Below are 55,329 nucleotides of genomic sequence, written 5' to 3' on the forward strand. Positions count from 1 at the left end.
CTGCCACTTGCCCAGACTGGCGCGCAGAACCGCGCGTTCTTCTTCGGAATAAGAGCGGTACCGGCTGTCACCGAAGTCGAAGATCGACAGCCCGTCGGTCTCGACCATCGCGGCGTCGACCCCATCCAGAGACGTGCCCGACATCGCCCCCAGCGCCCGTACTGCCCCGGCCTTCGATATGGCCTTGTTCATGGCCTTGTCCTTCCGTTCCCTGCCGCCGCGTTCCACCGCGTATTTTTGCACCGATACCCGGTTTCCACTTTCCGGAATGCCCTTTATACCGTGCAACGCAATTCAGACCCGAGGCAAGACATGACCTACCATCCCAAATCGGATTTCATCGCAGTGATGATGGAGCGCGGCTTTCTCGCCGACTGCACCGATTACCAGGGCCTCGACGAGGCGCTGCTACAGGGATGCCAGCCCGCCTATATCGGGTTCGACGCGACCGCCGAGTCGCTGCATGTGGGCTCGCTCATCCAGATCATGATGCTGCGCTGGCTGCAGAAAACCGGCCACAAGCCGATCACGCTGATGGGCGGCGGCACCACCAAGGTGGGCGACCCGTCTTTCCGCGCCGACGAACGCCCGCTGCTGGGGCCCGAGCAGATCGACGCCAATATCGCCGGTATCCGCAAGGTGTTCGCGGCCTATATCGACTATGACAGCGACGCCGGGAACGCGGCGCGCATGCTGAACAATGCCGAGTGGCTGGACGATCTCAACTATCTCGATTTCCTGCGCGATATCGGGCGGCATTTCTCGGTCAACCGGATGCTCTCGTTCGAGTCGGTGAAATCGCGGCTGGATCGCGAACAATCGCTCAGCTTCCTCGAATTCAACTACATGATCCTGCAGGCCTATGACTTCCTCGAGCTGAACCGCCGCTATGGCTGCATCCTGCAGATGGGCGGCTCGGACCAGTGGGGCAACATCGTCAACGGCATCGACCTGACCCGCCGGGTGCTGGATCACGAGATCTACGGCCTGACCTCGCCGCTGCTGACCACCAGCGACGGCAAGAAGATGGGCAAATCGCAATCCGGTGCCGTCTGGCTGAACGGTGACATGCTTTCCCCGTATGAGTTCTGGCAGTTCTGGCGCAACACCACCGACGCGGATGTGGGCCGGTTCCTGAAGCTCTATACCGAGCTGCCGGTGGAGGAATGCAACCGTCTGGGCGCACTGGAAGGCTCCGAAGTCAACGCCGCCAAGGTGATCCTCGCCAACGAGGTCACCGCGCTGCTGCACGGGCGCGAGGCCGCTGCCGCCGCCGAGGCCACCGCCCGCGGTGTCTTTGTAGACGCGAAAACTGCACGTCTGAACATCAAAACGTACCCTGCCCAAGTATCGGCGCTGCCGACCCTCACATTAACTGAAGAAGAGGTTTCAGCCGGAATCTCGGTAGTTCAACTGTTCGTTCGCTCCGGCCTCGCCAAGTCGGGCAAAGAGGCCAAGCGCCTGATCGCCGAGAACGGTGCCCGCATGGACGACGCACCGCTGACCGATGCCGGGCTGATGATCGACGCCGGAGCCCTGACCTCCCCCATCAAGCTGAGCGCGGGCAAGAAACGCCACGCGCTGGTGCAGCTAGGCTAACCAAACAACAAGCCGATCAGGCTGAGCACCACAAACACCAGAACCGACAAGGCGGTCGCCAGCAACAGGGCGGCTGCCTTTGTCATGCGCGGGGTTGGTGCCGTCATACCGAACACTTTTGTCATGACCGGCATTAACCGCGATTTAGGTTTCTGTCCGGTTAATGGCGACCATGTTCGATGCCGCCAGCCCGCCCCTGCAACAAAGCCCCGAATTCGCCGCCGCTCTGCGCGCCATCGGGCGGCCTCCGCTGACCCTCCCCGATGGCACCCTTGCCCTGCGCAGCCGCATCTGCGGCCTGCCCGTCGCCTTGCTGGCGCGCAGCCGCCCCTGCCCCAACGCACTTCCCGACCTCCTCAAGGAAACGGGCCTGCGGAACACACTTCTTGTTCTCAGTCCCGACAACTCCACTCCCGATCTGGCCCGTCTCGGCGCGGTCCCGGTGATGAGCCCCGTCACACTCGCCGAACTGGACCTGACCGGCGACCTGCGCGCCAACCTGCGCGGCAAATGGCGCAACCGGCTGGTGCATGTGGAAAAGCAGGACCTGCGAGTCACCCGGCAAAACATGCCGCTCGACCCGGCCCACTGGCTCTTCAAGGAAGACACCGCTCAGCAGCGCCAGCGCGGTTACCGCAGTTGGCCCACCGACCTGACGCTGGCCTATGCGCGGGAAAACCCCCGCCAAGCCAAGCTCTTCACCGCACTCGCGGGCAAAACCCCGGTCGCGGCGATGCTGTTTCTCTGTCATGGCCGGGCCGCCACCTATCACATCGGCCACACCACCGCGCGCGGACGGCACCATTCGGCCCACACCCTGCTGATGTGGGAGGCGATGCGCTGGCTGGCGCGCAAGGGATATCACCGCCTCGATCTCGGCCTGATCTCGACCGAGGACGCACCCGGCCTCGCCCGGTTCAAACTGGGCACGGGCGCGCAGGCCCGCCCCCTTGGCGGCACCTGGCTCTGGTGGCCGCGCCTCGGCAAAACCTTGCGTCCGCTTGCCGCGCTCGATGCACGCCTGATGCAGAGCGGCTGGACAGACACCCCCTGCGTGGATTATTTGAACACACGTTCATATCGGGGGAAGAGGAAACCGCCATGCAGCTCAACACCACATCCGCAGTGATCACCGGCGGCGCCTCGGGGCTAGGAGAGGCCACCGCCCGCCATTTCGCCGAAAAAGGCGCGCAGGTCACCATCCTCGACCGCGACGCCGAGCGCGGCCAGCAGGTCGCCACCGAGATCGGCGGGCATTTTGCCCAGACCGATGTGACGGACGAGGCCTCGGTCGCCGCCGCCATTGCCCAAGCGACCGACAAGATGGGCAAGATCACCGCGTGCGTGAACTGCGCCGGGATCGCCTATGGCATCAAGACCGTGGGCAAGGACGGCCCGCACCCGCTGGACGCGTTTCAGCGCACCATCGACATCAATCTGGTCGGCACTTTCAACGTCTCGCGCCTCGCCGCCGCCGAGATGGCCAAAAACGAGCCCGAACCCGACGGCGCCCGCGGGGTGATCGTCAACACCGCCTCGATCGCCGCCTTCGACGGGCAAAAGGGTCAGGCGGCCTATGCGGCGTCCAAGGGCGGCGTCGTGGGCATGACCCTGCCGATGGCGCGCGATCTGGCCTCGACCGGCATCCGGGTGATGACCATCGCGCCGGGCATCTTCATGACCCCGATGCTGGCCGGCCTGCCCGAAGAGGTGCAGCAGCAGCTCGCCGCCGATGTGCCCAACCCCGCCCGCCTCGGTGACCCGCGCGAATACGGGCGTCTGGCCGGGTTCATCGTCGAGATGGGCTATCTGAACGGAGAGGTCATCCGCATCGACGGCGCACTCAGGATGCGGTAGACCGCACGCCATGAGCGAGCGGCAGAAAATGGAGGCAGGCGACTGGTATTGCTGCCTCGACCCCGAACTTGAGGCGCTGCGCCAGCGCGCCCGCCGCGCCGTTCACGCTCACAACACCTGCCCGCCCGACGATCGCGGCGCCATGGCGCCCGAGTTGGCTGCGCTTTTCGCAGCACTCGGGCAGGACTGCCTGATCGAGGCGCCGTTCCACTGCGCCTACGGGATCAACCTGTCGCTGGGGAATCGGGTCTATTTCAACGCGGGTTGCGTCGTGCTCGACACCGCCCCGGTGCGGATCGGCAACGACACCATGTTCGGCCCGGCGGTACAGATCTACTGTGCCCAACACGCCAAGGACCCGGCCGGGCGGGCGGAAGGGCTGGAAATTGCCCTGCCCGTCATCATCGGTGAAAACGTCTGGGTCGGCGGCGGCGCGATCATCATGCCCGGCGTCACCATCGGCGACCGGGCGATCGTCGGAGCGGGCAGCGTCGTGACCCGCGATGTGCCCGCCGACGCCACCGTTGTGGGCAGCCCGGCGCGAAACATAGGTTGATCGCCCGCCACTGCCCGGTTTGCGACAGCACGAAAAGCCCGGCCCGCGAATGGCATGGCCTGCATCACAACGCCTTGTTCTGCCCCCAGGTCGCCAGCGCTTCGATCACCGGACGCAGCGCCTGACCCTTTTCGGTCAGGCTGTATTCCACCCTTGGCGGCACCTCGGCATAGACCTTGCGCGACACGATCCCGTCCGCCTCCAACTCGCGCAGTTGCTTGGTCAGGCTGCGCTGGGTCACATTCCCCAAGGCGCGGGCCAGGGCGTTGAACCGCATCGTATCGGCCAGCAGGTGATAGATCACCAGCCCCTTCCATTTGCCTGAGATCTGTTCCAGTGCCGCCTCGACCGGACAGCCGCCGCTGCAATCATAGGTCTCGAAGCGATCCGAGCGTTCCGGCGGCGCTCCAACAGTATCCATTTTGTACCTACCCTCATGAATTGTGCGTACTTGCGGATCATACACCGGGTGCGCAAATCTGCGCCAGCACAACTGAACCGGAGAATTAATCATGCCGCTGACCATCCTCGCCCAGATCACTGCCCAACCCGGCAAGGAAGCACTGGTGCGCGCCGAACTGGAAAAGCTGATCCCGATCACCCGCGCCGAAGAGGGTTGCATCCAATACGATCTGCATGTGGACAACTCCAACCCCGGCTTTTTCGTGTTCTACGAAAACTGGCAGAACCGAGAGCTGTGGCAGACTCACATGAACGCCCCGCACCTGACCGCCTACATGGCGGCGACCGACGGAGCTGTGGCAGACTTCACCCTGAACGAAATGACCGGGATCGGCTGAGGGGCGGCACTCAATTCCGGGCCGTCCGGTCGGTCCTGAATTTGGTACAAAACGGAAGAACCCGGGTCGAATACCGGTACAAAGCAGACTATCCCGCCTCGGATTTCTCTTCCAGCACCAGCCACTCCTCCTCGGCGGCAGCGAGCTTGTCCTGCCGCTGAACCAGCGCCTCGGTCGCCTTCTGAAACTTGACCGGCTCGCGCATGTAGAGCTCAGGGTCGGCCATTAGCTCTTCCAGCTTGGCGATCTCGGCCTCCAACCGCTCGATCTCTGCAGGCAGTTCCTTCAACCGGTGCTTTTCCGAGAACGACAGGCCCGGTTTTGGCCGAGCTTCCTGTTTCACCTTCGGCTTGGACGCCTTTGTTTTCTCAACGAATTTCCCAGAAGCCTCCCCGCGCTGCGAGATATAATCGGTCCAGCCCCCAGCATAAACCGTGGCGCGCCCATTGCCCTCCATGGCCACGGTCGTCGTTGCGACGCGGTCCAGAAAATCCCGGTCGTGGCTGACCAGCAGCACGGTGCCGTCATAGTCGTCCAGCAACTCCTGCAGCAGGTCCAGCGTCTCCACATCCAGATCGTTTGTCGGCTCGTCCAGCACCAGCAGGTTCGAGCTACGCGCCATCAGCTTGGCCAGCAACAGCCGCGCTTTTTCCCCACCGGACAAGGACTTAACAGCCGCCCTTGCCTGCTGATCGTCGAACAGGAACTCCTTGAGATAGCCCACCACATGCTTCGGTTGGCCACGCACCATCACCTGATCCGCCTTGCCCGAGACCCGCATTTCGGGATCGCCGGTCAGGCTGTCCCAGAGGCTCATCTCGGGGTCGAGTTGCGCCCGCGCCTGATCGAACACCGCCACCTCGAGGTTGGTGCCCAGCCGGACCTCGCCCTCATCCGGCGCCACCTCGCCCAGCAGCATCTTCAGCAGTGTCGTCTTGCCCACCCCGTTCGGCCCCACAAAGGCCACACGGTCGCCGCGCTGCACCAGCAGATCGAAACTCCGCACGATCTGCCGACCGTCATAGCTCTTGGCCAGCCCCACCGCCTCGATCACCTTGCGGCCTGATTTCAGCCCTGCTTCCAAGGACATAGCCGCTGCACCCTGCCGCTTGATCTGGGCTGCCCGTTCCGCACGCAGCGCCTGCAACGCACGCACCCGGCCCTGGTTGCGCTTGCGGCGGGCGCTGATACCCTCGACCGCCCAACGCGCCTCGGATTTGATCAACCGGTTCAGCTTGTGCCGCGCGCTATCCTCTTCCTCCCAGACCTTGTCGCGCCAGGCCTCGAAATCTTCGAACCCCTTCTCCTGCCGCCGCACCATTCCCCTGTCAATCCAGAGGGTTGCCCGCGTCAACTCACGCAAGAACGCCCGGTCGTGAGAGATCAGAACAAATCCGGCGCGGGTGGCCTTGAGCTCCCGCTCCAGCCAGCCGATGGCTTCGATATCCAGATGGTTTGTCGGCTCGTCCAGCAACATCAGGTCAGGCGCCTCGGCCATCAACTTTGCCAGCGTCGCGCGCCGCCGTTCCCCGCCCGAGGCGGTCTCGACCGGGCGCGAGGGGTCGAATTTCAGCCCCTCACCGGCCCGCTCTACCTTGTACAACTCCCCCGGCTCCAACCCGCTCGCGGCATAATCGCCGAGCGTGGCAAACCCGGTCATGCCTGGATCCTGCTCCATGTAACCCGCGGATTTCCCAGGCGGTATTACGATGTCGCCCACATCCGGCTCGACCAGGCCGGCCATCACTTTCATGAGTGTCGACTTGCCGGACCCGTTGCGCCCCACCAGCGCCACACGGTCGCCCGGCTGCACCACCAGGTCCAACCCTGAAAACACCGGATCGCCCCCGAAGGTCAGCGAAATGCCGGACATCTGCAACAAAGGAATTCTCGCCATGCCCGCCAGCTAAACCGCTGGTCAGAATGCGTCAACGCCCCTGCTTCATCTTTTCAAAAATACTCAAATCACCCGGCCACCGTCCGCAGCAAACGTTTCCGCGCCGGGGGAATCGCGCCGATTTCCAGCCCGGTAAACACGTGCAGCGTGTTCATCTGCCGGTCCACCACCGCATGGTCGCTGACCCAGCCACCCATCATCAGATAGGTACGCAGCAAGGGCGGCATCCGCAGCATCGCCTGCTTCACATCGGGCGTGCGCCGCAACCGCGAAGCGAACCGGAACACGTCCGGCGCCTTGACCCGGGGCAGCCAGCGTTTCGGCGCCAGATGACGCTGTTTCAGCATGGCAAACGCGTCCAGATACTCGCCGGTTTCGGTTCCGGCAAATGACGAGCAGCCGAACAGCATCTCGACCCCGTTGCGGTCCACATAGGCCGTCATCGCCCCCCAGGCCACGCGCAGGATATCCGGGTCGGACCAGTCTGGATGCACGCAGAAACGGCCCATTTCCACCAGCTTGCCCTCAAAACGCTCCAGCGCGGAGAGGTCGTAGAACTGAGCCGAATAGCTGCGCCCGATCTCGGCACCGCCTGCCATTGTCAGCATTCGGAAACAGCAAACCAACTGCCCGCGTGCCCGCATGTCCTCTACCAGAACATGGGCGCATATCCCGTCAAAGCGATCGCTGTCGATCCGCTCAGTCCGAAACGCCATCGTGCGCAGCGCCTGCGCATCCGCAACGTCGCGGTCAGACTGCGCCAACCGGGCGCGATAACGGCCTTTGTTCAACAGAACCATGTCTGCCAAGGGCTGATCCTCCGCAGTCCAATATAGGAGTGATTTCAAAAAACGCCCATATCGCGAGATCCATGTCGGTCTCATGACAGGCAAGACACGCCTATTGTGGGCTGTTTCCGAATCCGGCCGGGTTGAAGTTCCCGATATTCCCGAGCAACTGACGCAGGAAGGTCTTGTCCTCGACGCTGGAACTGGTCACCCGCCGTTCAAGCGGAACGACGATGCCATCTTCCAGACCGAAACGCTCGATATTGCGGACGACACCGCGCTGGTCGAAACTGATCGCAACCAGTTCGCGCGACACCACCTGGGGCCTCTTCGGGCCATAATGGCGAATCCGCGAGGCAACATAATAATAACCGGATTCTTCGAGCACACCCGAGGAACTCGGCGCGCCAACCGCCTCGATCACGCTGTCTCGGGTGTCAACGCCAACCTTGACCTCGGCCAGCTCGGCCTCAGACGGCACGTAACCGTGGTTGCGGTAGATCGCAGTGCAGGCCGTCACCGCGCCAACTCCGACAGTAAAAACCGTGATCCGGACAACCGGTTTCAGCAACTCTATAAACTTGAACATCACTGCCCTCTTGCCTTGGCGCCATACGGCTTTTATCCGATTACCGAAACCGAAGCCATGGTTCAACACACGAAAGATGCCGGATGACTGACCGCACCGCCCTGAGGGTGGCCGACCTACCCCAGAATGCCCCGACCCCGTTCGATCTGCGCCCCGACGCCGGCGCGCTTGAGTATCTGCGTGAACAGTTGCATCTGGTGGGCTTACGTAAGGTCCGGTTTTTCGGGGATATTCGGGCGCGCGGAAAACGCGACTGGGTGCTCAGCGGACAGTTAGGTGCCACGGTCCTGCAACCTTGTGTGGTCACGCTCGATCCGGTCACGACACGGATCGACACGACCGTGCGCCGCGTCTACCTGGCCAACTGGCATGAGCCGGACGAGGCCGAGACTGAGATGCCCGAGGATGACGAGACCGAGGCCCTCGGGGCAGAAATCGATCCGTGGTCGGTGATGGAAGAGGCGCTGGCGCTGGCCCTGCCACTTTATCCCCGCAAAGAGGGTGCAGGTCTGGGTGATGCGGTCTTCACCGAACCGGGCAAACAGGCGATAACCGACGACGATGCCAAGCCCTTTGCCGGGCTTGCAGGACTGCGCGATGTGCTGAAAAAAGACGAGTGACAGAGAGCCCCGGACATGGCATAGCAGGCGGTCAGAAAAACCGCTTGAACATGGTGAGAATCGCAGTATTTTCGCGCGCTCATCGGATTTTGGGTTGGACATCGTAAGGGCCGTGCCCTAAACGCGCGTCACGCCACGAGAAAACGAAGAATGTAACCCGGCCCGGGCGGCATCATGTGCCGCAGGCCCCAGTCAGACAAAGGTTGAGACAATGGCTGTCCAACAGAACAAAGTTTCCAAGTCGCGCCGCAACAACCGCCGCGCGCACGACGCTCTGGTTGCTGCCAACCCGAACGAATGCCCGAACTGTGGCGAACTGAAGCGTCCGCATCACGTCTGCGCGTCCTGCGGCCATTACGACGATCGCGAAGTCGTCGCACAGGCCGATGAAATCGATCTGGACGAAGACGCGGCCTAAGCTTCGATCAATGCAGGCTACGGCATGACGGCTCAACCCGATCAGACCGGTACATCAGCCGGACGGATCATCATCTCGGTTGACGCCATGGGCGGGGACGCGGGTCCTTCGGTCGTTGTGGCAGGCATTTCAAAATCGGCCAAGAAGAACCCCGAGATCGGGTTCATCCTGCATGGCCGCGAAGATGTGCTTCGAAAATTGGTCGCAAGGCGGCGCGTTCTGGATGGGCGCGTCGCCTTTCGCGATTCGCCCGATGTGGTCACCATGGAGGACAAGCCCAGCCAGGTGGTCCGCAACGGCAAGCAGACCTCGATGTGGTCGGCGCTGGATTCGGTGCGCGAGGGCGAGGCGCATGGCGCGGTATCCTGCGGCAACACCGGCGCGCTGATGGCACTTTCGATGATGCGGCTGCGCAAGCTGCCCGGCGTCAACCGCCCGGCCATCGCCATCCTGTGGCCCTCGCGCAACCCGCAAGGCTTCAACATCATGCTGGACGTGGGCGCCGATGTGCGTGCCGACGCCAAGGACCTGCTGCAATTCGCGCTGATGGGCGCCTCATACGCCCGCAACGGGCTTGACCTTGCCCGCCCCCGCATCGGCCTGCTGAATGTCGGCACCGAAGAGCACAAAGGTCGCGCCGAGTTGAAAGAGGCTCATGGTCTGATCACCGAATTCGCTGAAAAGGCGAATTTCGAGTTTGTGGGTTTTGTCGAAGGCAGCGACATCCCGGGCAACAAGGCCGATGTGATCATCACCGATGGTTTCACCGGCAATGTGGCGATCAAGACCGGTGAAGGCACTGCCAGCCTGATTGGCGATCTGCTGCGTGCCGCGTTCAAGTATTCTCTGCTGTCGCGTATTGCATCGGTGCTGGCAATCACCTCGCTGCAACGCCTGCGCAAGCGCATCGACCCGCGTCAGGTCAATGGCGGGATATTTCTGGGCCTCAACGGCACCGTGGTCAAATCCCACGGCGGGGCGGACCCGACCGGCGTCTCGGCCGCGGTGAAACTGGCCTTTACGCTGGCCAAATCCGGTTTTGCCGAAAAACTGGCGGCGCGGGTTGCATCCACCGTCGAGCTTGCCCAAGATGACGGCCACGCCGCATCGCAGGCAGAACAATAACAAAAGGCAGTACCCAAATGGCAAGCCGCGCAGTTGTAACCGGTGTCGGACATTACCTGCCGGAGCGCATTGTCCCGAACGCGGAATTCGAGGCGACACTGGACACATCGGACGAGTGGATTCGCACCCGGTCCGGCATTGAGCGTCGCCATTTCGCCGCCAAGGATGAAACCACATCCGATCTGGCCACGCGCGCTGCCGAAGCCGCGTTGAAAGATGCCGGTCTGACCGGCGAGGACCTGGATGCCATCGTCCTTGCCACATCGACCGCCGATCTGACCTTTCCCTCCGCCGCCACGATGGTTCAGGCGCGGCTGGGCATGACCAAGGGGTTTGCCTTTGACGTGCAGGCAGTCTGTGCCGGGTTCGTCTATGCGCTGAGCAACGCCAATGCGCTGATCCTGTCAGGTCAGGCCAAACGCGTGCTGGTCATCGGAGCCGAAACCTTTTCACGAATCATGGACTGGACCGATCGCTCGACCTGCGTGCTGTTCGGCGACGGCGCCGGGGCGTTGGTTCTTGAGGCCCTGAACGGCAACGGAACCGCGGATGATCGTGGTATCCTCTCCACCGACCTGAACTCGGACGGGCGGTACAAGGATCTGCTCTATGTCGATGGCGGCGTCTCGACCCAAAGCACCGGCCATCTGCGCATGCAGGGCAACCAGGTGTTCCGCCATGCGGTCGACAAGCTGGCCAAAACCGCCGAAACCGCACTGGACAAGGCCGGGCTGAACAGCGGCGATGTCGATTGGATCGTGCCGCATCAGGCCAATATCCGCATCATTCAGGGCACCGCCAAGAAGATGGGCCTACCGATGGAGAACGTGGTGGTGACGGTTCAGGATCACGGCAACACCTCGGCCGCGTCGATTCCGTTGGCCCTTTCGGTCGGCAAGGAGCGGGGCCAGATCAAGCCGGGCGATCTGATCGTGACCGAAGCAATCGGCGGCGGCCTGGCCTGGGGCGCAGTGGTTCTGCGCTGGTAAGTGGCGCATTCGCGCTGACACGCCCGCTTGCAATTCATTGATATTGACAGTGAATTTCACCTCCCCCTATGCTTTGGCAATAACAAGGGGGAATGGCATGGGCGACAAAACACTGACACGCATGGACCTGAGCGAAGCCGTCTTTCGCGAAGTGGGTCTGTCCCGCAATGAAAGCGCGCAACTTGTCGAGAGCATGCTCAACCACATGTCGGACGCGCTGGTGCGGGGTGAGCAGGTGAAAATCTCGTCCTTCGGCACGTTCAGTGTGCGCGATAAATCCGCCCGGATCGGTCGCAATCCCAAAACCGGTGAAGAGGTTCCGATCCAGCCGCGCCGAGTGCTGACATTCCGCCCGTCGCATCTGATGAAGGATCGGGTCGCGGCAGGTAACCGCAAGTAATAAAAAATAAAATCAGGACTACGAGGACATGAGCAAATCACCCGAGGCCTTTCGCACGATCAGCGAAGTTGCGGAATGGCTGGGGGTTCAGGCTCATGTCTTGCGCTTTTGGGAAAGCCGGTTCTCGCAGGTCAAGCCAGTCAAACGCGCGGGTGGACGGCGTTATTACCGGCCCAGCGACATGCAACTGCTCGGCGGCATCAAGAAACTGCTGCACGATGACGGTATCACCATCAAGGGTGTGCAAAAGATGCTGCGCGAACAGGGCGTGGCAAATGTGGCCGCCCTGTCGCAAGGACTGAACGAGACGGCCACGCCCGATGCGGCCGAAAGTGGCACTGTGGTCAAGCTCACCGGCCAACGCCCGGCTGTCGACACGTCCACTCAGATCGACATGGATCTTGGCGAGCCTGCCGAGGACGTCAAAATGCCAACCGCATCGGAACCGCCGGAGTTTCTGGCCGAGCAGAACGCGGCGGATCATCCGGATGAGAGCGGGATGCCCGAGCCGGTGGCGGCCACCGAGGCAGTTTCCGATACTGAATCGCCCGGCCCGGAAGCCGCGCATATCGCGCCCGGCCCCCTCACCCATGTCTGGACCGCGGAACGGTTCGATCCGGCTCTGCTGCGGCAGATCGCACCAATTGCGCAGGACCTGCGAGCGTGGCTCGAGCGGGTCCAAACCCAGGCGGCGGGATAAGAAAAAGGGCAATGATTTCCTCTTGCCCCTGCCGGGAAAACCGTTATGAACAGCCCAACGTCGGGCTATGGCGCAGCCTGGTAGCGCGTCCGTCTGGGGGACGGAAGGTCGCAGGTTCGAGTCCTGCTAGCCCGACCAAATCACACCGACGTTCCAAAAACACAGGCCAGATCCTCTGGCACCAAGAGGGGTCGAGATGACCGGCGTGTGTCCCAATCAGCAAATCGAAGCGATGATCGAGCGCGGTGAGATTGCCGCCGAAGTTCCGGTATTGCCTGCACAGGTTCAACCCGCCAGCCTGGATTTACGTCTGGGAACAGTAGCTTACCGCGTGCGCGCCTCGTTCCTGGCTGGTGATGGCAACTCGGTTGCCGACCGGCTGGCCGAGTTTGAGATGCATAGCATCGACATCAGCCAGGGCGCGGTGCTGGAAAAAGGCTGTGTCTATCTGGTGCCGCTCATGGAATCGCTCGCCCTGCCCGACAACATGAACGCGGTGGCCAATGCCAAAAGCTCGACCGGACGGCTGGACCTGCTGACGCGCACCATCACCGATGGCGGGACCGAGTTCGACCGGGTGCCCTCGGGCTATTCCGGCCCACTTTACGCCGAGATCTGTCCGCGCTCGTTTTCGGTGCTTGTTCGGCCCGGAATGCGCCTGAACCAGATCCGGTTCCGGCAGGGTCAGGCGATCCTCTCGGATGCGGATCTGAACGCCATTCACGCCGTGACACCGCTTGTCGACGGTCCGGCAGTGATTCAGGACGGGCTGGGCTTCTCTGTCGATCTGCGCCTGCCCGAGACCGATCTGGTCGGCTATCGTGCCAAGCCGCATACCGGCGTGATCGACCTGGATCGAATCGGCTTTTACGACCCGGCAGAGTATTGGGAAGAGGTACGCACGACCGACGGGCGCATCATCCTTGACCCCGGCGCCTTTTACATTCTCGTCAGCCGCGAGGCCGTCCATATCCCGCCGCTATTCGCTGCCGAAATGGCGCCCTATCTGGCGATGGTCGGAGAGTTCCGGGTGCACTACGCTGGGTTTTTCGACCCGGGATTCGGCCACGCCGCGGCGGGCGGCGCCGGGTCACGCGGCGTGCTGGAGGTCCGTTGCCACGAGGCCCCGTTTGTCCTTGAGCATGGTCAGGTGGTCGGACGGCTTGTCTATGAGCGCATGGCCGAGATGCCCACACAACTCTATGGCGCAGGCATCGCCTCGAACTATCAGGGACAGGGGCTGAAGCTGTCGAAGCACTTCAAGTTCCCGGCGTAACGATCTGAAACGTCAGAATTTCGTGAGCCTGCGCGCCTGCCGCGTCAAACGTTGTGCCTGCCGCATGGTCTGCTTCTGACGCTGCGCCGTGGCATTATGATTGGCGCCGTTTTGCGGTGCGTTTCCGTCCGTCTCAGCACCCGGTTTGCGCCCGATACGGGACGCGGCGTCGAACCCCTTGTCCACGCCCCTGTTCACAAGCTGGCGGATCACTCTCCGCACGATCATGTCGATGATCCGGTTCGCGTTCATTTTGCTCTCCGTATTTGTCCCGGCTCATATGGCCGGAAAATGAGACGAGAGAAGGGCCGAATGATCACTCTTCCTCGAAGAGTTCCGTCTGATCATCGTCATCTTCATCCTCCTCGCGCCCTTCACCCAGCGGGATGGTGCCCGGTGGTGGGCGATTCTCCAGTAGGCCAGCCGCGCGCAGCTCCTTCAGCCCCGGCAGGTCTCGGGCATTTTCCAGACCGAAATGATCCAGAAATTGCGGGGTCACCACAAAGGTGACCGGACGGCCCGGCGTCATGCGGCGGCGGCCCAGCCGAATCCACTCCATCTCCAGCAGTTGGTCGATGGTGCCGCGCGAGACGGAAACCCCCCGGATTTCCTCGATCTCGGCGCGGGTGCAGGGCTGGTGATAAGCAACGATGGCCAGCGTTTCGATCGCGGCGCGGCTCAGCTTGCGGGTCTCGACCGTCTCTTTCTGCATCAGAAAGCCCAGATCGGGTGCGGTGCGGATGGCCCAGGCCTCGCCCACCTTGACCACCGCCACCCCACGCCCCTCGTAGCGCTTGCGCAGCAGATCCAGCGCTTGCGCGGCATTGGAACCGTGGGGCATCCGCGCCTCGAGATCGACAACCGTCACCGGCTCGGCGCTGGCGAACAGCACCGCCTCGACCATCCGCTCCTGCTCGGCCAGCGGTGGCGCGTCAAATAGGCTGTCGGTGGTTTGGTTTTCGTTCGGCTCAGTCACGTTTGTCTGTCCTCTTGCGCAGATGGATCGGAGCGAATGTGTCCAGCTGCTTGATCTCCATATGCCCCTCTTTCACCAGTTCCAGAGAGGCGGCAAAGGTCGACGCGGTGGCAGAACGCCGCCGCATTGGATCGGTCTCCCACCCCTCGGGCATGTAGCTCTCCATATCGGTCCAGCTCCCGGCAAAGCCGATCAGCGGGCGCATCCGGTCCAGCGCCTGTTCCATTGTAAAGATCGCGTCGCGGTCCATCACGAAAGGACGGAATTCATCCTTGGTGCGGATGCGCGCGTAGCCCTGCATCAGGTCCAGGAGCGTGGCGGAATAGGTGACTGTACGGATGCGGGTTACATCCTCGCCCTGCCCCCGCTTGAAGAAATCGCGCCCCAATTGATCCCGCGCCATCAGCCGCGCCGCAACATCGCGCATCGCCTGCAGGCGTTCGAGCTGGAACGCCAGATGCGCGGCCAGTTCCTCGCCTGTCGGCCCCTCCTCCTCGGGGTCCGGCGGCAGCAGCAGGCGCGATTTGAGAAAGGCCAGCCAGGCGGCCATCACCAGGTAGTCGGCGGCCAGCTCGATGCGCAGTGCGCGGGCCCGTTCGACAAAGGCCAGATATTGCTGTGCCAGCGCCAGCACCGAGATCTTGCGCAAATCGACCTTTTGCGTGCGCGACAGCGTCAGCAGCACGTCGAGCGGGCCTTCGAACCCGTCCACATCGACAATCAGCGCCTCCGCCGCAAGACGGTCGGCGACCGAGATGGGATCTTCGGTGAAAAGGTTATCCGTCATACACCCGTCCGCTCATGAGGCGGGATAGTTCCGCCTCGGCAGCGTCGATGTCAAGTTCCTGCGGGCTTTGCCGTTGCGCCAGCGCCCGCTCTGCGCGGTTCTGCGCTGCCTCGGTCATCTCTCCGGCGGCCTCGGCCACCTGGCTGCGTTCGGTGAGCGTGCCGTTGCAGTGCAGGACCACGTCGCAGCCTGCCGCGATGGCGCGGTGCGAGAGGTCGCTCAACGATCCGGACAGCGCCTTCATCGAGATATCGTCAGTCATGATCAGCCCGTCAAAGCCGATCCGCTCACGGATCAGCCGCATCATCGGGCCTGAGATCGTAGCCGGGTCTGTATCGACCTGCTCATAGACCAGATGTGCGGTCATGCCTAAGGGCAGGTCGTTCAGCGCCCGGAACGGCGCGAAATCGGTGCCGTCCAAAGCGTCGGTGTCCAGATCCACGTGCGGAAGGTCGAAATGGCTGTCCATGGTGGCGCGGCCGTGGCCGGGCATGTGTTTGACCACTGGCAGCACGCCGCCGTCCAGATGGCCTTGCGCCACCGCCCGGCCCAGACGGGCCACGGTTTCGGCGTCGCCTCCATAGCAGCGGTTGCGCAGGAAGGCATGGGTATCGGCGCGGGCAAGATCCACCATCGGCGCGCAATTGCTGTCAACCCCCAGTGCTTGCAGTTCATGCGCGATCAGGCGGTAGCGTAGATACATGGCGCGCTCGGCCCCTGCTCTGGCTTGTTCTACGTGATCGAGCGGCGGCAGCCATTCGCGGGCCAGCGGAGTACGCAGACGCTGCACGCGCCCACCCTCCTGATCGATGGTGACGGGGCAATCCCGCCCCACCGCCTCACGGAAATCGGCACAGAGTGCGCGGACCTGATCGGCGCTTTCGACATTGCGGGCAAAGAGGATGAAGCCGAACGGGTTCACATCCCGAAACAGCACCTTTTCCTCGGCATTCAGCCGCAGCCCTTCTGCGTCAAGGATTGTCGCTCCAAACCTCACCGCACCGTCACCGGGATGCAGTCGGCGCCTTCGGCCACAAGTGCCGCGCAGAAGCGGCGCGAATCGCTCAGATCATCGAAACCGAGCGCGCGTAGGCGGTAGAATGTTCGCCCGCCGCTGGCGGCCTTCTGGATCACCCGCTGCTTACCGTCCAGATAATCGCCGAAGCGGCCATAGAGACGGTCCCATTCGGCGCGCGCCACTTCCGGGCTTTCAAACGCGCCAAGCTGGGCCAAACGGGTGCCAACGGGCAGCGTGTCGGGTTCCACATCGAGGCCGACCGCCGCCTGCAGAGCCGCATCGACGGCGGCTTGCACATCGGCACTGCCTGCGGGCTTGGCTCCGCTGGGTGTGGCGCGGGCGGGGCGTGAGACCGGGCGGAGCGATTTGGTCACGCCCGGCGCATCAAGCAGCGCCACTTGCGGCTGTTCCGCGACCAGATCGGCGGGATCAATCGCGAGTTCCTCTTCGGGCTCAGCAAGGCTTGCCAGTTGTTCCTCCTGCGCGTCCGGCGACACTGTCTCCTCCGGCTCCGCAAGCTGGGCATCCGCAGTGCCAGCGTGCAGCGTTGCGTCCTGACCAGACGACTCTTCCTCAACTCTGAGCACCGCCTGTGTGGGCTGCAACTCACCCATCGGCGCGTCCTCGTCGGACAGCGACACCGGGCGCGGCGCCAGGATCAGGCGGTCGGGCGGCGGCGCGGCGGTGCCTTGCGCAGCCACCGCGTTGACGGCCAGCCCCTGGTGATCGGCAGGGGTCCCACCGGGATTCTCGGGCTGTATCCGCATCGGCCCTTCGACGGCGCGCACAACAGGCACACCGCTCACATCACGGATCACCAGCTTGTAACCCCAGACGCCGATCCCGACGACCAGCGCCAGCGAGCCGACGGCGCCCAGAAAGCTGACCGCGCGGGCAAACCCGCCCGCCCCCTCCGGCGCCGGATCGGGGTCGTAATGCAGGTCATCCCGCGGTTCATACACTCCGGGCTGGAGCATCTGATCGGTGTATTGAACGTGACCGGGGCCCGTTTGCCCCGAGTAATCGTAACTCGCCATTTCCGCCTCACTGCCCTGATGCACCGCCTCTAGCGGTGCCCGGGTTTTCTTGTCTCTGCCTCGGACCGGCGGTTCGGGCGGTATTGGCTACCGCATCTCCTGCGCCGGCGTGACCCCAAGAATACCCAAGCCCGCTGAAATCACAACAGAAACGGCACGTGCCAGCGCCATTTTCGATTGACTTGTGGCCGCATCGCCATCCTGCAGGAACCGCAGCGAGGTTACATCGTTGCCCTTGTTCCACAGCGCGTGGAAATCCCCTGCCAATTCATAGAGATAGAAGGCAACGCGGTGCGGTTCATGGGTGCGCGCGGCGATCTCGACCAAGCGTGGCCATTCGGCCAGTTTCTTGGCAACAACCAGCTCAGACTCGTGGTCGATCTTGCCCAGATCGGCGCCTTTGAGGGTCGCATTGTCTGCGGCAATCTCGGCCTCGGCGGCGCGGCGCAGCACGCTCATGACACGGGCATGGGCGTATTGTACATAGAACACCGGGTTCTCGCGGCTCTGCTCCAGAACCTTGTCGAAATCGAAATCCAAGGGCGCGTCGTTCTTGCGGGTCAGCATGACGAACCGGGTCACATCCGGGCCCACCTGATCCACCACATCGCGCAGGGTGACGAAGTTCCCTGCCCGCTTGGACATCTTGAACGGCTCGCCGTTCTTCCACAGCTTCACCAACTGGGTCAGCTTGATATCCAGCGGCACCTGGCCATCCGACAGCGCTGAAACAGCCGCCTTCATCCGCTTGACATAGCCGCCGTGATCAGCGCCGAACACGTCGATCAGCTCGTCAAAGCCACGGGTCACCTTGTCGTAGTGATAGGCGATATCGGGGGCGAAATAGGTCCAGCTGCCATCCGATTTCTTCACCGGCCGGTCCACATCATCGCCGTGCTCGGTCGATTTGAACAGGGTCTGCTCGCGCGGCTCCCAATCCTCTGGCTTCTTGCCCTTGGGCGGCTCCAGCACGCCCTCATAGATGAGGCCCTTGTCGTTGAGCAAAGCCAGCGCCGCCTCAATCCGGCCAGTGCCATACAGAGACTTCTCGGAAAAGAACACGTCCATCTCGACGCCAAGCTGTGCAAGATCCTCACGGATCAGGCTCATCATCGCGTCGGTGGCATAGTTTCGGACATCCTTCAGCCAGACCGACTCGGGCTGGCCAACATAGGCGTCCCCCACCTTGTCCTTCAGCGCCTGTCCGACCGCGACCAGATAGTCGCCCGGATATGTACCGTCAGGGAATTCGACCGCCTCACCATGCGCCTCAAGGTAACGCAAATAGACAGAGCGCGCCAAAACGTCGACCTGTGCGCCACCGTCGTTGATATAATACTCGCGAGTCACATCATGGCCGGAATAAGCCAGCAGGCTGGCCAGCGTATCACCGAACACTGCGCCCCGCGTGTGACCCACATGCACCGGACCGGTCGGGTTGGTCGAAACGAACTCGACATTGACCTTTCGCCCCTGCCCCATGGTCGAGCGGCCGTAATCGGTGCCCTTCTCCAGAACCGCAGCCAGAACACTCTGCCAAACGGCGGGCGCAAGCCGCAGGTTCAGAAAGCCCGGCCCGGCCACTTCGGCACTGGTGATCCGGTCATCGGCCGCCAGTTTCCCGGCCAGCGCCTCGGCAATGTCGCGCGGTTTCATCTTGGCCGGTTTCGCCAGCACCATCGCCGCGTTGGTCGCCATGTCGCCGTGGGCGGCGTCACGCGGCGGCTCGACCGCCACATTGTCAAAGCTCAGCCCCTCGGGCAGCGCGCCTTCGGATTGCATCTGCCCCAGCGCGTCCAGAACGAGGCTGCGGATCTCGGAAAACAGGTTCATCTCGGTGTCCTTTTGCTTGCCCGGCGGTTTATCACGCAAGGCGGCAAGGTCAATGGAACCCGTCGGTTTGGGCTTGGCTTGCTGAGCGACCCGGGTACTGTCGGGGCAAATCACCAAACCGGAGATCACCGATGCGACCTGCCCTGCCCCTTTGCCTGACCCTATTGGCCCCGCTGCCGTCATTTGCTGAAATGGCGCGGCCTGAGGGGCACGTTCTGGTCTCCCTCGGCGGCGCCGTGTCGGAAACCAACCTGCCCGCTCGTGCCGCCGAGGACGGTGGCCTCTACGGCTTTCCAGAGGTCAGCTATGACGCCGCCGCCGGGTTCGATGCCGCCATGCTGGACGGGCTGGAGCAGATCGAAATCACCATCCCCTACGGTCCCGAGGGCGATCAACGGAACATTGCTTTCTCCGGCCCGCTTTTGTCAGCGGTGATGGAGATGGCCGGTGCCTCTGGTAAAACCGCGAAACCAATGGCGATGGACGGCTATCAGGCGGAGATCCCTTGGGAGGACATCACTGAGCATCAGCCCATCCTCGCCACCCACGCGGACGGTGCACCGATGGGGATCGGCGGTTATGGCCCGACGATGATCGTGTTTCCGCCCACCGAAGACGACGAGACACGGCAGACACAGGCCAGCCAGCAGGTCTGGGCGCTGGCCTATATCGGGATCGAGTGATCAGACCCGTTTCAGGTCCGCGTCCGTTAACCGGGCGTGATCCTGCAAGGCAAAGCGGTCGGTCATCCCGGCGATGTAATCGGACACAATCCGCGCCAGCGCCGTTTCATCCGGCGCGGCCTCGATATCGGGGTGCCAATGTTCGGGCATTTGTTTCGGATCGTTCAGGTAGATCGGAAACAGCTCTTCCAGAACCTGCGCCACCTGCGTCCGCACTTCCATCACCGAGGGCGCGCGGTACATGCGGGTGAACAGGAAGGCGCGGATTTCCTTGAGCCGGGTCCAAAGACCGGGCGAGAACTGAATGACCGGATAGCCCAACGCCCGCACCTCTTCGACTGACTGCGCGCCCGATTGCGCCAGCAGCCCGCGCGAGGTGTCGATCACATCCGCCACCATGACACCAAAGACCCGCCGCAGCGCCTCATGCCTGCGGCGATAGGACTCGAGGCCCGGGTAGGCCCGGTCCACCTCGGCGTAACAGTCTCCGACGATGGGCAACTGCGCGATTTCTTCGTCGGTGAACAGTCCGGCGCGCAGCCCGTCATGCAGGTCGTGGTTGTTATAGGCGATATCGTCGGACAGTGCGGCCACCTGCGCCTCGGCACTGGCATGGGTGTGCAGTTCCAGATCGAAACACGTGTTGCATTCGGCAAGCGCCCAAGGCAGCTCCCCCACCACGGGCCCGTTATGTTTCGCAATAGCTTCAAGGGTTTCCCAAGTGAGGTTCAACCCGTCGAACCCGGCATAATGCCGTTCCAGACTGGTCACGATCCGGATCGCCTGCGCATTGTGATCGAACCCGCCATAAGGCGCCATCAGCGCGTGCAGCGCGTCCTCTCCGGTATGGCCAAAGGGCGTGTGGCCCAGATCATGCGCCAGCGCCACCGCCTCGGTCAGCTCCGGATTCAACCCCAGCGCACCGGCGATGGTCCGCGCCACCTGCGCCACCTCGATGGAATGGGTCAAACGGGTGCGGTAATTGTCACCCTCATGCTCAACAAACACTTGCGTCTTGTGCTTGAGACGCCGGAACGCGCTGGCGTGAATGATCCGGTCGCGGTCACGCTGAAAGCATGACCGGAAACTGCTCTCCTCCTCCGGCACCAGCCGCCCCCTGGCGCGGTTCGGATCCGAGGCAAAACCCGCTCGCTCCAATGGTCTTGTCCTTGTCGCCTGTCGTCAGCCTTTCTATATGGTAGGATGCCTGAGAATGAAACCATCGGAGTCCGGCATGAACCTGCCCCCCAGAGTGACCGACCGCGCCTTTGAGCGCCTCGCCGAGATCGGTGCGGCTGATCAGGGACAAGCCCTGCGCGTCGCGGTGGAAGGCGGCGGATGTTCCGGCTTTCAGTACGAAATTGCGCTGGATGCCCCCAAGGACGACGATCTGGTGCTGGAAGGCAACGGGCAGAAAGTGGTGGTGGACGCAATCTCGCTGCCGTTTCTGGAAAATGCCACCATCGACTTCACCGAGGAACTGATCGGTGCGCGTTTCGTGATCGAAAATCCGAATGCCACCTCGTCCTGCGGCTGCGGCACGTCCTTTTCGATGTAAGCGCCCCTGGGCGGCCTGTGACAGGGGGCGCTGCCCCCGTCGCGCGGGGCGCGACTCCCCCGGGATATTTATGAACAGAAGAAGGGCAGAGCGCGGCCCCTTGCTTCTTCTGTTCATAAATATCCCGGAGCGCGAGGCAGAGCCTCGCAAAATACCCAGGACCCGCATCTTGCCCCACATCCGCATCTGGGCGATAGATCGTCAGGAACAGATCCCCGGGGGCCGCGCATGAAAATCGCCACGTTCAACATCAACGGCATCAAGGCCCGGGCCGAAGCCCTGCCCCGCTGGCTGGATGACGCGCAACCCGACGTGGTTCTGCTGCAAGAAATCAAATCGGTGGATGAGGCGTTTCCGCGCGCGCTGTTCGAAGAACGTGGGTACAACGTGGAAACCCACGGACAGAAGGGGTTCAACGGTGTAGCGATCCTGTCAAAGCTTCCGCTGGAGGACGTGACGCGCGGCTTGCCCGGCGATGACAGCGACGAACAGGCGCGGTGGATCGAGGCCACGGTGGTGGGCAAACGGGCGCTGCGGATTTGCGGGCTTTATCTGCCCAACGGCAATCCGGTCGAACTGGAAAATGGTACGCCCTTGCCGGGCGGCAAGTATGATTACAAACTTAAATGGATGGAGCGTCTGCGCGCGCGGGCTGCCGAGTTGATCGCATGCGAGGAACCGGCGCTGATGGCTGGGGACTACAACATCATTCCACAGGCCGAGGACGCCAAGCGCCCGGATGCCTGGCGCGAGGATGCCCTGTTCCGGCCCGAGAGCCGGGCCGCGTTTCGCCGCATCCTGAATCTGGGCTACACCGAGGCGTTCCGTGCCCGCACCCAAGGTGCTGGCCATTATTCATTCTGGGACTATCAGGCCGGGGCTTGGAACAAGAATGACGGGATCCGCATCGATCACTTTCTGCTGACCCCGCAGGCCGCCGATCTGATGCGGGACTGCCGGATCGACGCCGAGATACGCGGGCACGAGAAACCCTCGGATCACGTGCCGGTCTGGATCGAACTGGACCTCTAAATCGCCTCTATCCGGCAGTCACGTCGTGGCTGTAAATCCACTCATATCGGCGGCCAAGCCGCGGACCCAAGACCCGAAGCGCCAGTTGAGCGACCTCGCGCACCGGGCTGCGAAAGTGAAAATTGCGCGCGTTTGCGGCGGCGGCGGCGACCACGTGGCGGGCGCGGTCCTTTCGAGCCAACTCATAGGATGACAGCGCCGAGGCGAGATCCAGGTGCCCTTCCAGCGACCGGGCCAGCACCCAGGCATCCTCCAGCGCAAGACACGCCCCCTGTGCCATGAAGGGCAGCGTCGGATGCGCGGCGTCACCCAACAGGGCCACTGCGCCATTCTGCCATGACGGTGCAACCGGGCGCAGAAACAGGGCCCAGAGATGGGTTTCGCGCACCTGCGCGAGCACCTCCCCGACCGGACCGCCAAAATCGGCAAACCGGGAACGCAGCTCGTTTGGATCGCCCTGACGCCGCCATCCCTCTTCGAGCCAGTCCGAACGCTCTTCGACGGCCACGATGTTCATCAGTGTCTGGTCGCGGAGAGGATAGGTTACTACGTGCCGCCCCGGCCCCATGGTCAAATCCGCACGCGGGGTGTCATTACGATGGGTCCAGGGAATGGTCGCACGCCACGCAACCTGATGGGTGAATTTCGGGGTTTCGGTGCCGTTCAGTTCGGTCCGGATGGTGCTGCGGCCCCCATCGGCGGCGATGGCGCAATCGGCAGAGATCACTTCGCCGCCCGCCAACTCGACTTCCGCCTGATTTCCCACCCTCCGGGCAGTCGCCACCTGCTGACCCAGACGAATCTCAACCCCGGAGCGGATGGCGGCGGCATGCAGCAACTCGATCAGGTCGGCGCGGTGATAATAGTAGGTCGATCCGGCCGCAGGGCCCGGCACCTCGCTGACCAACCGTCCCGCGCGGTAGTCACGCAGCGCGGTGCCGTGCGAGCGCAGGCCCGCCTCGGGCACATCGCCGACCACATTCAGGCCGCGCAACACGGCCATACCGTTGGCACTGATTTGAAGGCCTGCCCCCATTTCGGTGATCTCGCCGGCCTGTTCCAGCACAGTCACCTCGGCTCCGGTCTGGCGCAGCGCCACGGCTGCGGCCAGCCCCCCGATCCCTGCGCCGATCACGCAGATATTCCGTCCGTCTGTCATAACGCCACCGGTTTAACGCAAAAACGCCAGAGCAACAGGCCCCGGCGTTTGAGATTTCAGTTGACGCTTCGCGGTCAATCGTCGCGGTGGACCTTCTCGCGGCGTTCGTGACGTTCCTGAGCCTCCAGCGTCATGGTGGCAATCGGACGCGCATCCAGACGACGCAGCGAAATCGGATCGCCGGTCACCTCGCAATACCCGTATTCACCCTCGTCGATCCGGCGCAGCGCCGAGTCGATCTTGGCCACCAGTTTGCGCTGACGATCCCGGGTGCGCAGTTCCAGCGCACGGTCGGTTTCCTCGCTGGCGCGGTCGGCGACGTCAGGAATGTTGCGGGTATTGTCCTGCAGCCCCTCGATGGTATCGCGGCTTCCCGCCAGAAGTTCGTTTTTCCAGTTCAGCAGCTTGCGGCGGAAATACTCAAGCTGGCGGTCATTCATGAAAGGTTCATCTTCAGCCGGGCGATAATCTTCCGGCAGAAAAACTTCCTGCTTCATATTTGCTCCCTCAGAATGGCCTGAAACGTCGGTCGCAGTTGTTTGGCCTGACATTCGGCACCCCCTTTTGCGCTGCATTTATCCGACGGGGCCGAGAATGTCACTACACAAACTCCATACCTGTCGGCCAAATTCCGCGCCATGTCTTGATATGAGACAAGTGCTGCCAAAACCTCGTTTTTCTATGGAATTCCCCAGGCCATTTTATGGCAGCCGCCGCCGCTTCCGGCCGCAGATCGGCAGCGAATCAAGTGGAAGGGTTTGCAAGAACAGGAAAATCCCCGGCATCGCGACGCTGCGGCCTCTCTTGTCAAAAAAGACGGGCCCCTTTAACTCGCATTAAACGTTACTCTGCCTGCGCAGTTTATGATCTCAGAGAGGCCCCATGACCGCACGTTTCGAAGGCACCGCCGAATATGTGGCGACCGATGACCTGACCATCGCGGTGAATGCCGCCGTGACGCTGGAGCGCCCGCTGCTGGTCAAGGGTGAGCCGGGCACCGGCAAGACGGAACTCGCCAAACAGGTTGCAGGCGCGCTGGGTCTACGGATGATCGAGTGGAACATCAAATCCACCACTCGCGCCCAGCAGGGCCTTTATGAATACGATGCCGTCAGCCGGTTACGCGACAGTCAGCTTGGCGACGAGCGCGTGCATGATGTCAGCAACTACATCAAGAAAGGCAAGCTGTGGCAGGCCTTTGAGGCGGATGAAAAGATCGTGCTGCTGATCGATGAGATCGATAAGGCTGACATCGAGTTTCCCAACGACCTGCTGCAGGAACTCGACAAGATGGAGTTCCATGTCTACGAGACCGGCGCGACCATCCAGGCTAAACACCGCCCGATTGTCATCATCACCTCGAACAATGAAAAGGAACTGCCCGACGCCTTCCTGCGCCGCTGTTTCTTCCACTACATCCGGTTTCCCGATGAGACGACGATGCGCAAGATCGTCGAGGTGCATCACCCCGGCATCAAGGAATCACTTCTGACCACCGCTCTGACCCAGTTCTACGAGATTCGCGAAACCTCGGGTCTCAAGAAAAAACCCTCGACCTCCGAGGTTCTGGACTGGCTCAAGCTGTTGCTGGCCGAGGATCTGACCGCCGAAGACCTCAAGCGCGACGGCGCCAGCGCCCTGCCGAAACTGCACGGCGCGCTGCTGAAGAACGAGCAGGATGTGCATCTGTTCGAGCGTCTGGCCTTCATGGTGCGGGGACAACGCTAGGCGGCAAATGCCGCGTTTGCGGCCCCTGCCCGCTTGCCTTGATCGGACCGGGATGCGACCATGCCGCTTGTCGTGACCGGTGCAGGCTGGTCGAAACCGTGCAACACCGGGGAAATGAAAGCGTGACCAGTGAACTCGTCATCCGGGCACTGCGCCCAACGGACCGGCCCGAATGGGCCGAATTGTGGCGGGACTATCTGGCGTTTTATGAAACCGCGGTGCCGGATGAGGTCTATGACAGCACCTTTGCCCGCCTGCTGGGCGACGATCCGCAAGATTTCTCGTGCTTCGTGGCCGAGTTGGACGGGCGGCTGGTGGGCCTGACCCATTACCTGTTTCACCGCCACGCCTGGAAGGTTGAAAACACCTGCTACCTGCAGGACCTCTATGCCCGCCCCGAAGCGCGCGGCACCGGGGTCGGCCGCGCCCTGATCGAGGCGGTCTATGCCGAGGCCGACCGCCAGCGCGCGCCCTCGGTCTATTGGCTGACGCAGGATTTCAACGAAACCGCGCGCAAGCTGTATGACCGCGTGGGCAAGCTGACGCCCTTCATCCGGTACAACCGCCCATGATCCGCCGCGCCGCCCTCATATTGGCCACGGTTCTGGCCGGATGCAGCACTCTCCCGCCGCAGGATACCGCCACGCGCGCGCAGATTGCCGACAGCACCCTGCCGCCGATGAAAAGTTTTACGGCAGCGCGGCCCACACCTCCGGTCCGGTCCAACGCAAATATCGCTGCCGATTTTCTGACGCTGCATTTTGAGCTGGAAAGCGGGCGGCAATTGCCGGTTCTGACCCGGTTCGAAACTCCGATCACGGTGCGCGTCACGGGCTCGCCGCCGCCGACCCTGCAAAGCGATCTCAGCCGCCTGCTGTCCCGTCTGCGCCGTGAGGCCGGCATAGACATCCAGCAGGTCAGCAGCGGCCCCGCGAATGTCACCATCGAGGCAGTCAGCCGCGATCAGATCCGCCGCGCCCTGCCGCAGGCGGCCTGTTTCGTGGTTCCCAATGTCTCGAGCCTGGCCGAATACCGCCGCGACCGGCGGCGCGACAAGACCAACTGGTCGCTGCTGCGCAGCCGTGAACGGCTGGGGATTTTCATTCCATACGATGTCAGCCCGCAGGAAATCCGAGATTGTCTGCACGAGGAACTGGCGCAGGCTATCGGCCCGCTGAACGACCTCTACCGCCTGCCTGATTCTGTCTTCAACGACGACAATGTGCACACGGTGCTGACCGGTTTTGACATGCTGGTGCTGCGCGCCACCTACTCGCCCGAGATCCGCAACGGCATGACCCGGGCACAGGTGGCCGCCGTGCTGCCCGGCCTGCTTAGCCGCCTGAACCCGCGTGGCGATACGATTCGGCCTGTTCCCTACGCAGCAACCTCGCGTGAATGGATCGACGCGGTACAGACAGCGCTCGGTCCCGGCGCCGACCCGGCGCAGCGGCGGCGGGCGGCCAACCGGGCGGCCGTGATCAGTCAGGGCTCAGGCTGGACCGACCAGCGCCGCGCCTTTCCGCATTACATCATTGGGCGGATGATCCAGCTGGATGCCCCGGAAGAAGCGCAGCGCCAATATGGCACCGCGCTGCATTTCCTGGCCCAAACCCCGGGCACTGAGTTGCACCGCGCCTATGTGACGGCGCAAACGGCGGCCTTTGCCATCTCACGCGGCGACGGCGTCAGCGCGCTGCGCCAGATCAACCCGGCGCTCGATGTGATGATGCGGGCCGAAAACGCCGCCGTGTTGGCGACCCTTTTGATGCTCAAGGCCGAGGCGCTGGACCTGACCGGCAAGCCCGAACAGGCCGCCGTGGTCAGGCTGGACAGTCTGGGATGGGCGCGCTACGGGTTCGGCTCGGATTGGGCGGTTCGCTCGATGATGCAGGACATCGCCATGCTGAACCCCCGCAACAGGCTGGGCGGATAGGACCACATGATTGTCATTGTCTTGGCGCTGCTGGGCGCCGTTCTGGGCGGGTTGACCGCGCGAAAACGTAACGGCACGCGGGCCGATATCGCCCAATATGCGGCGGGCTACGCAATTGCCTTTGCGCTGGTGGGAATGATAGCAACATTGGTGCTCCACCGGCTGATGGTCTGAACCGATGTTCCTGCCCTTCTTCGAAAACCTCCGCAAAGCAGGCATTCCCGTCTCGTTGCGCGAATACCTGACCTTTCTTGAGGCGATGAAGCAGGGGCTGGCCACCTACGATGTCGAGGCGTTCTACTATCTCGCCCGCGTCTCGATGGTGAAGGACGAGCGCAACATCGACAAGTTCGACCGCGCCTTTGCCGCTAGCTTCAAGGGGCTGGAGGAGATCAGCTTTCAGCAGGTGATGGAGGCCGTCGATATCCCGGGCGACTGGCTGGAGAAGATGGCCGAGAAACACCTGTCTCCGGAAGAGATGGCCGAGATCGAGGCGCTTGGTGGTTTCGACAAGCTGATGGAGACGCTGCGCGAGCGGCTCAAGGAACAGCAAGGCCGCCATCAGGGCGGCAACAAGTGGATCGGCACCGCCGGCACCTCGCCATTCGGCGCCTATGGATACAACCCTGAAGGCGTGCGCATCGGTCAGAAGGAAAGCCGCCACCAGCGCGCCGTCAAGGTCTGGGACAAGCGTGAGTTCCGCAATCTCGACGACACAGTCGAGTTGGGCACCCGCAACATCAAGGTGGCGCTCAAACGCCTGCGCCGCTGGGCGCGCGAAGGCGCAGCGGAAGAGCTGGATCTCGACGGCACTATCCGCGCCACGGCCGAGCACGGCTATCTGGACGTCAAGACCCGCCCCGAGCGGCATAACGCGGTCAAGGTTCTTCTGTTTCTCGATGTCGGCGGCTCGATGGACCCGCATATCAAGGTGGTCGAAGAACTGTTCTCAGCCGCCCGTGCCGAGTTCAAACATCTGGAATACTACTACTTCCACAACTGCCTCTACGAAGGCGTCTGGCGCGACAACCGCCGCCGCTGGGATCAGCAGACACCGACGCATGAGGTGCTGCGCACTTACGGCCCGGACTACAAATGCATATTCGTCGGTGACGCCAGCATGTCGCCTTATGAGATCGCCTATCCCGGCGGCGCCAACGAGCACTGGAATCAGGAGGCCGGTCAGGTCTGGCTGCAGCGCGCGCGCGCGCAGTGGACCTCGAACCTCTGGATCAACCCGGTGCCGGAGAAATACTGGGACTACACCCATTCCATCGGCATGATTCGTGAAATCTTCGAAGACGCGATGGTGCCGATGACGCTGGCCGGGCTGGAACAGGGTATGCGCGCATTGACGCGCTGACATCTGACGCTGACCCATGCAGCCGGTGTCATTCGGCTGCGCGGGCTGAGAGGTCCGCTTATCCCGCGATGGCCTGAATGCCGAAGAACAGAACCGCTGCCAGCACCGCCGCTGCGGGCACGGTGATGACCCAGGCCGCGATGATGGTCAGGAAATGCGAGCGACGCACGAGCTTGCGCTTCCGGCGCTCCTCGGGCGCGAGTTGCGGGCGTTCCGGTACTGCCATGCGCGCCCTTTTCAGCCGCCGCTCGGAATCCCATTCGCGGAAGAACCCGACGCCGAACACGGCACCCACCGCGATATGGGTCGAGCTGACCGGCAGGCCCAGCCAACTGGCCACGATCACGGTGATCGCCGCCGACAAAGCCACGCAATAGGCCCGCATCGGGTTGAGCTTGGTAATCTGGCTGCCGACCATGCGGATCAGCTTGGGGCCGAACAAGAACAGGCCGAACGAGATGCCGAATGCCCCGATGATCATGACCCAATAGGGAATGCTGACGGCCTGGGTAAAATCTCCGGAGGCCGAGGCCTGCACGATCGCCGCCAGCGGACCCACTGCGTTGGCCACGTCGTTGGCCCCGTGGGCAAAGCTCAGCAGCGCGGCAGAGACGATCAGGGGAATACCAAACAGGATCTTGAGCGACTTGTTGCGGTTTTCCAGCCCTTCCGACTGGCGCCGGATCACCGGGATCATTGCGGCCCAGACAATGCCGCCGCAGACGGCGCCGATCAGCAGCGCGGTGCCGAGGTCGATCTTGATGATCTTCTTCAGCCCCTTGAGCGCCAGATAGCACGCGAAAGCGCCTGCCATGATGCCCACCAGCATCGGCACCCATTTGCGGGCCGCCGCGATCTTGTCCTCCTGATAGATGATCCGCGCCTTGATGAACCACAGGAACCCGGCGGCGATCACGCCGCCCAGAACCGGCGAGATGACCCAGCTGGCGGCGATCTTACCCATGGTTCCCCAGCTAACCGCGCTGAACCCGGCTGCGGCGATTCCTGCACCCATGACGCCACCGACCACCGAATGCGTAGTCGAGACCGGCGCGCCGACCCAGGTGGCAAGGTTGACCCATAGCGCCGAGGACAGCAGCGCCGCCATCATTGCCCAGATGAAAACGGTCGCCGTTCCCATGCTTTCTGGGGCAATAATGCCCTTAGCGATGGTCGAAACGACGTCTCCGCCCGCGATGAGCGCGCCGGCGCTTTCGAAGATCGCGGCGATGGCAATGGCCCCGCCCATGGTCAGCGCGTTGGCGCCAACAGCGGGACCCATATTATTGGCCACGTCGTTGGCCCCGATATTCAGCGCCATATAGGCCCCGAACATCGCCGCCAGCACGACGATAAACGTGTTGTTGTCTTGTCCGAACAGGAACGCAGCGGCGATGCCTGCGACCACGATGAACGCAAATGCGATCCCCGACCCCACGACCGGACGTCCGACCTGCGCCGTCGCCACCTCAAGACGCGAAAAGCGCCGCAGGTCGCGGTCGAGTGTTTCAAGATGGCGGGCTTCGAAGTCTTTGTTGGCCATGGGTCCCTCGTGGATAGCGACCCGGTCACTAGGCGGGATTGCGACCCATTTCAACAGTCTTGATGACAAATCGCGGCTTCACGTGCGGTCAGCGACACAGGGCGGCACCTCGCCTTCAGCTAAAAGACAATCGGGACCGCCTTGCCCTGCCCCCCGATCCCGCCCATATCTAACTCATGCTCCGTATCACCCCGATCCTGCTGGCGGTTCTCTATGCTCTTGTGATGTACCGGATTTCGGTCTGGCGCACCCATCGCGAGTTGGATGCGAAGTCGACCGAACTGGCCGATCCGGCGCTCAAGCGGATGACCGACCGGCTGGCCGCCGCACTCGATCTGGCGCGGATACCGGTCTATATCTACGAAATCGACCCGGTGAACGGTCTGGCAGCACCGGACGGGCGGATTTTCATTACCCGGGGGTTCTACCGCAAATTCCGCAACGGCGAGGTGACCGCCGAAGAGATGGCCAGCGTCATCGCGCATGAACTGGGCCATGTCGCGCTGGGTCATGCGCGGCGGCGGATGATCGACTTTTCCGGGCAGAACGCGCTGCGCACGGCGCTGATCATCATCCTGAACCGTTTCGTGCCCCTGATCGGCGTATGGATCGCCAACGGTCTGACCGCGCTTCTCGCCTCGCGCCTGTCGCGGGCGGACGAGTATGAGGCCGACGAATACGCGGCAGCCCTCCTGACCAAGGCGGGAATCGGGGTTGGGCCGCAGAAATCGCTGTTTCAGAAGCTCGAAGGGTTGACCCAGCAGCGCGCCGGGGTGGTGCCTGCCTGGCTGATGAGCCATCCCAAGACCGGCGAGCGCATTGCAGCGCTTGAGGAGTTGGAGGCGCGCTGGGACACCGGTGATTGATTGCGGGTAGGGTTGGAAGCGAGGGGCCAGCCCCGCCGTCATCGGTCACTCGGACCGATGACGCAACCGATGACGGCTCCCCGGGATATTTTTGAACAGAAGAAGTATTGGGTCAGGTGGTAAGGGCCTTGGCCAGGCGCGGCAGGCGGGCTTTCTTGAGCAGTGGGCGCAGGGTCCATTGATCGCCGGAGAGACGATTGGCCTCGGTCAGTGCCTGCTCGGCTATGGAGGCGGTGCTTTCAGGGTCGTGTTGCCAGAACTGGTGCAGCAGGGTGTCGGGGTCGGTTCGGGTCAGGCCCTCTTCGGCCAGGATGTGACGCGGGAAGTCCTTGGCGTTCATGGTCACGATGGTGTCGGCGGAGGCGGCTACGGCGGTTGCCAGTACGTGGATGTCCGCTTCGTCCGGCAGCCAGAGGCGGGCCTCGATGCCGGCGGCGGGTTTGATCTCGGCCTTGGGCCAGTTTGCGCGGATCAGCGCGATCTCGGCGCGGGCCTGGGCCTCGCCTTCGGGGCCGAGTTTGATTGCGGCACGCGCCCATTCCTCAAGGATGCGAGCCGACCAGAGCGGAGTGAAATGGCCCTGACGTGCCGCGCCCAGCAGCATCTCGCGCATCACCGTGGGGTAGATGACGCAGGTATCCAGAACCGCCCTCACAACCGGAAGAACACGGCCTTGAGGTAACCGCTTTCGGCCAATTGCGGCAGTTGCGGGTGATCCGGCCCGGCATAGCCGGTGTGGATCAGTTGCGCGTGGCGCCCGGCGCGCCCGATGCCCCGGGCCGACGCGTCGCGGAACCGGCCCAGATCGGCGGCGTGGGAACATGAGCAGAGGCCGAGATAGCCGCCCGGTTCGACCAGCGGCGCGGCAAGGCGCGCCACCCGCTCATAAGCGCGCAGGCCCGCATCCAACGCTTGTTTCGAGGGTGCGAAGGCTGGCGGGTCGCAGATCACCACGTCGAACTGCGCGCCCTCTTCGCCAAGCGCGGTCAGAACCTCGAAGGCATCGCCCTGCCTTGTCTCGAACCGGTCGGCAAACCCTGAGGCTTCGGCGCCCTGCCGCGCCAGATCCAGCGCGGCGGCGGAGCCATCCACCGACAGCGCCTGCGTCGCACCGCCCACCAGCATGGCCAGCGCGAAGCCACCTACGTGGGAGAACACGTCGAGCACCCGTGCCTGTGGGTGCACCAGACGCGCGGCAAAGGCGTGGTTTGAACGCTGGTCGTAGAACAGCCCGGTTTTCTGCCCGCCGGTCAGGTCGGCCATATAGGTTGCGCCGTTCATCGGCACCGGCAGCGGCACGGTGGGCGTTTCGCCGCGCAGAGTGGCGCTCACGTCGTCCAGACCTTCGAGGCTCCGTGTCCGGCCCGAGGCGTTCTTGAGCACTGTGGTGACGCCAGTGACGTTGACCAGAGCCTCGGTCAGCTGGTCCAGATGCACCTCGGCCCAGGCGGCGTTGGGTTGAATCACGCAGGTATCGCCGAAACGGTCGATGATCACGCCCGGAAAACCGTCGGCTTCCGCATGGATCAGCCGGTAATATGGCGCGTCGAACAGGCGCTCACGCAGCTCAAGCGCGCGGGTTAGCCGGGTTTCGAACCATTCGGCGGTCAGTTCCGCCGCCGGATCGCGGTCGAGCATGCGGCACATGATCTTGGAGGCCGGATTGACCGCGACCAGCCCAATGGGTGCCCGATTGTCATCCTCGAGCACCGTCAGCGCTCCAGGCTCGATCTTGCGGGTGCGGCGGTCGGTGACGATGTCGTTGGCGTAAACCCAGGGAAAGCCGTGGCGCAGGCCACGGGCATTGGCCTTGGGTTTGAGGCGGACACGGGGACGGTCGGAAGAGGAAGGCGCAGTCATGAGCGCCCTCTTAGTCGGATTGCCTTCGAGGGGAAAGCCTTTGCAATGCGGATCAGCCCCGTTCGCGCGAGCGCCAGCCGCCGCGCCGGCGTGGGGTCTGGGCCGCGCTTAGCCCCTCCTGCAATACCTGGCTCATCGGATGATCCGGCGCACCGGGCGCGTAGCTGGCGTGCAGCGCCCGCAGCGCCTGTGCCTGATCGCATGCCTCGGGCAGGCTCAGCGCCCAGTCCAGAAAGATGCTCCGGCATTCGGGCGCGGTGATGCCGTCGATGCGATAGGCCTCGCGGATCAGCCCCTTGGGATCGTTGGGATCGTCACTCTGGGCCATCTGTCCCCTCTCCGATGGCAGCCGGAATCAATACCCCGGACTTGGCATAGCTGTCCTCGAGCGCCGCCTGCAACTGCTCGATCCGGTCGAAGCCGGTGGTCCGGCAGAGAAAGGCCGCGCCGCCCTCGCCGATGCTGCCCGTCTCGATCGCCTTGCCCGACAAAAGCCGCGCCGCCGTCTGTACCGACCAGCATAGGTCATAGCAGTCCTTGAGCGTCCGGGCATCCGCGACATTCAGCAGCCCGGCAGCGACGGCGCCGTCGAGGCCGGAATGCACATCGCGCTCGACCCGGCCCGCCAGCAGCGCGCCGGTTTCGGCCATCAGTTCGATGTCCAGCAACCGCCCCGGCCCGGTCTTGGCATCCCAGACGCCCGACGGGGTCTTGGCCGCCGCCAGCCGGGTGCGCATCTCGACCACCTCGCCCAGCACGTTTTGCCGGTCCTTCGCCTCGGCGATGAAGCCCGCCCTGAAGGTCTCGATATCGCGGACAAGGCTGGCCTCACCCACCACCACGCGGGCACGGGTCAGGGCGAGATGTTCCCAGACCCAGGCCTCTTCGCGTTGATAATGGGTAAAGCTGGCCCAGCTCGTGGCAACCGGCCCCTGATTGCCCGAGGGGCGCAGGCGCATGTCGACCTCATAAAGCCGCCCTTCGGCCATGGGCGCGGTCAGTGCGGTGATCAGTGCCTGCGTAAAGCGGGCATAATAGGTACGCGTGGCTAGCGGGCGCTTGCCCTCGGACATATCGACCCCTTCGGGATCGTAGATCACGATCACGTCTAGATCGGATTGCGCGTTGATCCGCCCTGCCCCCAGCGAGCCCATGCCCAGCACGGCCGCCCCGCGCCCCGGCGCAGGCCCATGCTTGCGGGCGAACTGCGCGGCGACGCAAGGCAGGATGGCAGCGATCACCGCATCGGCCAGTTCGGCATAGTGTTGCCCCGCTGTGGCTCCGTCGATCAGGCCCCGCAGGTGGTGCACACCGATGCGGAAATGCCACTCCTTGCCCCAGCGGCGGGCCATGTCGAGTTGGCGTTCATAATCGTCCTCGCCCTCCAGCGCCTGTCGCAACTCGGCCTCCAACGCCGCCTGCCCGGGCCAGTCGGTAAAGAACGCGCCGCCGATCACCGCATCGAAGACAGAGGAGTTGCGCGACAGGTGGGTGGCCAGCGCGTGAGAGGTGCCAACGATATCGACCAGCAGGTCGATGAGCTGCGGGTTGGCTTCGAATAACGAAAACAGTTGCACCCCGGCGGGCAGGCCCGCGAGGAAGCCGTCGAGCGCCACCAGCGCCTCATCCGGCTTGGCGGTTTTGGCGAGGCGGGACAGAAGTTCGGGTTTGATGCGCTCGAAGATACGCGCGCCACGCTGCGAACGGAGGGCGGGATAGGTGGGCCAGCGGGCCATGACGCCGGCATCGAACTCGACCTCAGCCGGTTGCGTCGGCGCGGGGCCGGAACCGGGTGCGAAGAAACCTTCGGTCAGGTCGTGCACCTCGGTCAGTCGGTCGGTCAGATCATCGGTCAACTCTTCGGCGCCGATCCCCATCAGACAAGCCACCCTTTCGATGCCGTCCGGTGACTGCGGCAGCTTGTGGGTCTGCGCGTCATGCACCATCTGGATGCGGTGTTCGACCTCGCGATGGGCGCGGTAGTGATCGGTCAGCTTGTCGGCCACGTCCTGCGGCACCCAGCCCTTGGTGGCCAGCGCTGCCAGCCCCTCGACCGTGCCGCGCAGGCGCAGGTCGCTGTCGCGCCCTCCGGCAATCAACTGACGGGTCTGAGTGAAGAACTCGATCTCGCGGATGCCGCCCCGGCCCAGCTTCATGTCATGACCAGGGATCGACAGCGCCCCGCCGGTGCCTTTGTTTTCGCGGATACGCAGGCGCATGTCGTGGGCGTCCTGAATGGCGGTGAAATCCAGATGTCGCCGCCAGACGAAGGGCCGCAAGGTGTCGAGAAACCGGTCCCCGGCCTTCAGATCGCCCGCACAAGGCCGCGCCTTGATATAGGCGGCACGTTCCCAGGTACGGCCCAGGCTTTCGTAGTAGCGCTCGGCAGCCTCCATCGCCATGCAGACCGGGGTGACCGCCGGGTCGGGGCGCAGCCGCAGGTCGGTGCGAAACACGTAACCATCGGCGGTCTTGTCGCTGAGGGTGGCGCAGAAATTGCGGGTCGCGCGCACCATACTCTGTCGCGCCTCGTAGAAATCGTCCGGCTCGAACCGGGTCTCGTCGAAGAGCACGATCAGGTCGATATCCGAGCTGTAATTCAGCTCATGCGCGCCCATCTTGCCCATGGCCAGGATGACAAGGCCCCCGGCAGTCTCGATATCGTCCTCGGTCTGGCCCGGCAGCTTGCCGCGCCGGATCGCCCGCGCGATCTCGGCCTTGGCCGCCACATCCGCCGCCTGAGCACCGAAATCAGTGAGCACCGCCGTCACCCGTTCCAGCGGCCATGCACCCGACAGATCCGCCAGCGCGGTCAGCAGGGCCAGCCGCCGCTTGGCCAGCCGCAACCCTGGTTTCAACTGATCGGGCGGTAGAGCGTGCACGGCAGCGGTGACCTCGGCGATCGCCGCCTCGGGGTCGGCCAGCGTCGGGGCCAGCCAGTCGGCCTCCTGCTCGATCAGGCTTTTGAGGTAGGGGCTGGAGCCCGCGACACCTTCGATCAGTGCGCCCTGCTCAGCGGTCAGTCCGGGCACGGCGGCGCGTGTATCGGCGCCAAGCGCAGGATCAAAGGGGCGTGGCAGGCGGGATATGGTCAAAGCTCCAGTCATTGCCGCAGGGTGAGCATTGCTAGGCGCCAAGGTCAATGCGTCAACCCCTCGCGCCGTGCTTGTAGGGCAATCAGGACGAGCCTAATCTGCCCCCTTCACCAACGTGCGGAGACCGAGATGAGCAAAAGCCTGAAACGCGTGCGCGCTGCACTCGCCGATGCCGGACTTGCCGTAGATATCCGCGAGACCGACAATGCCCGAACCGCGCTGGATGCGGCCAATGCGGTGGGCTGCACGGTAGACCAGATCGCCAAATCCATCATCTTTCGCGGTGAGCAAACTGGTGAGGCCATCCTGTTCCTGACAGCAGGTGGAAACCGGGTGTGTGCAAACAAAGCCTCTCAAGCAGCCGGAGAACCGCTTGGTAAAGCGGATGCCGATCTGGTCCGCACCCAGACCGGGTTCGCAATCGGTGGCGTGGCGCCTGTTGGGCGTCTCTCGCCCATTCGTACGTTTCTCGACCCCCGGCTGGCCGAGTTTGGCACGATCTGGGCCGCAGCGGGTACACCACGACATGTATTCTCAATCAGTCCCGACGCATTGCTCAAACTGACCGGCGCGGTATCGGTGGAATTCACCGAGTAGCTAAACAGCTCAAGAAAACCGCCGCAAAACCGGCTTTTGGCGCATCAACGGAAAATAATGTAAATCTTTTTCACATTACCCCTTGCATACCGCGGACGGCATCCTATCTTGATGTATGTGAAAGCGATTTACATCAAACCTGGAGAGACCCAATGACCACTTTGTCCGACCCCGTCGCCCCCACCCATCCGGGCTGGCTCTACCGCGCCGAGGCCTGGCTTGATCAAAAGGGCAAAGGCGCCTGGATCGCCGCAATGGTCCTCGGCTTTGTCTTCTTCTGGCCCATCGGCCTGGCCCTTCTCGCCTACATGATCTGGAGCAAACGCATGTTCAGCAAATCCTGCCGCCGCAGCAAAACCTGGCGCAGTCACGCCACGGCGATGACACCCTCGGGCAACAGCGCCTTTGACGCCTACAAGGCAGACACGCTGGCCCGGCTGGAACGCGAACAGCATGATTTCGAAGCCTTCCTGGAACGCCTGCGCGAAGCCAAGGACAAAGCCGAGTTCGACCAGTTCATGGATGAACGCGCCCGTGCCGCCCGCGAAGAAGAAAACGACAAGGACGGCGACGCCTGAACCAGGTTCCCCGCGCCCGCCCGACGTGGGGACCACCTTGTTTCGATCAACCGGATTTTCCGATATGACCCACCTGCCCCATCCCGACCGCCAGCCCGAGTTTTATCAATCCGTCGCAGCCAAGCGTTTCCTGGCTTGGGTATTCGACACCGTTATCATCATCCTGCTCAGCCTGATCGTGGTGCTGCTGACCGCCTTTGTCGGTGCCTTCATCTGGCCGCTGCTCTACCTGACGGTCGGCTTTGTCTACCGGGTCGCCACCATCGCAAACGGCTCGGCCACCTGGGGTATGCGGTTCGTCGGGGTCGAACTGCGCAACGCCTATGGCGCCCGTTTCGATACCGGCCTGGCGTTGGCCCACACCGCCGGCTACACGATTTCCATGGCCATTCCGGTGCTGCAGGTGATCTCGGTCGTCATGATGTTGACCAGCGCCCGCGCGCAAGGTTTGACCGATATGGTGCTGGGCACGGTCGCAATTAACCGACGCGTGCTGGCGTAAGCGGCCTCTTTTTTGCACTCTTGGCGGGTCCCGAATCGGTTGTTATCATCCGGGCAGGAAACTACGGGACCCTCATGCGCCACACGCTGCCAATCGCGCCACAATTCTATGTGACGGCTCCGCAACCCTGTCCGTATCTCGAAGACAGGATGGAGCGTAAGTTGTTCACCGCGCTGCAAGGCGAAGGCGCGGAACGGTTAAACAATTCGCTGTCGCAGCAGGGGTTTCGCCGGTCCCAGAACGTACTCTACCGCCCTTCCTGCACCGAATGCGCCGCCTGCCTCTCGGCGCGGATCGACGTCTCGAAATTCGCCCCGAGCAAAAGCCAAAAACGGACCGTGCGGCGCAACGCACATCTGGGCCGGCGGGCAACCTCGCCTTGGGCCACCGACGATCAGTTCGACCTCTTCCGCACTTACCTCGACACCCGCCACGCCGATGGCGGCATGGCCGATATGGATGTGTTCGAGTTCGCCGCGATGATCGAGGAAACGCCGGTCCGCAGCCGCGTGGTGGAATATACCGACAACCGCACCGGCGATCTGACGGCGGTCAGCCTCACGGACGTGCTCGAAGACGGGCTGAGCATGGTCTACTCTTTCTACGATCCGGACCAGCCGCAGAACTCGCTGGGCACGTACATGATCCTCGATCATATCGAGATCGCGCGTGAGGCCGGGCTGCCTTATGTCTATCTCGGCTACTGGGTGCCGGGCAGCCCCAAGATGGGCTACAAGGCCAAGTTCTCAGGCCTGGAGATCTATCTGAAGGGCCAATGGCTGACCGTGAAGAACCCCGACGCCTTCGCCAACACCTCGCACCACCCGCTCTCGACCGACCCGATTGCCGAGCAGGTGGCGAATATCCAACTGCCCGACCGCCATCCGACAAAAGGCTGAGGCCGAATGCGACAATCCATATTCGCCGTCGCTCTGGTGGTGGCGGATTACGACACCGCCATCGCGTTCTACGTGGACACTATAGGTTTCACACTCGATCAGGACAAAGACCTGGGCGGTGGCAAACGCTGGGTCCGCGTCACGCCACCCGGCGCCGCGCAAGGCTCCCTGATCCTCGCTCAAGCGGACGGGGACGCACAACGTGCAGCCATCGGCAATCAGACCGGAGGCCGGGTCGGGTTCTTTCTCACCACCGACGATTTCGCCCGCGACCACGCCGCGATGTTGGCCAAGGGCGTAGTGTTCGAGGAAGAGCCGCGCCACGAACCCTATGGCACGGTCGCGGTCTGGCGCGACCCGTTCGGCAACCGCTGGGACCTGCTCCAGTTCACCTGACCCGGACCCTTCTTCTGTTCAGAAATATCCCGGGGACGAATTGCCCCGGACCTCATCCGGGGCAAGAAGGGGCAGCGCCCCTTTGCCTTCAAACAAAAAAGAGCAAAGGGAGCCCGAAGGCTCCCTTTTCATTCTGATAACAGCCGTCTCCGATCAGTTCGGGATCAGTGCCGGCACGATGGTGACGATTGCCGGGAAGAACCACAAGATTGCGATGCCCACCACCTGAATGATCACGAAGGGCACGATGCCGCGATAGATGTGGCCCGTGGTTACCTCTTTCGGTGCAACCCCGCGCAAATAGAACAGCGCAAAACCAAAGGGCGGTGTCAGGAACGAGGTCTGCAGGTTCACCGCCACCATGATCGTCACCCATTTCGGATCGAACGAGCCGCCATAGATCACCGGCCCCACGATCGGGATCACGATGTAGATGATCTCGAGGAAATCGAGCACGAAACCCAGCACAAAGAGTACCAGCATCACGATCAGGAAAACCGTGAATTCGTTGTCGAAGCTCTTCAGGAATTGCTGGATGTAGTGCTCTCCGCCAAACGAGATCACCACCAAGTTCAACAGCTGCGAACCGATCAGGATGGTGAACACCATCGAGGTCACCTTGGCCGTCTCACGCACCACCGGGCTCAGCACGCCCGTCTTCAACAGCACCCAGCACCCGAACAACAGTCCGAACAGTGCGTAGAGATAGGCGCCATAGGCAAAGAAGAAGGCGATCCAGCTTTCGACGCTGACATTCCCTTGATTGATGCGCAGATCGAAATTTACTCCGATCAGAATGCAGATGATGATGGCAAAGGTGGACCAGATGATCACCATGCCCGAGCGACCCTCATCCTGCAGCTTTCGATACGCGGCCAGCATGATGGCCCCGCCCGCGCCAAGCGCCGCAGCGGGTGTCGGATTGGTGATACCGCCCAGAATCGAGCCCAGCACCGCGATGATCAGAACCAGTGGTGGGAACACGACCCGAATCAGTTCGTTCCTGGTGGCGCGCACAGCCGCCACCTTACACCCATACAGTGTCAGGATCAGCGGCAGAGCAATGATTAACACCGTCGCCCCCGAAGAGGTGGTCGGTTGAACAAACAGAACATCGGCCAGAGCCAGAAGCAGCAACCCGATGGCCCCCGCGATCAGCGGGCGCACATCCCGGGACGGCGCGATGCCCCGGCCAAGCATCAGCGTGAGCCCCAGCAGGACGATTATCACGGCCATACCGGTGCCGATCGGTGCCGCCGCGTCGATCTTCGCTTGGCGTGCCTCGGCGATCTGCTCATCGCTCAGCCGTTCGCTTTGATTGACACCGCCTGCGGCGTCGATGGCCTCCTGCTCGGCAACGGCCTGGTCCCAGGCCTCTTGCCCATGCAGTTCGATCATCGAGACCTTGCATTGTTCCGGCACTTTGGTCCGCAGGCTGGCACCCTCGCCGATGTCGGAAAAGGCCGAGACGGTGACATCCTGCGAGCCGACGATGCCGACGCCGGACAGAAGGATTACGCCCGCGATCAGCGCAACCGGCGCCCCGAGGAACCAGGTCAGACCCTCACCGCGGGTGATCGGCTCGTGATTGGACGCGCCCAGTGCAACCGCTGGCGCCTTTTCAGGGTTCAGCATCGCGTAGCCAAAGGCATAAAGCGCGTAGAGCAGCGCCAGCATGATCCCCGGCAACAACGCAGCCTGGAACAGTGTTCCGACCGAGACCACAGCAGGTTCGCCTAGATAGGTCAGCGCATCGGAACAGCCCGCAGCCACCGCCCGGCTCTCCTGCGCGGCCGAGTAGAGATCGCCCGCCAGCGTGCCCAGAAGAACGATCACGATAGACGGCGGAATGATCTGCCCCAGTGTCCCGCTCGCAGCGATCACCCCCGTTGCTAGTTCCGGCGAGTAGTTGTTGCGCAGCATCGTCGGCAGGGCCAGCAGGCCCATGGTCACCACGGTCGCCCCGACGATACCGGTCGAGGCCGCCAGAAACGCGCCCACCACCACGATGGACACGGCCAGACCGCCGGGCAGCGGGCCAAAAACACGGGCCATGGTGGTCAGCAGGTCGTTGGCGATCTTCGAGCGTTCCAGCGTGATGCCCATCAGCACAAACATCAGCACCGCCAGCAGCGTTTCGATGGACTGGCCCGCCAGAACCCGCTCGTTGATGCGGTTGACGATAAAGGAGACGTTGCGGTCCAAGGCCACTTCCCAGCCCTGGACGAAGACCGGCTCGGCACTTCTCGGCAGATCCGGGTATCGGAAGACCGAGATGGTATCCGGGTGCACCCCGGAATTGACCAGATCACGATAAAGCGTTGACGATGTGTCGATTGCCTGGTGGATCAGCAGCCCGGCGCTGTCGAGCGCGGCAATGATCCCGAACGAGATGATCCCCGCGCCGCCAATGGCAAACGCCACCGGAAAGCCGGAAAGGATGCTGCCGAACAGGCAGAAAAAAACGATAATGAGGCCGATTTCGACGCCATCAAGACCGAATAGCATAGCTCAGGTTCCTATTCTCAATGCGCGCCTTCATAGGCTTCTTCACCCTCTCCAAGCGTATCCTTGTCGAGGTATTTGTTTTCACTGGACGGCCCTTCGCGGAATTCCAGCCACGAGCGGTAGAAAAACGCGACCGCCTGCAGGAACACCATTCCTGCAAAAGCCACCAGCAGGATCTTGAACAGGAAGTACCCGTTGAACCCGTTCGGGCTGAACCCGATGGTTTCCACGTTCCAGCGCAGCGCCCTGGCTTTCATCACCAGGCGGTCCAGCGTATCGCTGGCGGAAGGCTTTGGCACAATCAGGTGCCGCCACAGGAAATACCAGCCATACATCCAGATCACGATGGCCATCGGCATCATGAATAGCACCGCGCCGCACATATCTATCACTCGCTTGGCGCGGTGACTGACCCCGGAATAGATCAGGTCGACCCGGACATGGCTGCCCTGGACAAACGTGTAGGTGCAGCACAGGCAGACCACCATTGCATTGTAAAGTTTAAGTTCCTCCGAGAACCAACTGATATCCATGGAGAAAGGGATGCCCAGCCCAAAGGACATATCAGGCCGCGCAAACACCCGCTGGATGAACACGATGACGATCTGCTGGACCACCATCAAAAGACCCGCCCAGGCAAAGAAACGCCCGGTTGTGTTGGCAAACCCTTCGAGGCCCCGCACCATGCCCCACATGAAATTCCGGTGGTAAAGGCCAATGGCCGTCAGAACCAGAAGCAGGGTGAAGACCACAAAGAAGAACTCGACCGAACCGCCATAATAGACAAAGCGCATGATCGCCTCTTTGTCGGACCAGTTCAGCCAGAGTTGCGGATGCGTGATGGCGTATCCGAAATTATAGAAGGCTTCGGCAATGTTCTGAACGAACCAGACCAGTCCGTTCCACAGGGCGCCAAAAAACGAGGTTCCGTTATCGTCCTGCATGTTATCCCCAGGGTCGCGTCGGTTGCACTGCTGATTATAGCGGACCCGTCAGGCCCGCGCATGTGCAACGGGAAAGGCTTCCCCGCAGGTGCGGGGAAACCATTTGATTGAGCGTTTTAACGATTAGCCGCGAACGCGGTCGCGCTGTGCGGTATAGACACCCGACGACAGGTTCAGCCACGCCGACGACGCCGCCATCGACTCCATGGCGCTGTCGTGGATCTTCTTGAACAGCTCGTCGCCCATGTTTTCATCCAGCACTTCCTGGCTGGCCTTGCCGAAGGCATCCCAGACGCTGTCGGGGAATTCCATGACCTTGACGCCGCCGGCCTGCAGGCGCTGCAACGCGGCACCATTGTTGGCCAGGAACTGGGCCAGGTTCCACTGGTGGCATTCCCCGGCCGCGATCTCGATGATCTTCTGCTGGCCCGGTGTCAGGCTTTCAAAGACCTCGCGGTTCGTTGCCAGTGACAGACCGGCGCCGGGCTCGTGGAAGCCAGCGGTGTAGTATGTCTTGGTGATCTCCTGGAAGCCCGCCTTTTCGTCGGCCCACGGACCGATCCACTCGGTACCGTCGATCGCGCCCGAAGACAGAGCCTGATACACTTCCGAGCCCGGAATGTTCTGAACCGAGGCACCCAGTTTGCCCAGAGCCTTGCCACCCAGACCCGGCATGCGGAACTTTAGACCGTTGAAATCCTCGGGGCTGTTGATCTCTTTCGAGTACCAGCCGCCCGCCTGAGCACCGGTGTTCCCGGCCAGGAAGGATTTCAGGCCAAAGATCTGGCCCAGTTCGTCATGCAGTTCCATCCCGCCTGCATGATAGTACCAGTTCACCAGTTCCTGCGCGGTCATGCCAAACGGAACAGCGGTGAAGAACGCATAGCCCGGATGCTGACCTACGAAATAGTAGTCCGCTGCGTGATACATGTCGGCCTGACCGGACGAAACCGCGTCAAACACTTCGAATGCGCCAACCAGTTCGCCTGCCGCCTTGATGTCAACGGTCAGGTTGCCCTCGGACATTGCGGTGATGCTGTCAGCACAACGCTGCGCGCTGTCGAACACGCCAGCCAGACCACGGCCCCACGAGGTCACCATGGTCAGGGTGCGCTTGCCCTGAGCATAGGCCGGTGCCGCCAGAGCGGTTGCGGCGGCTGCCGAGCCACCCAGAGCAGATTTTTTTAGAAATGAGCGACGATCCATGCGAGTCTGTCCTCCCCTTGAAGAATGCCCAGAGGTTTGCCCCCGGGCGGATCGTTTCGAGTGGCGATAGCCTATCCCCACGGTCCTTTATGTGAATACCTATTACTGCGTAGATTCAGGTCTTTTTTGCGGGCACAGACTTGTTTTTCAGGCAAAACGCTTTCTCCACGCCCCCGGAGGAACCGTATTCTGCTCAAACGGCCAGGGGTAAAATCTTTGATTTTGGCAAGCGCATTGCGTAACGATTCGCGCATGTTCCGACGGTTTTCACTGTTTTCCCTGACTTACGCGCAAAAGCTGACGTTGATCGCTGCGATCCCGCTGGTCATCGCGGTGGCCGCGATCGCCCTGCTTGTGGCCTATGAAGCGCGATCAACTGCCGAGCGTGAAATCCGCACGCTGGAACGGCAGTTGCTCGCAGCCAAGAAGGACGAGTTGCGCAACTACGTCACCCAGGCACGCAACGGGTTCAGCCATATCTATGGACGAGCCGCGCCCGACGATCAGGCGGCCAAGGACCGTGTCACTCAGATTCTCAGTGCGATGATCTATGGTAAGGACGGGTTCTTTTTCGTCTACGACTACGATGGCAAGAATCTGGTCAGCCCCCGCCAGACCGAATTCATCAACCGCAACTGGGAGGGTTTGACCGACCGCGACGGCACGCCCGTGGTCGACGAGTTCATTCGCCTCGCCCGGCAGGGTGCGGGATGGCACAACTTTGTCTGGCAAAAACCGTCAACCGGCGAAGAGGCCATGATGGTGGCGTATGTCGTGGGCCTGCAGGACTGGCAATGGGCCGTGGGAACCGGGATTTTCGTTGACGACGTGTTCGCGACCGTGGCCTCTTCCCGGGCCGAGGTCGAAGCGCAGACCCGCCGCACCTTTTTCTACATCGGCGCGATCGTTCTGGCGGCTCTGGTCATGGTTTTTGTCTCTGGCATGCTGCTGAACATCCGCGAACGGCGGCTGGCCGATGCCAAGCTCAAGGAACTGACCCAACGGGTATTCGACGCGCAGGAAGAAGAGCGCGGGCGCGTGGCGCGCGAACTGCATGATGGCATCAGCCAGATCCTGGTCGGCGTGCGTTATGCGCTGGACAACACCCGCCGCAGACTGGCGCGCGGCGATGATGCGGGAGCGCGATCTCCGTTGGACAAGGGGATCGAGAACCTCGGCACCGCCATCACCGAGGTCCGCCGCATCAGCCGCGACCTGCGCCCCGGAGTGCTGGACGACCTCGGCCTCGGCCCTGCGCTCAAGGCGCTGACCGACGACTTTAGCGAGCGCACGGGGATCGAGACGCAGTTCACCACCGTGGTGTTCCGCAACCGGCTGGATCACGACAGCAAGATCGCGCTCTACCGCATCGCGCAGGAAGCACTGACCAATATCGAGCGCCATTCCGGCGCTAGCCGCGTCACCATCGACCTGCGCGGCCACAAGAAAGGCGCCACCATGCGCATTGCCGACAATGGCCGCGGATTGCGGTCGCGCCCAGGCGAAGTCAGCCCCGGCATCGGGCTGCGCAACATGCAGGAGCGGATCGAGCAGCTTGACGGGACCTTGCGCATTCTGTCATCACGCGGCGCGCAAGGCGGCACGGTGATCGAGGCCAGCCTGCCGCTCAGCCATCTGCTGCCCCCCGAAGAGGAGGCCGCCCCGAAAAGAAAGGCCGGTTCATGACTGCCCCCGCCATCCGCGTCCTGATCGTCGACGACCACCCGATGGTGGCCGAGGGCATCCAGTCGATCCTGGAAAGCTATGACGACATCGAAGTGGTGGGCACGCTTGGCAACGGTCAGGAAGCGGTGGACCGCGCCGAAACCCTGTCCCCCCACGTGATCCTGATGGACCTCAACATGCCGGGCCTCGGCGGGCTTTCGGCCACGGAACTGATCCTCGAACGTCTGCCGGACACCCGGATCCTGATCCTGTCCATGCATGATAGCCCCGAATACATCTCGACCGCGCTGGGTCATGGCGCCAAGGGCTATGTCCTCAAGGACGTTCCAACGGACGAGATCCGGCAGGCCATCGACACCGTAATGCGGGGTGAGCGCTATCTCTGCACCGGCGCCAGCGGTTCGCTGGAACCCAAGGAGGATGAGGGACGCGGTGCGCTGACGGGCCGCGAACAAACCATCCTGCTGCAACTGGCGCAGGGCAAGTCGAACAAGGAAGTAGCAATCGCGCTCGACATCTCAGTCCGCACGGTTGAGACCCACCGCAAGAACATCAAGCGCAAGCTGGGCATCTCATCGACCGCGGGCCTTACCCGGTACGCGATGGAGCATGGGGTGTTGCAGGGCACCGGCGGGCGGTTTTAGACGACACCTCTCGGAGTGAACGGCCTTTTGGGTTCTTTGCCGATCTGCGTTTCACGAAAATCAGCATCTGGCGCACTATTCAAACGCGCGCGTCATGTCGTCCCAAAACCTGCTTTCCGCCGCCGGTATACGAGTATTGCTGTGGCGCAAATGGCCAGTTCGACCGCGAACGTCCAGTGAAGGATGAAGTTCCAAACCCACCACTCAAAACGCACGGGCACCTCAACCGCATTGAGATGAAATTCCGAAAACGGTCTGAGCCAGTATATTTCCGCGGCAAAGCTGTCCAACATCATGTGCAGCAACAAACCAATCAAGGCCACAAGAATATAAGGCCTTATCCATCTCTGATCCGTGATCCACGAGACGGCCCATACGACGAACGCGATTGAGATCCAAAACAAAGGCCAGTGAAAGACGTACTCGTGATGCGCAGTCTGGCGATTGTCGACAAGATAGAACCAGAGCAAATCGATGTCGGGCAAGATGGACGCGATCAGTCCGACGGCTATGAGACCTCGTCTGTCTTGGTCCTTTGTCGATGCAACAAGATCAGCGGCCAAATAGCCGGCAGGTAAATGAGCAATGAACATGCTGAACTCAAACGGTAGTCATGCCAAAATGTCAAATGCGGTTTGTTTCCGTTCGGCTGGTCGTAAATCCTAAACACCTGTCCGGCAACGACTCAGCTTCGGTCTCCGATACCCTCTCCAAAGAACACCAGCGTTCCATCCTCGTCGAGGACGTGAAACTCACGCTGCATGTAGGGCTGATCGAAGGGCGGACGTACGCGCGCTTCGGGCAAGTCGTCAAGACCAGGCTTGAGGCTTTCGTAGAGCGCGTCGATCCCCTTGACGTCGATGTAAAACGACTGATCGTCGCCCAATGGACGCCCGTCATCCCGAGGCGGACATTCCAGAAGGCGGACGGCAACGGAATCGCGTCTCAGAAAGGCATAGTTGTCAGCCCTGAACCCCAGCACAAATCCCAACCGATCCCGATAAAATTCGATTTGCCGGTCCAGCGAACTGCACAGAACAAACGGGGTTATCTGGGTCATCTGCGCCATTGGGATCTCCGGGCTCGGCTCTGATACCTCCAGCTTACAGCCAAAATCGCCTCAATCCAGCAGCTGGTCCGAGCGCAGCCCCTCGCGCTCGTAATGGTGCGGCAGCACACGGCCATAGAGCTGCTTCGTGCGCTCAACCCCGCCGCACATGCCTTCGGTTTCCACAAACGAGAAGATGCCCACATAACGCTTGCGCGCGCCCTGAACCGGGGCCACGCGGTGCAGAGCATAGCGGCCCTTGAAGATCTGCAGGTCCCCCGGTTGCAGAACCAGCTGACGGACCAGGCCCATGTTGCCGCCCAGAACCGAGGCCACGCCGCTGAAATTCTCATCCGTCGCGCTTCGTAGGCGGGGGACGTATTCGAACTCACCGCCGCTCTCACCGTTCTGGATCGCCAACGTCACGGTGTAATTGTTGGTGTCGAAATGCCAGGGAAAGCCCTGCCCCTCTTCCACCACGTTGATGATCACATCCGCCAACGGATCGTCGTAGCGATGGAACCTTTCTTCGGGTTCGTTTAGAGCGACGCGAATGAAAGGCATGAAGCCGGGGTATTCGTAGATCCGCCGCAACGGTCCGGATTTTCGAAAATTATCCGCCGGAACAAACGCGTTCGAGCGGTCGTAGAACTGCCGGATCGGATGTGAGGGGCTGAGCGTGGGGTTATCCTTGCTGAAATAGGCGTTTGTCCGGTTGAATGACCGGTGCGCCTTGGGCGCCACGACATCCGCCTCTTGGATCAGCGCGGTCACGCCCTGCTCGTGAACGAACCCAGGCAACACAGCACAGCCATCTTCGTCCAGCTCACGCCGCAGATCGCTGATCAATCGCGCATAGGCAGGTGCATCCGGGCGGTCGATCGGATAGCGGCCCAGATCCACGAGATCGTGCAATTCCATCCTCGCTCTCCTTGTTGCTGCGTCCGTCTCAGCGTGACACTGCACCCAGAGTGATTCACGCCTGTTTCAGACATGCCGCTGACGGAATCTGACCTCTCCCAGCGTTGGTGCCTCATCGCCGAAAGTGAAAAGTTCCCCGCATGCGGCAATCTGCGCAAGAAAATGTCCGAAAATTCGCTCACGCCGACATGCAACTGCCGGATTGGCGGTTGACGCCCTTCGCCCTCGACCATAATGTCCCGACCAGCAAAAAGGAGCCGCTGGCAATGACCAGGCTAGTCGTAATCGTAGGAACCAAGCGCATGGGCCGGTGACGGTAGACCATAATCCAACCCATGCGCCTCCGAAAGTTCGGGGGCTTTTTTTATGCACACAAGACGCATGTCGCCAATGGAGCAAAGCAGATGACACGTGAGATGACCGGCGCAAAGATGGTGGTCCAGGCCCTCAAGGATCAGGGCGTGGACACGGTATTCGGGTATCCCGGCGGCGCCGTGCTGCCGATCTATGACGAGATTTTTCTGCAAAACGACATCCGCCACATCCTGGTCCGCCACGAACAGGGCGCCGTGCACGCCGCCGAGGGCTATGCCCGCTCGACCGGCAAACCCGGCGTGGCGCTGGTGACGTCCGGCCCCGGCGCCACTAACGCAGTGACCGGCCTGACCGACGCGCTGATGGATTCGATCCCGATCATCGTGCTGACCGGGCAGGTTCCGACCTTCATGATCGGTTCTGACGCCTTTCAGGAGGCCGACACCGTGGGCATCACACGCCCCTGCACTAAGCATAACTGGCTGGTCAAGGACACCGATACGCTTGCCGCCACCATGCACGAGGCGTTTCACGTCGCCACCGCGGGCCGCCCCGGTCCGGTGCTGATCGACATTCCCAAGGATGTGCAGTTCGCCAGCGGCGAGTACACACCGCCCAAACCCTCAACGTCGCATTATCAGCCGGTGCTCAAGGGTGACATGGAAGAGATCACCGAACTGGTCGCCGCGATGGAGACCGCCAAGAAACCGGTGTTCTACACCGGCGGCGGTGTGATCAATTCGGGCAAGGCGGCCAGTCAGTTGCTGCGTGAACTGGTGGATGCCACCGGGTTTCCGATCACTTCAACGCTCATGGGTCTGGGCGCCTACCCCGCTTCGGGTAAGAACTGGCTGGGGATGCTGGGCATGCATGGGCTTTATGAGGCCAACATGGCCATGCATGACTGCGACCTGCTGATCAATGTCGGCGCGCGGTTCGACGACCGGATCACCGGGCGCATCGACGCCTTCAGCCCGAACTCGAAAAAAGCGCATATCGACATCGACCCATCCTCGATCAACAAGGTGATCCGCGTCGATATCCCGATTGTTGGTGATGTGGGCCATGTGCTTGAGGATATACTCAAGGTCTGGAAATCGCGCGGGCGCAAGACCGATGTGGCCAATGTGAAGCAATGGCAGGCGCAGATCGCCGAATGGCGCAAGGTGAACTGCCTTGCCTACACAAACAGCGACAAATCGATCAAACCGCAATATGCGCTGCAACGGCTTGAGGAACTGACCAAGGACCGGGATCGCTATGTCTGCACCGAGGTGGGTCAGCACCAGATGTGGGCGGCGCAGTTCATGGGCTTTGAAGATCCGAACCGCTGGATGACGTCTGGCGGTCTGGGCACCATGGGCTACGGCTTCCCCGCCTCCATCGGCGTGCAGATGGCACATCCCGAGGCGCTGGTGATCAACGTCGCGGGTGAGGCCTCGTGGCTGATGAACATGCAGGAAATGGGCACCGCCGCGCAGTACCGCCTGCCGGTGAAACAGTTCATCCTGAACAACGAACGCCTTGGCATGGTGCGCCAGTGGCAGGAACTGCTGCATGGTGAGCGCTACTCGCATTCGTGGTCCGAGGCCCTGCCCGATTTCGTGAAACTTGCCGAGGCCTTCGGCGCTAAGGGCATCTGCATCAGCGATCCGGCCGATCTGGATGACGCGATCATGGAGATGATCGAGTATGACGGCCCGGTGATCTTCGATTGTCTGGTTGAAAAGCACGAGAACTGCTTCCCCATGATCCCGTCGGGCAAGGCCCATAACGAGATGTTGCTGGGCGAGGCCGAGACGCAGGGCGTCATTCAGTCCGGCGGCGCGGTGTTGGTGTAAGGCCCGGATCGATACAGAACAGATGCCGGGAGCACACTCCCGGTCCCGACTTCAGGAAAGGGACATAAATGTCTGCCCTACATATCAAAAAAGGCTCTACCCGCCATTCTGCCTATAACCTGCGCCCGACCTTCTCGGACGTGCAGGAAAAGCACACCATCGCGCTGCTGGTGGAAAACGAACCCGGTGTGCTGGCCCGGGTGATCGGTCTGTTCTCAGGCCGCGGCTACAACATCGAAAGCCTGACCGTGGCCGAGGTGGACCATACCGGCCACCTCTCGCGCATCACCATCGTCACCGCCGGGACCCCGCAGGTGATCGAGCAGATCAAGGCGCAGCTGGGCCGGATCGTGCCGGTGCATGATGTGCATGACCTGACCGTCGAAGGCTCATCGGTCGAGCGCGAACTGGCCATGCTCAAGGTGGTGGGCGAAGGCGACAAGCGGGTCGAGGCGCTGCGGCTGGCCGATATCTTCCGCGCCAATGTGGTCGACAGCACGCTGAACTCGTTCATTTTCGAGATCACAGGCGCGCCTGACAAGATCGACGCCTTTGCCGATCTGATGCGGCCCCTGGGCCTGATCGAAATCGCCCGCACCGGCGTAGCGGCCTTGCTGCGCGGCGAATGATCCAACGGACCCCGAGCGATCCCGGCGCTCTCGGGAGCCGGGATTGCCCGAATTCGGCATCAGCCGGCACGCATATCGCATGGCGTGCCCGTGCCTCACTCGCTTCTCATTTAAGTTAACAGTCGAGTGTAATAGGTTACTTGCAATGCGCAAATAGCCTGTTTTGCTATTGCTTTTCGGAAGCGCGCCGTTAACGTTCTGCGCAAATCGGCGCCGCTCCGGCGTCGGTGGAGTGAAGAATACGATTTTCGGCCAACGCTCAAAGGCAACGCCTTTGCCGTTCCTGTTTCGGGCCACAACGGAACCCCGAACTTGGGACATGTATGAACGAACCGACACGCAGCCCGGCAGAATTTCGCAATATGTTTGGCGCCAATCTGCGCCAACTCGCCAGCGAATACCCCACCATATCGGGACTGACTCAGCAGTTGGGTATCAACCGGACCCAGTTCAATCGCTACCTATCCGGCGAAAGTTTTCCACGGCCCGACGTTCTGGACCGGATCTGCCGGTTCTTTCAGATAGATGCGCGTATCCTGTTGTCGCCGCTGGACGAGCTTTTGGCGGATGAGCCCCTGCTGACGGGCAAAACGCTTGGCAATTTCTTGGGCGTCGTTGGCCATGGAGCAAAGGACGAGTTTTTCCCGACCGGTTTCTATCGCACGTCACGACCCTGCCCCGACGGCGTAAATCACTATGTCGTCGCTCTGGTCCACGTTACAAGAACCGGCCCGAACCTGTTCATCCGGGGGTTTGACCCAGTCGAACTCGCGCGGCGGCGGGGATCAAGTCCATCACCGCAAGCGCGGGAATTCCGAGGGTTTGCCTCACCACTGGATCAGGGTGTGGCTTTGGTTCTGTCACACCGCGAAGCCAAAAACGGAACGCTGTGTTTCCTGACCCATGCGCCCAACCACGGCAATGACTTCTGGATCGGCACCTTGATGCGCACCAGCCAAGCCAACGGTGCACGCAACCATCCGGCACCAGTTATCTACGAACACCTGGGCTCGAATCTTGGCGCGGCGCTCAGTGCCGCGCGGATGGCGGGGTTGGTTGCGAGAGAAGACCTGCCCGGAGGTCACTCTGACCTCTTACATCCGGACGACACCGAAACGTGACTTCAAAAATGTCGCTGTGAGAAACGTCGGCGTCGCGGAACTTGAAGCATGTGACTGAGACTCATGCCTTGCTGTGCGCAAGTGAAGGAGCAAGCCATGTCCACAGAAGCGACCAACCTGAACGATGTCCGGCAACCGATCGAGCGCGCCAATGGCCTGCCCAACGCGCATTACACCGACCCCGATGTGCACGCGGAAGAGACGCGCGCCCTGATGCTCGATGGCTGGGCCGGGCTGGCGGTCGCAGCGGATGTGCCCGAACCGGGCGATGCAGTTCCGATGGAGTTTCTGGGCATACCCCTGCTGCTGCTCCGCGACCGTGAGGGTCAGGTGCGCGTGTTCCAGAACATCTGCCGCCATCGCGGCATGATTCTGGTCGATGAGCCGCGCAAGATCGAGGGTGCGATCCGCTGCCCCTATCACAGCTGGTGCTATTCGACGCAAGGAAAACTGGTCTCGACCCCGCATGTGGGTGGCCCCGGTCAGAACACCCATGACGGCATAAAACGCGAGGATCTGGGCCTGATCGAGGTGCGCAGCCATATCTGGCGCGAGGTCGTGTGGATCAACGTCTCGGGCACCGCACCCGGCTTTGAAGAGGCCAACGCCAAGCTGATAGCGCGGTGGGCGGAATTTGACAAACCGCTCTATCATGGCGGCGCGGACAGCGCGTTCCGGCTGGACGTGAACTGCAACTGGAAGCTGGCGGTCGAGAACTACTGCGAAAGCTACCACCTGCCCTGGGTGCATCCCGGGCTCAACAGCTATTCCCGGCTGGAGGATCACTATCATATCGAGGAACCGGGGCAGTTCTCGGGTCAAGGCACTCTGGTCTACCGCCAATTGACCGGTGAAGCCGATCAGGTGTTCGAAGATTTCGACGGGCTGAGCGCGAAATGGGACACGGCCGCGGAGTACATTGCGGTCTTTCCCAATGTGCTGCTGGGCATGCATCGCGATCATGCCTTTGCCATCATCCTGGTGCCCGAGGCGATGGACCGCACATCCGAGCATATCCATCTGTTCTACGCCACGCCCGAACCCGACGCGGAACTGCGCATGAAAAACACAGAACAGTGGAAGGTGGTGTTCGAAGAGGATGTCTTTGTTGTCGAAGGCATGCAGCGTGGGCGCGCTGCGCCCGGGTTCGATGGCGGGCGGTTCTCGCCGGTAATGGATGGGCCGACGCACCTGTTCCACGATTGGGTGGCCGGGCGGCTGCAAGCCCATCGCCAGCAACTGGCAGCGGAATGAGCGATCTGGACGCGCGGCTGCTAGCCGCGCATGCCACTGGCGACCAAGTAGCTCTGGCGGCGCTTTATGAAGAGGCCGCCGATGCCGCAGGCGGCGAGGATGCCTGCGGCTTCTACCTGACCCATGCTTATGTCTACGCACTTGAGGCAGGCCTGCCGCAGGCCGACAGGTTGCGCGAGCGGTTGGCAGCGATGGGACGGGAAACACCGGAGGTCTGATGCACGCGGGGGCGCTCCCGCCCGTCGTCGATGCCCCTTACGGGGGCACCTCCTCCGGTTGAGCCCGGCGACGCGCAAGCAAGCTTGCGCGCCGAGGGCACGTCAGGTGGCGGGGGCTGGATCGCCCTCGGTTTCGGACGCGATCTGGCGGTAGAGGTGCCAGCTGGAGTGGCCCAGCCACGGCAACACCACGAGCAGTCCCAGAAACCACGGGATCAGTGCCGCGAAGGTAAGCACCGCGATGAACGCAGCCCAGGATAGCATCACCACCGGGTTGGTGGTCACATAGCTGTAGCTTGAGATCATGGCGGTGACGAAATCCAGCTCACGATCCAGCAGCATCGGGATCGACAGCACCGTGATCATGTAGAGCAGCAGCGCGAAGAGCGCACCTACAACGGTGCCAAAACCCAGCATCATCAACCCGTTGAAGGTAAAGAACACGTCAAAGGACGTGGTGATGTTGGTCATTGTCGTAAGGCCTAGGAACAGAGCAAAGATCATGTGGCCAAGGAAGAACCAGAACATGAAGACCACGACGATGATGGCGCAGATGGAGGGGAGTTGACGCCGCCCCTGCTGGATCACGATGCCGAAGATCGCGCCATGTTCCAACGCGCCGCCTTGATCCAGACGATGCGAGACCTCATAGAGGCCAACAGCTGCAAACGGACCGATCAATGGAAACCCTATCGCCGCCAGAACCAGCCAGTATGTCGTTCCGGTTTGCGCCGTGACCCAGGCCATGAAAAGTCCCGCCAGTACATAAAATCCCGCGAAGACCAGGCCGAACGCCGGTGCGCGCATAAAATCCCGCCATCCCCGCCTAAGGGCCACACGCAGCATATCGAAACTCGCGGCCCTGAGAGGCGGAACACCAAAGGGTCTTTCCATCTCAGCCTGTTCCATGTGAACTCCTCCCTTTTGTCCGGCGGGTCACAGCGCCGGTGTCTTCTGCGGCAATTCGGTCGCCTGATGATAAGCTGCGCCCAAAGCAAGCAGCGCCGCATCGCTACCGCGTGAGCCAAAGATCTGGAGCCCCATCGGCAGGCCTCCTGCCCCGAACCCGGCGGGTGCGGCCAGGCAAGGCAGGCCCAGCAGGCTGACCGGTACCACCACTTCCATCCAGCGGTGATAGGTGTCCATCGCCTGCCCCGCGATCTCTTTGGGCCAGGGCAGCGTCACGTCAAAGGGCCAGACCTGCGCGGCGGGCAGGATCAGCGCGTCGTAGTCCTCAAACAGGGCCGCCGCGCATTTGAACCATTCCGACCGGGTCAGGCTGGCCTGGTGCACCTCCATTGCGCGCATCACCAGACCGCGCTCCAACTCCCACTGCGCGCTGTCCTTGAGCTGCGCCTTGTGCTCGGCCAGCGGGGCGAGTCCAGCAGCGACGCTCCATGAACGCAGTGTGATCCAGCTGTTCCAGATCCGTTCAGCCTCAAAGGGCGGTTCAACCGGTTCCACGTGACAGCCCAGTTCGGTGAACACACCCAGCGCCGCTTCGCACAAGGACAGGATACCCTGCTCCATCGGAAACGCACCACCCCAATCGCCCAGCCAACCAATCCGTAGGACATGGGCTCGCGCAGGCGCAACCGGTGAGACAGTCTGACTGGCAAAGGGATGCGGCTGGCGCGGATCGGGACCTGAGATCACGTCGAGCAGAACGCCCAGATCCTCGGGGGTGCGGGCCATCGGACCCAGCGTCGACAGTTGGTGCAGGAAGGTATCGCCCAAGGGCTCGGAGGGCACCCGGCCCCAGCTTGGACGGAACCCGTAGACATTGTTCCACGCCGCCGGGTTGCGCAGGCTGCCCATCATGTCGGACCCATCGGCCAGCGCTGTCATGCCCGTGGCCAGCGCCACCGCCGCACCGCCCGAGGACCCACCGCAGGATCGGGACGGATCATAAGGGTTACACGTCGCGCCGTAGA

At 62.3% G+C, this 55,329-nt stretch carries 60 protein-coding genes and 1 tRNA gene (2 of these 61 running past the window's edge); 34 read left to right on the top strand and 27 right to left on the bottom strand.

Translation table 11 applies throughout. From position 1 onward, the window contains the following. Nucleotides 1-192 carry the beginning of an anhydro-N-acetylmuramic acid kinase gene (locus tag GOX53_RS05245; protein ID WP_171174146.1) on the bottom strand. 933 nt of this gene lie to the left of the window's left edge, so 192 of the gene's 1,125 nt are visible here — the first part of the coding sequence; the start codon lies at nt 190-192; the stop codon falls past the left edge of the window. Nucleotides 193-312: 120 nt separating this feature from the next. Between GOX53_RS05245 and tyrS the strand changes: the two genes are divergently transcribed. The 4 genes from tyrS to GOX53_RS05265 all read left to right on the top strand — a co-directional run bounded on the left by tyrS (nt 313) and on the right by GOX53_RS05265 (nt 4,012). Continuing rightward, nucleotides 313-1,599 (top strand): tyrosine--tRNA ligase, encoded by a 1,287-nt coding sequence (gene tyrS, locus GOX53_RS05250; RefSeq protein WP_171174148.1) that lies wholly within the window; start codon nt 313-315, stop codon nt 1,597-1,599. A 172-nt stretch (nt 1,600-1,771) separates the two neighbouring features. Next, a complete protein-coding gene (locus tag GOX53_RS05255) occupies nt 1,772-2,728 on the top strand; it encodes a GNAT family N-acetyltransferase (protein WP_171174150.1) in 957 nt (318 codons plus the stop codon). Then, nucleotides 2,701-3,456, top strand: coding sequence for a 3-hydroxyacyl-CoA dehydrogenase (locus GOX53_RS05260; protein WP_171174152.1), 756 nt, complete (start codon nt 2,701-2,703; stop codon nt 3,454-3,456). The genes GOX53_RS05255 and GOX53_RS05260 overlap by 28 nt, the downstream gene beginning before the upstream one ends. A gap of 10 nt (nt 3,457-3,466) precedes the next feature. Beyond that, nucleotides 3,467-4,012, top strand: coding sequence for a sugar O-acetyltransferase (locus GOX53_RS05265; RefSeq protein WP_171174154.1), 546 nt, complete (start codon nt 3,467-3,469; stop codon nt 4,010-4,012). 64 nt (nt 4,013-4,076) lie between these two features. Here GOX53_RS05265 and GOX53_RS05270 read toward each other — a convergent pair whose 3' ends face one another. Further along, entirely contained in the window at nt 4,077-4,433 is a 357-nt protein-coding gene (locus GOX53_RS05270) for a helix-turn-helix domain-containing protein (protein WP_171174156.1), read from the bottom strand. A gap of 91 nt (nt 4,434-4,524) precedes the next feature. Between GOX53_RS05270 and GOX53_RS05275 the strand changes: the two genes are divergently transcribed. After that, nucleotides 4,525-4,812, top strand: a complete 288-nt coding sequence (locus GOX53_RS05275) for a putative quinol monooxygenase (protein WP_171174157.1) — start codon at nt 4,525-4,527, stop codon at nt 4,810-4,812. A gap of 88 nt (nt 4,813-4,900) precedes the next feature. On the opposite strand, the gene GOX53_RS05280 is transcribed toward GOX53_RS05275, so the two are convergent. The 3 genes from GOX53_RS05280 to GOX53_RS05290 form a co-directional block, all read right to left on the bottom strand. Further along, on the bottom strand, nt 4,901-6,709 hold the full coding sequence (locus GOX53_RS05280) for an ABC-F family ATP-binding cassette domain-containing protein (RefSeq protein WP_254446479.1): 1,809 nt from the start codon (nt 6,707-6,709) through the stop codon (nt 4,901-4,903). A gap of 68 nt (nt 6,710-6,777) precedes the next feature. Beyond that, on the bottom strand, nt 6,778-7,509 hold the full coding sequence (locus GOX53_RS05285) for a GNAT family N-acetyltransferase (RefSeq protein ID WP_171174827.1): 732 nt from the start codon (nt 7,507-7,509) through the stop codon (nt 6,778-6,780). A 100-nt stretch (nt 7,510-7,609) separates the two neighbouring features. Beyond that, nucleotides 7,610-8,086, bottom strand: coding sequence for an outer membrane protein assembly factor BamE (locus GOX53_RS05290; protein ID WP_171174159.1), 477 nt, complete (start codon nt 8,084-8,086; stop codon nt 7,610-7,612). 83 nt (nt 8,087-8,169) lie between these two features. On the opposite strand from GOX53_RS05290, the gene GOX53_RS05295 reads away from it, so the two are divergent. The 8 genes from GOX53_RS05295 to GOX53_RS05330 all read left to right on the top strand — a co-directional run bounded on the left by GOX53_RS05295 (nt 8,170) and on the right by GOX53_RS05330 (nt 13,614). Beyond that, entirely contained in the window at nt 8,170-8,706 is a 537-nt protein-coding gene (locus GOX53_RS05295; RefSeq protein ID WP_171174161.1) for a DUF177 domain-containing protein, read from the top strand. 211 nt (nt 8,707-8,917) lie between these two features. Continuing rightward, nucleotides 8,918-9,124, top strand: a complete 207-nt coding sequence (rpmF, locus tag GOX53_RS05300) for a 50S ribosomal protein L32 (RefSeq protein ID WP_008756996.1) — start codon at nt 8,918-8,920, stop codon at nt 9,122-9,124. 24 nt (nt 9,125-9,148) lie between these two features. After that, entirely contained in the window at nt 9,149-10,249 is a 1,101-nt protein-coding gene (plsX, locus tag GOX53_RS05305) for a phosphate acyltransferase PlsX (protein ID WP_171174163.1), read from the top strand. A gap of 17 nt (nt 10,250-10,266) precedes the next feature. After that, nucleotides 10,267-11,238 (top strand): beta-ketoacyl-ACP synthase III, encoded by a 972-nt coding sequence (locus tag GOX53_RS05310; protein WP_171174165.1) that lies wholly within the window; start codon nt 10,267-10,269, stop codon nt 11,236-11,238. A 97-nt stretch (nt 11,239-11,335) separates the two neighbouring features. Continuing rightward, entirely contained in the window at nt 11,336-11,638 is a 303-nt protein-coding gene (ihfA, locus tag GOX53_RS05315) for an integration host factor subunit alpha (RefSeq protein ID WP_171174167.1), read from the top strand. 28 nt (nt 11,639-11,666) lie between these two features. Further along, a complete protein-coding gene (locus GOX53_RS05320; RefSeq protein WP_171174169.1) occupies nt 11,667-12,338 on the top strand; it encodes a MerR family transcriptional regulator in 672 nt (223 codons plus the stop codon). A gap of 61 nt (nt 12,339-12,399) precedes the next feature. Continuing rightward, nucleotides 12,400-12,476: transfer RNA gene (locus tag GOX53_RS05325), tRNA-Pro, on the top strand. Nucleotides 12,477-12,534: 58 nt separating this feature from the next. Next, nucleotides 12,535-13,614 carry a 2'-deoxycytidine 5'-triphosphate deaminase gene (locus GOX53_RS05330; protein ID WP_171174171.1) on the top strand — a complete coding sequence of 360 codons (1,080 nt, stop codon included), beginning with the start codon at nt 12,535-12,537 and terminating at the stop codon, nt 13,612-13,614. A 12-nt stretch (nt 13,615-13,626) separates the two neighbouring features. Here GOX53_RS05330 and GOX53_RS05335 read toward each other — a convergent pair whose 3' ends face one another. The 6 genes from GOX53_RS05335 to argS form a co-directional block, all read right to left on the bottom strand. Further along, nucleotides 13,627-13,866: a hypothetical protein gene (locus tag GOX53_RS05335; RefSeq protein ID WP_171174173.1), complete on the bottom strand. Its 240-nt coding sequence runs from the start codon at nt 13,864-13,866 to the stop codon at nt 13,627-13,629. A 64-nt stretch (nt 13,867-13,930) separates the two neighbouring features. Next, nucleotides 13,931-14,590: an SMC-Scp complex subunit ScpB gene (gene scpB, locus GOX53_RS05340; protein WP_171174176.1), complete on the bottom strand. Its 660-nt coding sequence runs from the start codon at nt 14,588-14,590 to the stop codon at nt 13,931-13,933. Continuing rightward, entirely contained in the window at nt 14,583-15,377 is a 795-nt protein-coding gene (locus tag GOX53_RS05345; protein ID WP_171174178.1) for a ScpA family protein, read from the bottom strand. Before GOX53_RS05345 ends, scpB begins: the two co-directional genes overlap by 8 nt. Beyond that, complete coding sequence (nagZ, locus tag GOX53_RS05350; RefSeq protein WP_171174179.1) at nt 15,367-16,374, bottom strand: beta-N-acetylhexosaminidase; 1,008 nt, start codon at nt 16,372-16,374, stop codon at nt 15,367-15,369. The genes GOX53_RS05345 and nagZ overlap by 11 nt, the downstream gene beginning before the upstream one ends. Further along, entirely contained in the window at nt 16,371-17,432 is a 1,062-nt protein-coding gene (locus GOX53_RS05355) for an SPOR domain-containing protein (RefSeq protein ID WP_171174180.1), read from the bottom strand. The genes nagZ and GOX53_RS05355 overlap by 4 nt, the downstream gene beginning before the upstream one ends. Before the next feature lie 87 nt (nt 17,433-17,519). Continuing rightward, nucleotides 17,520-19,265 (bottom strand): arginine--tRNA ligase, encoded by a 1,746-nt coding sequence (argS, locus tag GOX53_RS05360; protein ID WP_171174181.1) that lies wholly within the window; start codon nt 19,263-19,265, stop codon nt 17,520-17,522. Nucleotides 19,266-19,396: 131 nt separating this feature from the next. Between argS and GOX53_RS05365 the strand changes: the two genes are divergently transcribed. Then, entirely contained in the window at nt 19,397-19,948 is a 552-nt protein-coding gene (locus GOX53_RS05365) for a hypothetical protein (RefSeq protein ID WP_171174182.1), read from the top strand. Here GOX53_RS05365 and GOX53_RS05370 read toward each other — a convergent pair whose 3' ends face one another. Then, the gene (locus tag GOX53_RS05370; protein ID WP_171174183.1) at nt 19,949-21,106 is read right to left on the bottom strand and encodes a deoxyguanosinetriphosphate triphosphohydrolase; all 1,158 of its coding nucleotides are present in this window, start codon (nt 21,104-21,106) and stop codon (nt 19,949-19,951) included. A gap of 76 nt (nt 21,107-21,182) precedes the next feature. Here GOX53_RS05370 and GOX53_RS05375 point away from each other — a divergent pair, with 76 nt between their 5' ends. Beyond that, entirely contained in the window at nt 21,183-21,506 is a 324-nt protein-coding gene (locus tag GOX53_RS05375) for an iron-sulfur cluster assembly accessory protein (RefSeq protein WP_171174829.1), read from the top strand. A 228-nt stretch (nt 21,507-21,734) separates the two neighbouring features. Continuing rightward, entirely contained in the window at nt 21,735-22,538 is an 804-nt protein-coding gene (gene xth, locus GOX53_RS05380; RefSeq protein WP_171174184.1) for an exodeoxyribonuclease III, read from the top strand. 7 nt (nt 22,539-22,545) lie between these two features. Here the strand turns inward: xth and GOX53_RS05385 are convergent, their stop codons facing one another. Both GOX53_RS05385 and dksA read right to left on the bottom strand, forming a co-directional pair. After that, entirely contained in the window at nt 22,546-23,697 is a 1,152-nt protein-coding gene (locus tag GOX53_RS05385; RefSeq protein WP_171174185.1) for an FAD-dependent monooxygenase, read from the bottom strand. A gap of 74 nt (nt 23,698-23,771) precedes the next feature. Next, nucleotides 23,772-24,194, bottom strand: a complete 423-nt coding sequence (dksA, locus tag GOX53_RS05390) for an RNA polymerase-binding protein DksA (RefSeq protein WP_171174186.1) — start codon at nt 24,192-24,194, stop codon at nt 23,772-23,774. Between the two features lie 385 nt (nt 24,195-24,579). Between dksA and GOX53_RS05395 the strand changes: the two genes are divergently transcribed. The 5 genes from GOX53_RS05395 (at nt 24,580) to GOX53_RS05415 (ending at nt 28,724) form a co-directional block, all read left to right on the top strand. Continuing rightward, nucleotides 24,580-25,425 (top strand): MoxR family ATPase, encoded by an 846-nt coding sequence (locus GOX53_RS05395; RefSeq protein ID WP_171174188.1) that lies wholly within the window; start codon nt 24,580-24,582, stop codon nt 25,423-25,425. Nucleotides 25,426-25,547: 122 nt separating this feature from the next. After that, entirely contained in the window at nt 25,548-25,997 is a 450-nt protein-coding gene (locus GOX53_RS05400) for a GNAT family N-acetyltransferase (RefSeq protein WP_171174190.1), read from the top strand. Further along, entirely contained in the window at nt 25,994-27,361 is a 1,368-nt protein-coding gene (locus GOX53_RS05405) for a DUF2927 domain-containing protein (protein ID WP_171174192.1), read from the top strand. Before GOX53_RS05400 ends, GOX53_RS05405 begins: the two co-directional genes overlap by 4 nt. Nucleotides 27,362-27,367: 6 nt before the next feature. Beyond that, nucleotides 27,368-27,535: an apolipoprotein acyltransferase gene (locus GOX53_RS05410; RefSeq protein ID WP_171174193.1), complete on the top strand. Its 168-nt coding sequence runs from the start codon at nt 27,368-27,370 to the stop codon at nt 27,533-27,535. 4 nt (nt 27,536-27,539) lie between these two features. Next, nucleotides 27,540-28,724 carry a VWA domain-containing protein gene (locus tag GOX53_RS05415; protein ID WP_171174195.1) on the top strand — a complete coding sequence of 395 codons (1,185 nt, stop codon included), beginning with the start codon at nt 27,540-27,542 and terminating at the stop codon, nt 28,722-28,724. A 58-nt stretch (nt 28,725-28,782) separates the two neighbouring features. On the opposite strand, the gene GOX53_RS05420 is transcribed toward GOX53_RS05415, so the two are convergent. Then, the gene (locus GOX53_RS05420; RefSeq protein ID WP_171174197.1) at nt 28,783-30,267 is read right to left on the bottom strand and encodes an inorganic phosphate transporter; all 1,485 of its coding nucleotides are present in this window, start codon (nt 30,265-30,267) and stop codon (nt 28,783-28,785) included. A 176-nt stretch (nt 30,268-30,443) separates the two neighbouring features. On the opposite strand from GOX53_RS05420, the gene GOX53_RS05425 reads away from it, so the two are divergent. Beyond that, on the top strand, nt 30,444-31,133 hold the full coding sequence (locus GOX53_RS05425; protein WP_171174199.1) for a M48 family metallopeptidase: 690 nt from the start codon (nt 30,444-30,446) through the stop codon (nt 31,131-31,133). A 112-nt stretch (nt 31,134-31,245) separates the two neighbouring features. Here the strand turns inward: GOX53_RS05425 and GOX53_RS05430 are convergent, their stop codons facing one another. Genes GOX53_RS05430 through GOX53_RS05445 form a run of 4 tightly spaced genes read right to left on the bottom strand, consistent with a single transcriptional unit; the run spans nt 31,246 to nt 36,100 of the window. Then, complete coding sequence (locus GOX53_RS05430) at nt 31,246-31,788, bottom strand: RSP_2648 family PIN domain-containing protein (protein WP_171174202.1); 543 nt, start codon at nt 31,786-31,788, stop codon at nt 31,246-31,248. Next, a complete protein-coding gene (locus tag GOX53_RS05435; RefSeq protein WP_171174203.1) occupies nt 31,785-32,993 on the bottom strand; it encodes an RSP_2647 family RNA methyltransferase in 1,209 nt (402 codons plus the stop codon). Before GOX53_RS05435 ends, GOX53_RS05430 begins: the two co-directional genes overlap by 4 nt. A gap of 52 nt (nt 32,994-33,045) precedes the next feature. Next, a complete protein-coding gene (locus GOX53_RS05440) occupies nt 33,046-33,321 on the bottom strand; it encodes a hypothetical protein (RefSeq protein WP_171174205.1) in 276 nt (91 codons plus the stop codon). Next, on the bottom strand, nt 33,308-36,100 hold the full coding sequence (locus GOX53_RS05445) for a glutamine-synthetase adenylyltransferase (RefSeq protein ID WP_171174207.1): 2,793 nt from the start codon (nt 36,098-36,100) through the stop codon (nt 33,308-33,310). The genes GOX53_RS05440 and GOX53_RS05445 overlap by 14 nt, the downstream gene beginning before the upstream one ends. A 117-nt stretch (nt 36,101-36,217) precedes the next feature. Here GOX53_RS05445 and GOX53_RS05450 point away from each other — a divergent pair, with 117 nt between their 5' ends. The 5 genes from GOX53_RS05450 to GOX53_RS05470 all read left to right on the top strand — a co-directional run bounded on the left by GOX53_RS05450 (nt 36,218) and on the right by GOX53_RS05470 (nt 39,060). After that, nucleotides 36,218-36,685: a YbaK/EbsC family protein gene (locus GOX53_RS05450; RefSeq protein ID WP_171174209.1), complete on the top strand. Its 468-nt coding sequence runs from the start codon at nt 36,218-36,220 to the stop codon at nt 36,683-36,685. A 152-nt stretch (nt 36,686-36,837) separates the two neighbouring features. Beyond that, nucleotides 36,838-37,263 carry a DUF2852 domain-containing protein gene (locus tag GOX53_RS05455; RefSeq protein ID WP_171174211.1) on the top strand — a complete coding sequence of 142 codons (426 nt, stop codon included), beginning with the start codon at nt 36,838-36,840 and terminating at the stop codon, nt 37,261-37,263. A gap of 64 nt (nt 37,264-37,327) precedes the next feature. Continuing rightward, entirely contained in the window at nt 37,328-37,765 is a 438-nt protein-coding gene (locus GOX53_RS05460; protein WP_171174213.1) for an RDD family protein, read from the top strand. A 74-nt stretch (nt 37,766-37,839) separates the two neighbouring features. Continuing rightward, nucleotides 37,840-38,664 carry an arginyltransferase gene (locus GOX53_RS05465; RefSeq protein ID WP_171174214.1) on the top strand — a complete coding sequence of 275 codons (825 nt, stop codon included), beginning with the start codon at nt 37,840-37,842 and terminating at the stop codon, nt 38,662-38,664. A gap of 6 nt (nt 38,665-38,670) precedes the next feature. Beyond that, nucleotides 38,671-39,060 (top strand): VOC family protein, encoded by a 390-nt coding sequence (locus tag GOX53_RS05470; RefSeq protein ID WP_171174216.1) that lies wholly within the window; start codon nt 38,671-38,673, stop codon nt 39,058-39,060. Nucleotides 39,061-39,213: 153 nt separating this feature from the next. Here the strand turns inward: GOX53_RS05470 and GOX53_RS05475 are convergent, their stop codons facing one another. The 3 genes from GOX53_RS05475 to GOX53_RS05485 form a co-directional block, all read right to left on the bottom strand. Then, nucleotides 39,214-41,568 carry a TRAP transporter large permease subunit gene (locus tag GOX53_RS05475; protein ID WP_171174218.1) on the bottom strand — a complete coding sequence of 785 codons (2,355 nt, stop codon included), beginning with the start codon at nt 41,566-41,568 and terminating at the stop codon, nt 39,214-39,216. A 17-nt stretch (nt 41,569-41,585) separates the two neighbouring features. Then, complete coding sequence (locus GOX53_RS05480; RefSeq protein ID WP_171174220.1) at nt 41,586-42,512, bottom strand: TRAP transporter small permease subunit; 927 nt, start codon at nt 42,510-42,512, stop codon at nt 41,586-41,588. A gap of 123 nt (nt 42,513-42,635) precedes the next feature. After that, a complete protein-coding gene (locus GOX53_RS05485; RefSeq protein ID WP_171174222.1) occupies nt 42,636-43,718 on the bottom strand; it encodes a TRAP transporter substrate-binding protein in 1,083 nt (360 codons plus the stop codon). Between the two features lie 252 nt (nt 43,719-43,970). Between GOX53_RS05485 and GOX53_RS05490 the strand changes: the two genes are divergently transcribed. Then, nucleotides 43,971-45,404, top strand: coding sequence for a cache domain-containing protein (locus GOX53_RS05490; RefSeq protein WP_171174224.1), 1,434 nt, complete (start codon nt 43,971-43,973; stop codon nt 45,402-45,404). Continuing rightward, the gene (locus GOX53_RS05495; protein ID WP_171174226.1) at nt 45,401-46,048 is read left to right on the top strand and encodes a response regulator transcription factor; all 648 of its coding nucleotides are present in this window, start codon (nt 45,401-45,403) and stop codon (nt 46,046-46,048) included. Before GOX53_RS05490 ends, GOX53_RS05495 begins: the two co-directional genes overlap by 4 nt. Before the next feature lie 92 nt (nt 46,049-46,140). On the opposite strand, the gene GOX53_RS05500 is transcribed toward GOX53_RS05495, so the two are convergent. The 3 genes from GOX53_RS05500 to GOX53_RS05510 all read right to left on the bottom strand — a co-directional run bounded on the left by GOX53_RS05500 (nt 46,141) and on the right by GOX53_RS05510 (nt 48,017). Then, nucleotides 46,141-46,641, bottom strand: a complete 501-nt coding sequence (locus tag GOX53_RS05500; protein ID WP_171174228.1) for a metal-dependent hydrolase — start codon at nt 46,639-46,641, stop codon at nt 46,141-46,143. Between the two features lie 92 nt (nt 46,642-46,733). Further along, nucleotides 46,734-47,117 (bottom strand): VOC family protein, encoded by a 384-nt coding sequence (locus tag GOX53_RS05505; protein ID WP_171174230.1) that lies wholly within the window; start codon nt 47,115-47,117, stop codon nt 46,734-46,736. 51 nt (nt 47,118-47,168) lie between these two features. Next, on the bottom strand, nt 47,169-48,017 hold the full coding sequence (locus tag GOX53_RS05510) for a hypothetical protein (protein WP_171174232.1): 849 nt from the start codon (nt 48,015-48,017) through the stop codon (nt 47,169-47,171). A gap of 404 nt (nt 48,018-48,421) precedes the next feature. Here GOX53_RS05510 and GOX53_RS05515 point away from each other — a divergent pair, with 404 nt between their 5' ends. The 5 genes from GOX53_RS05515 (at nt 48,422) to GOX53_RS05535 (ending at nt 53,395) form a co-directional block, all read left to right on the top strand. Continuing rightward, entirely contained in the window at nt 48,422-50,173 is a 1,752-nt protein-coding gene (locus GOX53_RS05515; protein ID WP_171174234.1) for an acetolactate synthase 3 large subunit, read from the top strand. Nucleotides 50,174-50,241: 68 nt separating this feature from the next. Continuing rightward, entirely contained in the window at nt 50,242-50,802 is a 561-nt protein-coding gene (ilvN, locus tag GOX53_RS05520) for an acetolactate synthase small subunit (protein ID WP_171174236.1), read from the top strand. A 323-nt stretch (nt 50,803-51,125) separates the two neighbouring features. Then, nucleotides 51,126-51,923, top strand: a complete 798-nt coding sequence (locus GOX53_RS05525; protein ID WP_171174237.1) for a helix-turn-helix domain-containing protein — start codon at nt 51,126-51,128, stop codon at nt 51,921-51,923. A 96-nt stretch (nt 51,924-52,019) separates the two neighbouring features. Then, on the top strand, nt 52,020-53,177 hold the full coding sequence (locus tag GOX53_RS05530) for an aromatic ring-hydroxylating dioxygenase subunit alpha (protein ID WP_171174239.1): 1,158 nt from the start codon (nt 52,020-52,022) through the stop codon (nt 53,175-53,177). Next, nucleotides 53,174-53,395: a hypothetical protein gene (locus tag GOX53_RS05535; RefSeq protein WP_171174241.1), complete on the top strand. Its 222-nt coding sequence runs from the start codon at nt 53,174-53,176 to the stop codon at nt 53,393-53,395. Before GOX53_RS05530 ends, GOX53_RS05535 begins: the two co-directional genes overlap by 4 nt. 102 nt (nt 53,396-53,497) lie before the next feature. On the opposite strand, the gene GOX53_RS05540 is transcribed toward GOX53_RS05535, so the two are convergent. Together GOX53_RS05540 and GOX53_RS05545 are read right to left on the bottom strand one after the other, a co-directional pair. Beyond that, nucleotides 53,498-54,289, bottom strand: coding sequence for a DUF2189 domain-containing protein (locus tag GOX53_RS05540; RefSeq protein ID WP_171174831.1), 792 nt, complete (start codon nt 54,287-54,289; stop codon nt 53,498-53,500). A gap of 42 nt (nt 54,290-54,331) precedes the next feature. Continuing rightward, nucleotides 54,332-55,329, bottom strand: partial view of an amidase gene (locus GOX53_RS05545; protein ID WP_171174243.1) — the 3' portion only. Its footprint extends 400 nt past the window's final position; the window shows 998 of its 1,398 coding nt (coding positions 401-1,398); its start codon lies beyond the right edge, outside the window; the stop codon is at nt 54,332-54,334.

The sequence above is a fragment of the Ruegeria sp. HKCCD8929 genome (assembly GCF_013031405.1).
Lineage (GTDB): Bacteria > Pseudomonadota > Alphaproteobacteria > Rhodobacterales > Rhodobacteraceae > Ruegeria.

Coding starts and splice junctions, on each gene's coding strand:
- GOX53_RS05365 (WP_171174182.1), top strand. CDS start 19,397: ATGCGACCTGCCCTGCCCCTTTGCCTGACCCTATTGGCCCCGCTGCCG.
- GOX53_RS05440 (WP_171174205.1), bottom strand. CDS start 33,321: ATGGCCCAGAGTGACGATCCCAACGATCCCAAGGGGCTGATCCGCGAG.
- GOX53_RS05510 (WP_171174232.1), bottom strand. CDS start 48,017: ATGGAATTGCACGATCTCGTGGATCTGGGCCGCTATCCGATCGACCGC.
- GOX53_RS05255 (WP_171174150.1), top strand. CDS start 1,772: ATGTTCGATGCCGCCAGCCCGCCCCTGCAACAAAGCCCCGAATTCGCC.
- GOX53_RS05375 (WP_171174829.1), top strand. CDS start 21,183: ATGAACCTGCCCCCCAGAGTGACCGACCGCGCCTTTGAGCGCCTCGCC.
- GOX53_RS05455 (WP_171174211.1), top strand. CDS start 36,838: ATGACCACTTTGTCCGACCCCGTCGCCCCCACCCATCCGGGCTGGCTC.
- GOX53_RS05310 (WP_171174165.1), top strand. CDS start 10,267: ATGGCAAGCCGCGCAGTTGTAACCGGTGTCGGACATTACCTGCCGGAG.
- GOX53_RS05280 (WP_254446479.1), bottom strand. CDS start 6,709: ATGGCGAGAATTCCTTTGTTGCAGATGTCCGGCATTTCGCTGACCTTC.
- GOX53_RS05540 (WP_171174831.1), bottom strand. CDS start 54,289: ATGGAAAGACCCTTTGGTGTTCCGCCTCTCAGGGCCGCGAGTTTCGAT.
- dksA (WP_171174186.1), bottom strand. CDS start 24,194: ATGAAGCAGGAAGTTTTTCTGCCGGAAGATTATCGCCCGGCTGAAGAT.
- ihfA (WP_171174167.1), top strand. CDS start 11,336: ATGGGCGACAAAACACTGACACGCATGGACCTGAGCGAAGCCGTCTTT.
- GOX53_RS05535 (WP_171174241.1), top strand. CDS start 53,174: ATGAGCGATCTGGACGCGCGGCTGCTAGCCGCGCATGCCACTGGCGAC.
- GOX53_RS05530 (WP_171174239.1), top strand. CDS start 52,020: ATGTCCACAGAAGCGACCAACCTGAACGATGTCCGGCAACCGATCGAG.
- GOX53_RS05515 (WP_171174234.1), top strand. CDS start 48,422: ATGACACGTGAGATGACCGGCGCAAAGATGGTGGTCCAGGCCCTCAAG.
- GOX53_RS05460 (WP_171174213.1), top strand. CDS start 37,328: ATGACCCACCTGCCCCATCCCGACCGCCAGCCCGAGTTTTATCAATCC.
- GOX53_RS05345 (WP_171174178.1), bottom strand. CDS start 15,377: ATGACGGATAACCTTTTCACCGAAGATCCCATCTCGGTCGCCGACCGT.
- GOX53_RS05495 (WP_171174226.1), top strand. CDS start 45,401: ATGACTGCCCCCGCCATCCGCGTCCTGATCGTCGACGACCACCCGATG.
- argS (WP_171174181.1), bottom strand. CDS start 19,265: ATGAACCTGTTTTCCGAGATCCGCAGCCTCGTTCTGGACGCGCTGGGG.
- GOX53_RS05260 (WP_171174152.1), top strand. CDS start 2,701: ATGCAGCTCAACACCACATCCGCAGTGATCACCGGCGGCGCCTCGGGG.
- rpmF (WP_008756996.1), top strand. CDS start 8,918: ATGGCTGTCCAACAGAACAAAGTTTCCAAGTCGCGCCGCAACAACCGC.
- GOX53_RS05395 (WP_171174188.1), top strand. CDS start 24,580: ATGACCGCACGTTTCGAAGGCACCGCCGAATATGTGGCGACCGATGAC.
- GOX53_RS05265 (WP_171174154.1), top strand. CDS start 3,467: ATGAGCGAGCGGCAGAAAATGGAGGCAGGCGACTGGTATTGCTGCCTC.
- GOX53_RS05505 (WP_171174230.1), bottom strand. CDS start 47,117: ATGGCGCAGATGACCCAGATAACCCCGTTTGTTCTGTGCAGTTCGCTG.
- GOX53_RS05385 (WP_171174185.1), bottom strand. CDS start 23,697: ATGACAGACGGACGGAATATCTGCGTGATCGGCGCAGGGATCGGGGGG.
- GOX53_RS05435 (WP_171174203.1), bottom strand. CDS start 32,993: ATGACTGCGCCTTCCTCTTCCGACCGTCCCCGTGTCCGCCTCAAACCC.
- GOX53_RS05285 (WP_171174827.1), bottom strand. CDS start 7,509: ATGGTTCTGTTGAACAAAGGCCGTTATCGCGCCCGGTTGGCGCAGTCT.
- GOX53_RS05295 (WP_171174161.1), top strand. CDS start 8,170: ATGACTGACCGCACCGCCCTGAGGGTGGCCGACCTACCCCAGAATGCC.
- tyrS (WP_171174148.1), top strand. CDS start 313: ATGACCTACCATCCCAAATCGGATTTCATCGCAGTGATGATGGAGCGC.
- GOX53_RS05335 (WP_171174173.1), bottom strand. CDS start 13,866: ATGAACGCGAACCGGATCATCGACATGATCGTGCGGAGAGTGATCCGC.
- GOX53_RS05470 (WP_171174216.1), top strand. CDS start 38,671: ATGCGACAATCCATATTCGCCGTCGCTCTGGTGGTGGCGGATTACGAC.
- GOX53_RS05425 (WP_171174199.1), top strand. CDS start 30,444: ATGCTCCGTATCACCCCGATCCTGCTGGCGGTTCTCTATGCTCTTGTG.
- GOX53_RS05445 (WP_171174207.1), bottom strand. CDS start 36,100: ATGACTGGAGCTTTGACCATATCCCGCCTGCCACGCCCCTTTGATCCT.
- GOX53_RS05450 (WP_171174209.1), top strand. CDS start 36,218: ATGAGCAAAAGCCTGAAACGCGTGCGCGCTGCACTCGCCGATGCCGGA.
- GOX53_RS05485 (WP_171174222.1), bottom strand. CDS start 43,718: ATGGATCGTCGCTCATTTCTAAAAAAATCTGCTCTGGGTGGCTCGGCA.
- GOX53_RS05465 (WP_171174214.1), top strand. CDS start 37,840: ATGCGCCACACGCTGCCAATCGCGCCACAATTCTATGTGACGGCTCCG.
- GOX53_RS05410 (WP_171174193.1), top strand. CDS start 27,368: ATGATTGTCATTGTCTTGGCGCTGCTGGGCGCCGTTCTGGGCGGGTTG.
- GOX53_RS05525 (WP_171174237.1), top strand. CDS start 51,126: ATGAACGAACCGACACGCAGCCCGGCAGAATTTCGCAATATGTTTGGC.
- GOX53_RS05355 (WP_171174180.1), bottom strand. CDS start 17,432: ATGGCGAGTTACGATTACTCGGGGCAAACGGGCCCCGGTCACGTTCAA.
- GOX53_RS05270 (WP_171174156.1), bottom strand. CDS start 4,433: ATGGATACTGTTGGAGCGCCGCCGGAACGCTCGGATCGCTTCGAGACC.
- xth (WP_171174184.1), top strand. CDS start 21,735: ATGAAAATCGCCACGTTCAACATCAACGGCATCAAGGCCCGGGCCGAA.
- GOX53_RS05330 (WP_171174171.1), top strand. CDS start 12,535: ATGACCGGCGTGTGTCCCAATCAGCAAATCGAAGCGATGATCGAGCGC.
- GOX53_RS05490 (WP_171174224.1), top strand. CDS start 43,971: ATGTTCCGACGGTTTTCACTGTTTTCCCTGACTTACGCGCAAAAGCTG.
- GOX53_RS05320 (WP_171174169.1), top strand. CDS start 11,667: ATGAGCAAATCACCCGAGGCCTTTCGCACGATCAGCGAAGTTGCGGAA.
- GOX53_RS05275 (WP_171174157.1), top strand. CDS start 4,525: ATGCCGCTGACCATCCTCGCCCAGATCACTGCCCAACCCGGCAAGGAA.
- GOX53_RS05420 (WP_171174197.1), bottom strand. CDS start 30,267: ATGGCCAACAAAGACTTCGAAGCCCGCCATCTTGAAACACTCGACCGC.
- GOX53_RS05290 (WP_171174159.1), bottom strand. CDS start 8,086: ATGTTCAAGTTTATAGAGTTGCTGAAACCGGTTGTCCGGATCACGGTT.
- ilvN (WP_171174236.1), top strand. CDS start 50,242: ATGTCTGCCCTACATATCAAAAAAGGCTCTACCCGCCATTCTGCCTAT.
- GOX53_RS05415 (WP_171174195.1), top strand. CDS start 27,540: ATGTTCCTGCCCTTCTTCGAAAACCTCCGCAAAGCAGGCATTCCCGTC.
- plsX (WP_171174163.1), top strand. CDS start 9,149: ATGACGGCTCAACCCGATCAGACCGGTACATCAGCCGGACGGATCATC.
- GOX53_RS05475 (WP_171174218.1), bottom strand. CDS start 41,568: ATGCTATTCGGTCTTGATGGCGTCGAAATCGGCCTCATTATCGTTTTT.
- GOX53_RS05500 (WP_171174228.1), bottom strand. CDS start 46,641: ATGTTCATTGCTCATTTACCTGCCGGCTATTTGGCCGCTGATCTTGTT.
- GOX53_RS05405 (WP_171174192.1), top strand. CDS start 25,994: ATGATCCGCCGCGCCGCCCTCATATTGGCCACGGTTCTGGCCGGATGC.
- GOX53_RS05480 (WP_171174220.1), bottom strand. CDS start 42,512: ATGCAGGACGATAACGGAACCTCGTTTTTTGGCGCCCTGTGGAACGGA.